Source organism: Clostridium sp. SM-530-WT-3G (assembly GCF_012843905.1).
GTDB lineage: Bacteria > Bacillota > Clostridia > Clostridiales > Clostridiaceae > Clostridium.
Map to the genome: position 1 here is coordinate 1 of NZ_JABAGC010000011.1, position 57,671 is coordinate 57,671.

Sequence of the window (57,671 nt, forward strand, 5' to 3'; positions counted from 1 at the left end):
CACATTCGTTCGCTGAGTAAGCGATTCACACCAAATCACAGATTTGGGTTCACTGCTTAGGAAACTCGACTCACATTCGTTCGCTGAGTAAGCGATTCACACCAAATCACAGATTTGGGTTCACTGCTTATAGTTTATTTATAAACCTCTTTTTATACTTCATTTGGGCAGCTTTACTTACATTACTTAAAACCATGTAATTGACAGCTCCACCTAAAGTTCCAACTAAAGGTATACCTTGAATGAACTTTGAAACAAGCAAAGTGTTAACAAGATTTTTTGAAGTTTCTTTTATCATATTATCAAGATTTAAATCTACATCACTTTCTTCATTATTATCAATTAATTTTGCTATTTTGTCGCATGCTTCAGAATACTTCTTTTTATTTTCTGGCTTGCTTATTCCAAAACATATTGTGTTTAATATAAATACTTTTTCTTTATCATTATCATAATCAAATCCATACTTAAGGGAAATTTCATAAATCATTCTAAGCATTACAGAAATAAATACAGGAATATCAGGCATTCCCACTCCAATAAACCCAAGTGCTGAACCTTCAACTGCTGTTATACCCTGGCTTATATTCTTTCCTTGATTTACTCCTTTATCTATTATCTTTAAATTCTTACTGCTCAACTCTTTTGATAGCCTATATTGATTTACATCTGCCTCAAGCTTTATTTCATTTACATTGTAACTTTTCTCAATTATAACTGTCCCCTTTTCAAATATATAATAAAATCCTTTTTCAAATGTTTTATTGATTGTTGCTGCAAGCTTGTCTGGGATTTTTTCTTCTACTTTGTTTTTTAGAGGATTAAGTTTTTTCTTTATGAATAAGATTTCTTTTTTTCTTATAAAATTATTTTCTTTCTTGGCTAGATTTTGTTTCTCTTTTAAGATTACTTTTTCTTCCTGCCTAGTCTTCTTCAAGATTTACCTCCTAATATATCGTACTCATATAAATATATTCTTTTTCATTATTAATAATTATATGATTGATATATTAATATAAAAACAAAGAGAAAAAGCACCCATCCGACCAAGAATAGTGCTTATCTCTTCAAATCTTTATTAAAAATTTTACTATCTTTTAAATGTTACTTCTTTTTCTTCATCCATATTTACATATGACTTACTTGGTGTAGTCTTAGCAATTATTCTTCCTTCTCTTATAGAATATAAAACCTCTGCTCTTCTTCTAACGGCATCATAACCACTTTCAGCATTTAATAAAATTAAATTACCTGGCTTACCTATTTCTATTCCATATTTGTCTTCTATATTTAAAGTTCTTGCACTATTTGTTGATATAAACTTTAATGATTCATTTATATCATCATAACCCATCATTTGGCATACATGTAATCCAAAATGAACTACTTCCAACATATTTCCAGTTCCCATTGGGTACCATGGATCAAATATATCATCATGTCCAAAGCTCACATTAATACCAGCTTCATTAAGTTCTTTAACTCTTGTAATCCCTCTTCTTTTAGGATAAGTGTCAAATCTTCCTTGTAGATGAGTATTAACTAAAGGATTAGAAACAAAGTTTATTCCTGACATTTTTAATAATCTAAATAGTTTATATGTATATGCATCATTATATGATCCCATTGCTGTTGTATGACTTGCTGTCACCTTATTTTTAAGACCTGTTTCTAAGGCTCTTGTAGCAACTACTTCTAAGAATCTTGATTGCTCATCATCTATTTCATCACAATGAACATCTACTAATACATTATATTTTTTCGCTAATTCAAATATTTTGTTAATTGATTCTACTCCATATTCTCTAGTGAATTCAAAGTGAGGTATAGCACCTATTACATCAGCTCCTAATTTTATAGCTTCTTCTATTAACTCTAATCCATTTGGATAAGAAAGAATTCCTTCTTGTGGGAATGCTACTATTTGTAATGTAACGTAATCCTTAACCTCTTCTCTTACTTCAACCATTGCTTTTAATGCAATTAAACTAGCATCAGTAACATCTACATGTGTTCTTATAAATTGAATACCATTAGCTACTTGCCATTCTATAGCCTTTTTAGCTCTAGTCTTAACATCTTCCTTAGTTAAAAACTCTTTTCTTTGAGACCATCTTTCAATTCCTTCAAAAAGAGTTCCACTTTTATTCCATTCTGGTTCTCCTGCTGTTAAAGTAGTATCTAAATGAATATGTGGTTCTATAAATGGAGCAGAAGCTAACGCTCCATTTCCTTCTATAATCTCTTCATTATTTTCTGCCTCTAAATTTTCTCCTATCTCTGAAAACTTCCCATCTACTATTTTTATACAAAATAATCCTTCTTTATCTAAAAATCTTACATTTTTAATTAACATACTGCATCTCCTTATCTTTTAATTATTTTTGTTCCTATTAAATAAACTAGCATTGTTGTTAATATTGCATTTAAAGCTATAACTCCAACTGATACAACATTTGCTACAATAAATCCTGCTAAGAAAGCTACAATTGCTATCCAGTTTACTTTTTCAAATTTTGTATTTTCAATATTATCATATTTTCTTTTCTTTACGAATAAATAATCGGCTATTATAATTCCACCTACAGGAGGTAACATTGAATTTAAGAAAGTTAAGAATGTTACAAAATTATTGTTTAACCATATTGCTCCTACTGTTCCTATAAGTCCTCCTATGATTACCATTTGCTTCTTAGGTAATTTTGTTATGTTTGAAAGTCCAAGCCCTGCTGTATATATTGCATTATCATTAGTTGTCCAAATATTTAATCCTAAAACTAAAATTGCTGGTATTACTAAACCTTGTGAAAACATTACGTCTGCTATATCGGAATTTCCTGTAACCATTGCTCCAACTGCTCCAAATAAGAACATTAAAGTGTTTCCTATAAAGAAAGCAATTACTGTTGAAGATACTGCTATTTTTTTATTCTTAGAAAACCTAGCAAAATCTGGTGTTGCTGTTCCTCCACTTATAAATGATCCTACACATAATGTTACTGCTGTTACCATTGCCATCTTACTTGTTGGATCTATATTCATTAATGCTTGAACTCCCCCTATAGAGTTAGTTGCCATCATTGCTGATGTACTACCAAGTACTGCTATTGCTGGTACTGCTATTGCACTTAAAATCGTTAAAGACTTCATTCCAAAATAAGCTGTCACTGTCATTAATATTCCTGTTATTGCTACTAATAAGTATAAGTTTATATTAAATCTATTTGCTATTGGTATTGCAAACATTGCTATTCCAACACCAAACCATCCTATTTGTGTAATACTAATTATAAATGATGCAAGATATGAACCTTTTTCCCCAAATGAATATCTTGCAAGTAAGTGCATTGAAAGTCCAGTATCTGCACCTATATATGCTAATGCTCCTGTATAACAAGCTAAAATCAAGTTACCTATTGCTACAGCTATAAAAAACTCTTTTAAAGATAAGCCTGTCCCTAAATTTCCTCCAGTCAACATGCTTGCTGAGAAAAATGTAAATCCAAGCATAACTACAAACATTGAAAGGAATCCTTTCTTATCCTTTTTATGTACATGTCCTAATGCATAATCATGATCTTGATTATCTACATTAACTTCATTTACTACTCCAACTATCATTTCTTCCATTGTTATTATCCTCCTAAATTTTTATTTAGGAAAACTAGTACTTATACTTCTTATAAAAAAAACGACCATTCTTTTTAAGAAGGTCGTTAAACTCTATAATTAGATATAAAAATTAAAGGTTCTAAATATAATTATTATATTTAAATTTAAAACTCTATCTAATTTATCTTATGTGCCACTTATCTCCGACCTTGTTAGTCTCTCTGGACTAAATTTAAAGGACTAGTTTTCTTTAATGTATTATAATATGCTCTCCCCAATTATGTCAATGTTTCCTATTAAATATTTTATTATGAGTTATTACTTACCTGTTCATATTATCTAGACTAATAGTTTTTACTAATACAAATATATAATTAATTTTTATACAAAAAATACGGAGTTATAATTAAAATCCTTAAATTAATAACTCCGTTGTTATAAATAAAAATTTATTTTTAAATCTTTCGCAACATGTTGCGAAAATAATTTATATAATATTTCTATATTTACATTATTAAAATATAATTCCTACATAAATTACACTATGTCATTCATCCATTGGAATAATTCATCTAAATCATAGTCTCCACTATGACCTTGATTCCATGAAACAGCAAAGTCAACATCTGCTCCAGCACCTTGTAGTTCATTTGTTAATATTACTGGCGTAGATATTGCTACATCATTATCTTTTAATCCCTGTCTTATACGCCAATAATTAGCCATATCTGATCCATCAACTCCAATATAGTTCATTGGATTCATCATCTTAATTACTTGAGAATCTGCTATAGTTCCAGTTCCTGATGTATCATTTGTCATACTGAATTCTGTAAAATGTTGATTGTCAGTATTTTCTGATCCAAACAAGCTGTTTTCAGCAGTTGCATTTCCATTTGATAAATCTACTTTATCAAATGCTGGTGCTGCCTTTGCTCTTGAAATGTAATTAATATATCCATTAAAATCAATATCAGTTACAGCTCCATCTTGTATTGTTGCCCATGTTATATCCGATACATCTTTTCCTGAGTCTATTGCAGACTGTACTGATTTAATAATATAAGATTTAACATAATCCTTAAATGGACCATTTCCACTATCATCAAGAGTTAATGGATTTCCCTCTTGATCTAATAAATTCAAACCATTAATATATGCAGGGAATGCAGCCTTTAATTCGTCTGAATACTTCATCTGATCTGCTGTTTGAGTTAATGATGTATTATTTGTTGTATAATTATTTATTCCATTAAATAACCATTCATATCCCATATCTGCATTATCAAGATTTGTTGTTGGTCCGTAACATGAAGCTGCATAAACAGCATCTGAAGCGCTTGCTGCTCCAAGTTGTTGTAAGTATGGTTTATAATCTTCATTATTTCCTGTAGCTCCAAGTAAAGAAGACATTGCCCCGCCTGCACCTGTTCCATTTGAAATTATTTTATCTGCTGTTCCTGGCATAGCATCATCATTATAATGAAGATAGCTTACTGCTGCCTTTAAATCTACAATTGCAGCTGGAGCTTTACCATAATAAGTTCCATCTGAATTTTCATTAGTACGACCTCTTGCACCTGGTGATGCTACAACATATCCTTGTTGTATAGCCATAAGAAGTGAATTAGGTGTTCCTTCACTTTGTGAGTTAGAAGATAGAGTTTCTGGTTCTGCTGGCATATATCCATCTACATTGTTAGGTAAAAATATAGGTGCTGTATCGGCTGTAAAATCGCCTATTGATTCTCCATTAAAATATGCTTCTGGAATATATATGTTCATGCACTGATACTTTGTATCTACTGGTTGTGCTACATATACAACATTTTCATAAGCACGAAAAGTCACATCTTGACCATTTACATTTATAGTTTCTGTTTTATAATTATCCTTATCAAAATTTAAAACTGGATCAGTAATATTTTCTGTTACTTCTATATCAACTGTACTACTATTTGATGTATTGGAACTATTAGAACATCCTGCAAGTGATGATACTACAAATGTAGCTGCAAGAAGTACTACTATCATTTTTGATTTCATTTATACTTCATCCTTTCGTTTCCCTATAAATACAATCTATTTAAAATAAAAATTCAACCTATATCCACTAAAAATTTTAACAAGAATATTTTAAAAAATTATGAAATAACTATGTCTTAAAAGTTAAAACATTAAATAACACTTAACAGGAGACAATATTTTTATATTTATACAAATTACACCTTTAATTTCTATGTAAAGTAAATTCAAATCTTGTAAATTCAGGCGTTACTTCATCAACATAAATATCCTCTCCAAGATTTCTAAGTATTTCTCTTGCAAGTGAAAGACCAAGCCCTGAACCTTTCTCATTACGCGATTTATCTCCTTTATAAAATCTATCAAATATAAATGCTACATCTTCATCCGCTATAGGTTTTCCATTATTTTCAACGCTAACCTTTATTATTTTATTATTCCAAGAGGCATCTATCTTTACATATCCATTTTTCTTTGTAAACTTAAATGCATTATCTATTAGTATAAATAGTATCTGCATAATTCGATCTTTGTTACTATAAAAATCAGGAATACTCAATGCTTTTTCTGTAATCATGAACTTTATATCAGTATCTTCTGAAAATACTTCAAAATATTCGTTTATTTCATTCATAATTTCTTTACCATTAACATATTCTTTTGCAATAGCCATTTCTCCAGACTGAAGTCTTGAAAGTTCAAGCATATCATTTATAAGTTTCTGCAATCTTTTTGTTTCTCTCAATATTATTAAATAATATCTTTTCTTTTTATCCTCTTCTAATTCAAATTCATCACATAATGTTTCTGAAATTGCTCTTATTGATGATATTGGTGCTCTTAATTCATGAGATACGTTTGCTATATAATCACGTCTTGTCTGTTCCAAACGTTTTATGCTCTTGTCATTTTCAAGGAGCTTTAAAGCAAGATTATTCATTGAATTTGAAAGAACTCTTATTTCTCCAAATCCCTCTTCCTTTGTTCTTGCATGAAAATTTCCTTCAGCCATAGAATCAGATACTTCAGCTATTTCTAAAAGAGTTTTTATATACTTTCTTGAAAAGAAATAAATAAGTCCAACTATTATAGAAGCAGACACAAAACTCACAAAAAATAATATCATATAAAACCCTTTAATTATAATATCAAAATTACTGGCAGACTTTAATGCAAAAATAGCTCCAACAATTTTTCCATTATCTTTTATTGGCATTCCAATTATTATTAATTCTTCCGGAATATTCTTAAGGCTTTTGATTTTTTGAACTGTCCTCCCCTTCAAAATACAGCTAATATATGGATTTAAATCCTTTTTAATTTCTTTATCTAAATCTGAAAAAAGTTCATATTCTTTTATATTGTTTATGATTATTTCATTTTCTTGTAAATCATATGCTTTTAATATAACATCATGATTATTATTAATATCAATTTTATTTTCATTTATTTCATCTACTATGTTTTCCATTATTAGTGTGAATTCCTTAACTGTTCCCATCAAAAACCACTTCTTTATTATAAAGAAACCTAAAACCTGTCCTACGGAAAAACCAATAAATAATACCAAGCTTATTATTAAAAGAAATCTCTTTAATAAACTCTGCTTCACTTTGTCACCTCAAATTTATACCCTATTCCATATACAGTCCTTATTGCCCACTTTTCATTATGCTCAGGTAATTTTTTTCTAATACGCTTTATTTGAGTATCTACTACTCTAGTATCTCCCAAATAATCATATCCCCATATTTTATCTAAAATTTCCTCTCTACTTAATACACGTCCTTCATTTTTAACAAGAAGATATAATATCTCGCATTCTTTTGGTGTCATTTCGACATTAATGTCATTTATAGTAACTTCATACTTATCAAGGTCAACTTTAAAATCTTTAGAAATCACTAACTTCCTGCTACTCTTGCTAGGGTACTCTCCTTTATTACCGACTCTTCTAAAGATAGCTCTTACTCTAGCTACAACTTCTCTAGGTGAAAAAGGCTTTACAATATAGTCATCAGCACCGATTTCAAGTCCAATAATACGATCAATTTCCTCACCTTTTGCAGTAAGCATTATTATTGGAACATCACTGGTTTTACGTATTTCCCTGCACACCTCTGTTCCAAACATTTTTGGCATCATTAAATCAAGAATAATAAGATCAGGATTTTCACTATAGAATTTTTCTAATGTTTCTAATCCATCATATGCAGAAATATATTTCATTCCATCATTCTCTAAATATGTACCTATTGTTTCATGTATTGCTTCATTATCATCACAAATTAATATCTTTTGTATTGTATCCATAGCTCCTCCAATAATTTTTGCCGATACTATTATAATATTATCACCTTATTTATTATCTCAAAAAGCTGCAGAAAGTATTTCTGCAGCTTCATAAAAATTAAATATAAAATTATACTTACTAACCAACATAATCTATCAGTTCTGTTTATAAAAGTAAACTTATATATTAAAAAATCACTTTATTACTCAACTATATTATATTCCAAAAATGTGGCATAAATATGTCTTTTTTATATTTTTTAATTGTATTATTGTTTTAATTTATAAATTCATTCATTATTTCTACATGTGTTTCCATGATTTCCTTATTTCTTTTAAAGCTTTCTTTGAGCCTCTTTCAATATCTCTTTCAAGTTTTCTTTCCTTAAAACTTATAAATATCTGATTTAAGTCATATCCTTCTGGATAAAGCTCACAAGCTTTAAGTTGAAGCTTTACTCTTCTATAATTAACCTCTATAAACTCTTTATTATAAAAAATTATTATATTATTATACATCCTTTTTTATATAAATCTTCAAGTGCTGCAATTGCTAGTGCTGCTCCTTCATTAGGTTCTGTTCCACTTCCTATTTCATCAAAAAGAAGCAATGTTGATTTATTACTTTCCTTTATAATATGAGCAAGATTTTTTACATGCGATGAAAATGTACTTAATGCATTTTCTATACTTTGATTGTCTCCTATATCTACAAAAATTTTATTAAATATAGATACTTCAGTATCTCTTTTTGCTTTTATATGAAAACCAAGCATTGTTTGTAGTGTAAGCATCCCAACAGTCTTTAAGACAACTGTCTTCCCTCCTGCATTTGGACCTGTAATTATTAATGACCTATAATTACTTCCTATTTCAAAATCTAATGGCACTGGATTTTTAATAAGAGGATTACATCCTTTCACTATTTTTATATATCCATAATCATTAATTTTAGGCTGAATACCTTGTATATCATTACTATACTTAGCCTTTGCCCATATCATATCAAGTTCAGATATAACATCTATATTCATTTTAAGATCTTTAATTCGTTCATAAATCATTTCTAAGAACTTCTCTAGCTTTTCTTTTATTTTTCCTTCACACATATCAATACGCTTTCTTATTTTCTTAAGCTCTTTTGATGCATTTGAATCTACCCTGTTTCCTGTAATAGAAATGTTAATTTCCTCTTCTATATACTCAAGCTCAGTAATATTATCACTATACAAGCTTAAAGTTGGTGCATATCCTTCTTTATCTTTCATAAAGTTTTTAACTTTTCTGCATCCTCTCAAAAAATCTGATATCATTATAAGATTTTCTGGTTCTAATGATGCTCCCTTTTCCATTTTTTCTATAAGAGAAAGTATATTAAATACTCCATCTAAAGGTATATGATATGATGCATCTAAAAGAGCTCTTCCTTCTGATGTCTCATCAAGCCTTCTTTTCACGACTTTTATATTTGTACTTGGTTCAAGCTTATCTATTAATGCTTTTCCTAGGCCACTTATACAATATCCTTTTACAATTTCTTTTATATCATAATAATTTAATTTTTCTAATGTTGTATTATCCATTTTATACTCTCCTTGGCTTTATTCAAGTCAACGAAACATTAAGACAGACTTCATTTTCAGTTATCAGTTAACAAGTAACAGTTAACAGTTTAAGCTATTATTTATTTCTAAAATAAAAAGCCATGGATACTCCACAGCTTAATTACAATTTATCTATGTTAGCTAAAAATAATATAATTCCAAAAGCATATAAATCGCTTATACTTTATTAATTCAAAAATCATATTTCAATTATTTTAGCTTCCTGTTTAAGGTAATTTGTGTTTCGTGGACTCGTATCATAATATCAATAATTAATTCCATCAAAATAAAAGCTATTAAGCCCTATTTTTTTAGGAATTATATAATTTTCTTATTGTGATACTAGACACTCACAAACTTCCCTCACTTTCATTTTGAAATCTATCTTCATTTCCATTATATGTTTGTAGTTTTAATTAGTCAACAATAAATTATTCTTTTATTTCACAAAGTAAAATCTTCTACAATATCTTTTATAGCAGGGCTATCTATCAATTTTCCCATATAGTCAAATCTTGAACTATGGCAAGGACAATCCCAGGTTAATTCATCATCATTCCAATGAAGCTCACATCCTAAGTGAGAGCATTTTGTTGAAACAAAACACGCATTTCCTTGCTTATCTTTATATACTCCTATTTTTTCTCCTTCATATTCAATAATTCCAGCATGACCTTTCTTAATATGCTCAAGGTTACTACTTGGTATATGTATCTTCTGTGCAATAAAATTTACAGTTGTTTCAGTCATATCCTTTGCAATATTTTTTACTGATGAAGATAAGTCAAATCTTTCTGGTGAAAATATATCAGCATAGTTGCATTCTATTCCAAGAATCATATCACAAATTATTGTTGCTGATACCATGGAACTTGTCATTCCCCACTTATTAAAGCCTGTAGCCACATAAATATTTGGCGTTTTTTCTGAATATCGTCCTATGTAAGGTATTCCATCTATGGGCATACAATCCTAAGCTGACCAGTAATATCTTTCTTCTGATTGTGGATATATTATTTTTGCAGCTTTTCTTAATTTTTCATACCCTACACCCTTTTCATTTTCACCAGTTCTTTGGCTTATGCCACCAAACAAAACAAAATTCTTATAAGCTCTAATATAATATGGTGCTGTGATGTTATCTTTGCTGTAGTATTTTTTGTATTTCCACATAGCATTTTATATTTATCAATGATAACTGGATTTCTCCCACTCTTCTTTAACAAATATCCTGTAAGAATACCTGCTATTCCTGCACCTATTATTAAAACATAAGCTTTTAGATCTCCATTTAAAGTTTCTCTCTTTTTTATCTTACAAGTATTACTCCATACAGATTCCATAAAATCACCTCAAAATTTAGTATTCCACTAAATTACCTAACTATTCTTAAAAAACCATTTTGCAGTACTAAATAAACTTATTCTATAAAAAAACATTAAAAATTTTAGAATAAATACTAATTATTGTAAATGTTTAACATGGTATATTGATACTATACAACCCTTTTTATATAATTGAAATATAATCCATTTTAAGAGGTGTTGATTTATGAATTTACGGAAAAAATTTTTTTCTTTTAACTCTTTCTAATATGTTAATTACATGTACATGCTCTACACCATTCTCAGTATTTGCAAGCACAAACACATCCGAAATTAATTTAAAAGATGCAGGGCAAAACCACAATTTAATGGAAGTGAGGCTGAATCCATGATTGACTACGAAGTACCTTATGGATTTGATACTTATAAACTTGGAGTAAATTATGGAGATTTAAAAGAGGTATCTTACTACTCAAATACTACGCAAAATAAGAAAGAGAGGAATTAATATGGAAAACTACTCAGTCCCTAGTAGATTTGATCTTAACAAACAAAATGTAAAATATGGATATATAGAAGAAGTATCATACTACTCAAAGACTACTGGTAACACTAGAAAATGTAATATTTTATTGCCAGCAAACTATTCAACAGATAAAAAATATCCTGTATTATATCTCCTACATGGTATAGGGGGAACTCATAATGAATGGCTTGGAGGAAATCCAAAAGAAATTATAGGTAATCTTGAAGCTGAAGGAAACTGCCCAGAAATGATTGTTGTTATGCCTAATGTGCGAGCTTCATATGATGATTCTTTACCAGAAGAAATCTTAAGTGTTGAAAACATAAATGCCTTTGATAATTTCATAAATGATTTAAACAATGACTTAATACCATTTATAAATTCTACTTATTCAACAAAGCAAGACAGAGAAAATACTGCTATAGCCGGACTTTCAATGGGTGGACGTGAATCTCTTTACATAGGATTTAAGGAACCTGATAAATTTGCATACATTGGCGCATTTTCTCCTGCTCCAGGATTACTTCCTGAAAAAACATTAAATTATTCTGGTCAATATACTGCAGAGCAATTTACAATTCCTAAGAATTCAAAAGTTACTCCAAAGCTTATAATGATATGTACAGGAAATAACGATACTGTTGTATATGACAATCCAAAATTATATCATGATACGTTAATAAACAATGATGTTGATCATCTTTGGTACACAATAGATGGAAATCACGACTTTACAGTATGGAAACATGGTCTATATAATTTTATAAAAAGAATATTTAAATAAGTAATACAAAATATTTCTCAACCAACTAAGCCTACTTATCAATATATATTCAAAATAATAAATTACAATTAAGATAACTTACAGCCCATAACAATATTTTAATATTATAAAATCCCCTGGAACTAAATCAATAAAAGACTTTTCCAAGGGATTTTACTATAAATCAATATTTATATTCTATAAGATATTCTGACTTATATCATTTTCTATTTTAATATCTTGTTTATCTTTCTATTCTGTTCTTCATCTATCAATCCTTTTCAGGACTTTCAATAGATGGTCAATGATATATTTTGTAATTAAATATTTTTATCAAACTTGTTTTGATAAAACCTCATTTTATTTGTTCACAATATTAATTCTTTACTTCCAAGTATCCTTTAATGCCCAAGCGCTAAATGTATCAACTTTTACTTTTCCATCTTGTGAAAATAGTTCAATATTACTTATTTCTTCTTTAGGATAAATACGACTTGTCATTGTAGCTTCTCCGTTATTTATGAATACTTCAATCGAAGATCTGTCTAAAAATATACGTAGTGAAAGCTTTGAATTTTCTTTTAAAGTCACTTTTCTTGAAGGATCTTTTTTATCCTTTCCAAAATCACCACATTCAAGAACAAGTTTTGATAATTCTCTATTATATGTTAACACTAACTTTTCTTCTCTGCTTCCATTAATTCTTACTCCAACTGATTCTGCACAAGAATCCGATAAATCAAATACAGATTCTATTTCCATCATTCTTTCTGTAGTATCTAGTTTAAAACTATTATCCTTTGATATTATTATCTCACTTGCTTCACCTTGTTTTGAATTTCTAAGTAATTCAACTTCTTCTACTGGATTCATTAGCACCTTATTATCCTTGCTCAATGTTAATTCACGTGGAAGTGTAAGTGCACCACACCAGCCATCATTTTTAGTCGGCATATCTGATTCCCACATATCCATCCAGCCTATTGCAATTCTACGTCCCTTATCATCGTCAAATGACTGAACTGCATAAAAATCATGACCTTTATCTAATTCAGTAAATGAACCATGTTTAAATTCATTTTTATCATAATCATAATCACCAACTATATAACCTGTCTGGAATAAATTCTGATAATCATCTCCACTTTTATCCATACCTTGTGGTGAGAATGTTAATACGTATTTATCACCTAACTTAAAGAAATCTGGACATTCCCACATATAACCTAGTTCACCACTACTTGTTGCAAGTGTACCAACATAATCCCATTTACGTAAATCTAATGATGTATATAATATAACTCTTCCTATGTTTTCTTTTGTAGAGTTACCTACAACCATATACCACTTACCTTTATATCTCCACACTTTTGGATCTCTAAAATGATGAATACTATCAGCTGGTGGTTCTGCTATAACTGGGTTATTGCCATACTTTTTAAATGTTATTCCATCACTGCTTACTGCAATATTCTGAGTTTCATAAAATGTATCTTTTTCCTTGTCTATATAGTTATGACCTGTATAAATTAGTGTTAATTCACCATCATTATCTACAGCACTTCCTGAAAAACATCCGCCTTTATCAAATTCATCTCCTGGAGCTAATGCAATTGGGCAGTATTCCCAATGCATAAGATCTTTACTTTTAACATGCCCCCAATGCATAGGTCCCCAGTTTTCATCATATGGATGATGCTGATAAAATACATGATACTCTCCTCTATACTGAATTAATCCATTAGGGTCATTGATCCAGTTAGCTGGAGCCATTATATGATATCCTAATCTATATCTTTCATTTAATTTTCCCTTTGCTTCTTTTAAACATTCTTCTGCTTTTACAATTCTACTATCTAACATTAATTTCCCTCCGCATATAATTTATTTTCTTCTTTTTTATTATCTAAAACTTCATTTTGTGAATTACCCAAAGTAAATATTGAGATAAATACAAAAACAAATACTATTGTACCCATTGCAATATAAGTATGGCTGAAGCCAATATTATCATAAAACTTACCTGCTATTGGCGATAATATGCTTGTCCCAACTTGAGATGCAAATTGATATCCTACTAAGTATAGTATTGATGATAAACGTGTATCAAAATTAGCTGCAAGGTATTTAAATACCGAAATAAGCATAATTGGTAATTCAAATGAATGAATAAGCTTCATAAATGATATTAATATAGGGCCACCTGCAAGACCAGATCCTATAATTCTAAATGCCATCAAAAATCCTGCAAAAATAAGACCTTTTTTAGAACCTATCTTGTTTACTATATAAGGAGCTGCAAACATCATTCCTGCTTCTAAAAATACCTGAAAAGAATTAAGATATCCAAATATCTGATTTCCTTGAGTTTTTGTTGCAAACATAGAAGAATAATATAATGGGAACTGCTGATCATATACGCCATAGAAACATGTCACTCCGATGACATATAGCATAAAAAACCAGAAAGATTTTAATCTAAATAACTCAAATACATCTTTTACTTTTAAAGATTCTGCTTTTTCCTTTTCTTCTTCTGTCATATCTATTGATACAGATTGAATTATGAAGAATAATATTATAGCAGAAACTGATGCTATCCAGAAATTAATATTAGGATTTATATTAAATAACTGTCCTGCAAAAAATGTAGCTGCTGCCCATCCTAGTGAGCCCCACATTCTAGACTTTCCATACTCAAAGTTATATTTACGTCCAATTTTCTCAATATATGATTCAATAGCACCTACACCAGCTGCAAAAGCTGCTCCTATATAAAGTCCTCCTACTACTGCCCCTATCAATACATTATATCTTAATAAAGGTCCATATACATATATAAAAAATGGTCCAACAAAAATTAGCAATATACTAATAAAACTCAATATGCTTTTCTTTAACCCTATCTTATCAGAAAAATAACCATATAAAGGCTGCATACATAAAGCAAAAATAGCATTAACTGAGAAAATAATTCCTGAATCAGCTCCACTTAATTTAAGTTCCTGCCCAAGCCATATAGAAAATAGATATGTACTTGCTGACCAAGTTACAAAGAAAAAGAAGAAATACGCACTTAACTTAATATACAATGATTTTGATTTTGACATATTTAAATCCCCCCTTAATAAAATTTATTTGCAAACATTTCCAAGTTATGAATAAATTATATGTCAATCGGTTTCATATGTCAACCGATTCCAGTAAACTTTTTCAAAAACAAAATAGATAAAACATACTTTATAATTATCCTAAAAGTATGCCTTATCTATCTTCAGTTTAAAATATGTATGTTCTTATGGATTCATTAAGTAGTTTTACCTTCTAACAACAATACTGGAAGTGCTATTTTAGCTTTTTTATTTGTATAATCTTCCTCTATTTCCTCTATCAAAACCTCAATAGACTTTCTTGCAATAAGTTCAATAGGCTGTTTTATGGTAGTTAGATTCGGCAATAGACTTCTGCTTGTCTCTGTTCCATCATACCCTACTACCTTTATATCTTCTGGTATCCTTTTTCCACGTTTTCTAGCTTCGTTAATAAATGATGCAGCAAACAAATCATTAGTTGCAAATACTCCATCTACATCTGGATGCTCATCCAAAATTTTATTTGCAATCTCAATCTGATTTCCTCCATCAAATGCACTCTTAATTTCATAAGTTATTGGAGTCATCTTATTAGCCTTCATTATATCTTCATAGGCCGTCTTTCTTAACCTTGCCATAGTCCTTAAGCAGAACTCACCATCAATATTAATTATTTTAGTACATCCCTTAGATATTAATAATTCCGTTGCAATCTTACCACCATTATAATTGTCTGATCCTATTATAGGAATATTCTCAGATAAATCTGTATCTATTGATACGACTGCTAGATTATCATTTTTATAATCTAATATTCCTTGATTATGTGTTCCTACTATAATGCCATCCACCTGATTTCTCATAAGCATTTCCAAATAGTTTTTTTCCTTATCAATATTGTTCAGACTATTACAAAGCAATACTTTGTATCCTAAAGAATTGCATATTGTTTCTATGTAAAAAGTAAGTTCTCCAAAAAATGGATTACTTGTTGTTGGCAGTATTATTCCGATTAGATTCGTTCTTTTATTATATAATGAACGTGCAACATCATTAGGATAATAATTTAGTTCCTTCATTGCCTTATTAACTTTTTCCTTTGTCTCAGCACTTATGTATCCTCTATCATTAAGTACTCTAGATACCGTAGTTGGTGATACCCCTGCCAGTTTTGCTACATCTTGAATCTTAGGCTTCATATTATTTTCCCCTTTTTATTATTTACGTTCTCATAAATTATGTATCTTAAATTTATAGTTATTCTTATAATAGTTCCAAAAGAATATTTCTATATAAATTATATCATACATGTTAATTTTTTCTATAGATATATACCTATATTAAGCTTAATCTCTAGTATCATAAAAAATAACAAGGTAGACTTCATTCAAAATAATGAATTCTACCTTGCAAATCCAATTAAGTTTTTAACTATTCTTCAAAAATAATTTTGCTGTTTTATAATTAATAAAACATAACTATCTAAGTCCATTTATATTTATAACTACATATTCACTCTTACATCCAGTTCGGAATCCAAATCCCCATTCTGATATCCCAGAGCTTACTATAAACGAAGTATTTTTTCTTTGTTCAAATCCATATACCCTGTCATTTCTGCTAACCAATTTATTTATGTATGCAAGTGGGTAAAGCTGCCCCCCATGAGTATGCCCTGATAAAAGCATATCGATTCCATTTTCTTCTGCTTCCTTATACTCTATTGGCTGATGGTCCAAAAGTAACATAAACTTTGTTTTATCTACTTCTCTTATAAGTTCATCAGTACTCATTCTGTCATGTACTGTAGCATCCTGTCTTCCACATATATAAAACTTATTATCAACCAATACACTTTCATCTTGAAGGACATTTATATTATTTTCTTTAAGTGCATTAATTAATTGTTCATCAGTATAGTATCTATTTCCACCAAAAAAATCTAAGTCATGATTTCCAAATACGAAATAAACTCCATATTTTGATTTTGCCTTACCTAGTGATTTACAGCCATCGACCATATCTTCATATGTAGTGCTTCCATCTACAAAATCTCCTGTAAATACTATAACATCAGGATTTAAATCTGAAATTTCATCAATGTATTTTTCAAACTCTTTTCCATTGAATGTTGTTCCTATATGTGAATCTGTAATCTGTACAACCTTAAAACTATCTCCATCAGCCAATTTGTCACTTGTTACAGTATACTCTGTACTAACTACATCATGAGCCACATTCCATCCATAAACAAAATAGCCTGTAGTCAAAACTATAGCTAAAACACCTGCAATATAACCTTCTTTATTAATTTTTAATACTTTCCTAACAATCTTGCAAATCACTTGACATATAAAGAACAGAAATGCTAGATGAATTAATATTACTACAGGATACATCAAATACCACAGTCCAATTATTATTGAAACTATAATTGGAACGCTAGCTGCAATCCATGATAATGCTTTATTTTTCTTCTCTAATTTTTTTATAAACGAAAACTTATGAAAACAAAAAGTAACATACACACATAATAATATTAAGATTATTAATGGTATAATTAAAAACTTTAACATACTCCACCTCCATCCTTAGAAACAATAATCAACTTTACAAGTAATAATATACCATAATTTGCAATATTTTTGATTAAAATAACATAAATATATTATAGACAAACTATTAAATATATAATCATAAAATAAAAGCAGGTTTAAAGTATATAAAAATACTCTAAACCTGCTTTCTATGCTGATTTACAAATTAGTTAACTAAGAATTAATAACATCCTCTTTCCAGTCTATATTCTCATCAACAATAACCATTTCATATCTTTTTCTTACAACTTTTTTAGCTATGAATCCACTTGAAAATACTAAGAATGTTACAGCCCATCCTGCAACAACATTGGCCCAAAGAGGATATCCTGAATCTGCTCCATATACTCCTCCGCCTGCAAATAAACTATATAAATTCCATATACAGAATAATATAAGTGCTATTGGAGCGATAAATTTAATTGAACCAATAAACCACCATGAAGGAATTTTATAGGATACAGTATTTCTATTTATTTCACTTAAAACCTTACCTGGCTTAAATACCCATCCTACAACAATACATTCTAAAGCACCGATTATAATCATATTATATTGATTTGTCCAGTTGTCTAATATATCAAGCCATGCTAATCCTGAATTAGTTATAAATATTATTGAAAATAGTGCTGAAATTATACATATTCTCTTTGTAGTCTTTCTCCTATTAATCTTAAATCTATCTGCTACAGCTGTTGAAACACCTTCTACTATAGAAAATGCTGAGTCAACTGCAAGGGATGCAAGACATAAATAGAATATCATTCCAAATAAAGCATTTACCCATCCAGTACTTGTTAAATTAGCTATTGCCTGTGGAAATATTATAAATGCTGTAGCTATTCCAGATGCAGACATATCATTTATAGTCATACCAACACCATACATAGTAGTAAACATAACAATTCCTGATAAAACACTTACTCCAAAATCCGCCAATGCTATTATTGTTGCATCTTTCGCCACATTAGCTTCTTCTTTAAGATAAGAACCATATGCAAACATTATTGCCATCATTATAGAAAGACTGTAAAACACCTGTCCAATTGCATCAATAATTAAATTTGACCACAAACCATTATCACTTATCACTGAAAAATCTGGAATAAATAATTTAAGTAATCCATTAGTTCCTCCAGGCATTGATATACCTTTTACAGCCATAATAATTAAAAAAATAAGTGGAAGTGTAAGTCCTGTATATTTAACTACTTTTCCAACACTTACAGTCCCTCTTCTTATACATGCATAAATAAGAATCCATGCAACTGCAAGGCATATAGCCATAACTAAAGGAATTCCTGCTCCTTGAATAGTCCATGAAGTCTTAGTAATTTCTCCAAATAAGGAACTTGCCGCTTTTGGATTTCCAACCATTCCTGCAAATTTAAAACTAAATACAGCCATTGCTATTACCCATGCAAATACAACCGCATAATATATCTGTATAGCAAATGCATTAGTAGTAGCTGCCCACCCAACAAATTCTGCTTTTTTATTTATACTTCTAAATGCACCTGGTGCTCCTTGACGTGTTTTTCTTCCTATTGCAATTTCCATTGATAGCATTGGAATTCCTAAAATAAACATAGCAATTCCATAAGTCAATAAAAATGCTCCTCCTCCATATTTAGCTGCAAGACCTGGAAAACGCCATGCATTACCAAGACCAACTGCTGAACCTATTGCTGCTAGAATAAATGTAATTCTTGAAGACCATACTTCTCTTTTTTCCATACAATCACCCTATTTCTTATAAATTTTCACCTTATAAGTTCTACCATATAAAAATTGATTAACATTAATAATGTATACAATCTTTATTTATTAATTATACCTATTTTCCAATTTTTTGTAAAGATTTTATAACATATTACAAATGTTTTTATTGTTTTTTTATTAATTTAATATAAATAAATAGATTTTATTGCTTTTTTATTATTTAACGATTTGTTTATTTTTAATATATTACTGATTAGTATGATTTCTCTTAAATCATATTATAACTACGACAAAAGACAGAGTAATAATGTTTAATACTCTGCCCTTAAATTACTTCTATTAAATTTCACTTTTAGCTTTTTATAGTTTACTTAAATACTTTTTTAACTAAATTTAATTGTTTTTCTGTATATTCTGGATACATCATTGAACCACCAAAACCTAAGCTTGAAGGCTTCTTTAATACAGATCTTCTATGTGAAAAAGTCGTAAATGTATCTTTTCCATGATAACTTCCCATTCCAGAATTTCCAACGCCTCCAAATGGTATATTACTATTTGCAAGGTGTGTAATAGTATCATTTATGCAGACACCACCTGAACTAATTTCACTCAATACTTTTTGCTCCACATCCTTTTTTGTTGTAAATAAATACAATGCTAAAGGCTTTGATAATTTCTTTATTATTTTTATTGCATCATCTAAATTTTCATAGCACAAAACCGGAAGAACTGGCCCGAATATTTCTTCACTCATAGTTGCTGCATCTAAAGATGAAACTTCAATTATAGTAGGTTCTATATACCTCTTTTCCTCATTAAAGCTTCCCCCAAACACAATTCCTTCTTTGTCTTTTTCAATAAGTCCTTTTATTCTATTAAAATGCCTATCATTTATTATTCTTCCAAAGGAATTACTTTCTTCTATATTTTTTCCAAAGAATTCATGAATTGCATTTTTCATTTCATTAATAAGCTGGTCTTTTACATTTTTCTTTACCATTAAATAATCTGGTGCAACACATGTTTGACCTGCATTTAATGTCTTACCCCATATTATCCTTTTGGCTGCTTCCTTTATATTTGCACTATCATCTACTATAACTGGACTCTTTCCTCCAAGTTCAAGAGTAACTGGTGTAAGGTTTTTAGCAGCCGCCTCCATTACTATTCTCCCAACAGCTGGACTTCCAGTGAAAAAAATATAATCAAATTTATTATTTAATAGAGCTGTATTTGTTTCAATTCCACCTTCAACACATGCTACATACTCCTCTTCAAAAATCTCATCAATCATTTCTTTCATCACTTTTGAAACATTAGGTGCTATTTCAGATGGTTTAAGAACAACAGTATTTCCAGCTGCTATTGCACCTACAAGTGGCTCAAGTAAAAGTTCAACTGGATAATTATATGGTGATATTACTAAAACTGCACCATATGGCTCATTTATTATAAAGCTTCTAGACGGCATTAAGTAAAATGGTGTCTTTCTTCTCTCTGGTTTTGCCCATTTTTTTAAGTTTTTAATCATATGAGTTATAGTATTATATACAAGCCCTACTTCTGTCATATATGCTTCATTTTTATTCTTACCTAAATCTGAGTAAAGGGCTTGATTTATCTTATCTTCGTATTTCTTAACACCTTCTTTTAATTTCTTAAGCTGTTTTATTCTAAAATCTATATTTTTAGTAACTTGACTATCAAAATACTTATTTTGCTTATCTAAAATAGTTTTTATATCTTCTACAGTTAATTCTTCATTTTCCATAATAATTCTCCTTAGAATATAATTATTCTTTTAAAAAGAATACCACTCTATAAAAGTATAAACAACTAAATTATTTAATAAACATTTTTAATTTGCTGTTGAAACTATTGCTTTTGTTTTCCATACTCCACTTGCATAACGTAAAATACATACGATTGCTGTAACTGTCCATGTAGCTCCTGATGTAATCCATATTCCCCATAAGCCAATAAATGCAATCTTAGTAAAGATATTAGAAAATATTATTCTGCATAACACTTCAGTTATTCCATTTATCATAGAGAATTTTGCATCACCAGCTCCATTTAATAATGCTCTTGGTATGAATATCATTCCTAATGGAAAATAGCATATACTTGTAATTCTTAATGCTTTAGCCCCCATTTCAATAACATTAGCTTCATTTACAAATATTCTTATTATTGATTCTCCAAATATATATGCAATTGGAAGCATTAATAAACTAAATGATAAAATCATAATTGTAGAACTGTATAAACCTTTTTTCACCCGTTCAATCTTACCTGCTCCCATGTTCTGACCTGTAAAAGTAGTTACTGCCATAGACAACGAGCCATATGGCTGCATTACTATCTGCTCAATTCTAGATGTTACAGTAAATGCTGCTACTACTGTTGCCCCAAAACTATTTACTACACTTTGAAGAACTAAACACGAAATAGCAATAAGTGAGCTTTGAAACGCTATAGGAGTTCCTATCTTTAATGAATTCATTATAATCTCTCTGTCAGGCTTCATCTCTTCTCTAGAAATCTTAAAATATGATATATTTCGTACTGCATAAATAGTGCTTGTTACTGCTGAAATTGTCTGTGCAATAATTGTAGCAAATGCTACCCCCAATACACCTGCATCAAGATAAATTACAAAAATAAGATCTAATACTATGTTTAATATACATGAAATGATTAGAAATATAAGTGGAGTCTTTGAATCTCCAAGTGATCTTAAAATCGAAGATACCCCATTATAAGCTGCTATTACTATCATTCCAGCACAGGTTGTCCTAAGATACAGTGTAGAATCATATATTATTTCTTCTGGTGTAGATAATAATTCTAAAATTTCAGGTGCAAAAATTATGCCTATTACACTAACTACTATACATACAGCACCTAGTACATAAATTGAATTTACAATTGTATCTTTTACTTTACTACTATTTCCTGATCCAAAATACTGAGCTACTATTATACCGATACCGCCTGAAATACCTCCACTTAATGAAAAAAATAAGAAGTTTAAAGAACCACATGCTCCAACTGCTGCAAGCGCATTAGCACCAACATAATTTCCAACTACTATTGAATCCACAAGGTTATAAAATTGTTGAAACAGATTTCCAAACAGTAAAGGAAGTGCAAATTTTATAATATGTTTAGTACTACTTCCTACTGTCATATCAGTAATTCTACTTTCTCCCATAAAACCACCTCCGTCAGCTATATGTACTTAATTCCATTAATAAGTTATATTAAAAGAATGCTTTTTCATACATTAACTTCTTCTCAATTTTTCTTCCATTACATTATATAAATGTAAAAATAAAAAAACTAACCACTATTTGTCAAATACTTCTCATTTCTTGCTATTTGACACTTATACCCTTTTTTTTTAATATTAGAGTATAAGATTATATTTAATGAAACTGATAAGAAAGGATAATTGTCTATTTGACTCAAGGTATACTTTATGAAAGATGCATCTAATTTTGAAAACCTACTTTTTCACGGTAATATAAATGTTATAGAAAAGTTCGCTACTACTTTTCATATGCATTGGCATAATTATATTGAAATTATATGTCTTCCATTTGAATCTAATAAAGCACTAGAAAATCAAATAGAATCTAACAAAAAAAATTCTTCTTATTTATGTGTAACAATAAATAATACAACTTATCATTTAAAAAGTGGAGATATACTTATAGTATGGCCTGGGGAACTTCATGAAATTGTTAAGGGAAATGGAAATGATATTCTTGGCATTCAGTTTAGCCCATCTGTACTAAATGAACGTCCTGAATTTTCTTCACACTACAACAACTTTAGAAAACACCATCACATTGGTGTTAGTTCATTTAAAAATATCACTGAAGAAATGTACTCATACCTTTATGAAATAACAAAATATAATAAATTAGATGATTATTATAAAGGTATAAATATAATAATATCTCTTTATCAATGTTTTTTAGCTTTTGCTAGATATATTCATATTATAGATTCAAAAGATTCTAAAAATACTCCTCCTATAAACACTGAAACAATAAACAAAATTAATTCTACATGTAACTATATAAATAATAACTGTAGCAAAAATCTTACTCTAAATCACGTTGCTTCTTTTGCTGGATTCAGTCCATATTATTTTTCCAGAACATTCAAACAAGTAACTTCATGCTCTTTTGTTGAATATGTAACTAATCAGCGAATAAGACTAGCTCAGCAATTATTATCTGATTCATCTCATACAATAACTGAAATTGCATACTTAGTTGGTTTTAAAAGCATAGCTACATTTAACAGAGTATTTAAAAATCACAAGGGATATTCACCTAGAGAATTCAGAACATTCTACTTACAAGAATAGAAATAAACCATACAGAACCTTTAATTATTCTGCATGGCTTATGAAGGCATACTATTTATCTACTCATTAACTATTACTTGATTTTACACATGTCTCAACAAATTTATTAAATAACTTCATTTGGTCTTCAAATGCTTCAGGGTGCCATTGAATTCCTATCATATAAAAATCACCTTGATATTCGATAGCTTCAGGTATGCCATCTTCACAACATCTAGCTGTTATTTTGAGATTTTCACCAAGATGCTTTATGCACTGTTCATGAAAAGAATTTACCAGAATCTTATCTGAATTATAAATCTTCTTCAAATCGGAATCCTTGTCAAAACATACTTCATGCTCCATATCATATATTTTCTGCCCTTTTCCCTTATGACATACATTTGTATTGATTTCATTATCTATCTTCTGAATAAGGCTTCCATTCTGCATGACATTTATAAGCTGGCATCCTCTGCATATTCCAAGCATTGGCTTTTTATTTCTTTTGGCAGTTATAAATAAATCTTTTTCAAATTTATCACGAATATTATCCTCTTCATTCTGCTCTTCTACTGAATCTTCACCATACCATGATGAATTTATATTGCTCCCTCCGGTGAATACAATTCCATCTACATGGTACACAATCTTATCTAGTTCTTCTAAACCATATTTCTGAAGTACAGGCAAAATTAAAGGAATACCACCTGCTTTTTCAATCTTATCAATATACTCATATCCTACTTGTGAAAAACTTCTAAATACATCTTTTTTAATATATGACGTAATTCCTATAACAGGTTTCATAGAAGTTCACTTTCCTTTCTTTTTTAGCATTTGTATTATTTAAATAAACATCTAAATCTCTTTAGGCTACTATTAAAGACTTAATTTACTATTTGAAGTATATATTTTTTATTATTCTATATTCGTGTTTTATAATATGTTCTTATATCTTAAATATTTACCATATTATTATATATAAAGTAAATTTCCGTTAAATCTTATGTAAAAAAATTAAAAGGTTTTCACTTTTTTAAAATTATAGTATGACAAGTAGCCAATAATAGTTTATACTATAAATGTAAACATTTTTATAACAAAAGAAAGAGGCGATTATATGAACGATTATTCTTCAGACTTACTAAAATCTTACAAAGAGGCAGAAAAAAGAGTGCAAATTTATGATGAAGTAATAAAAGACCATAAAGCATTATTAAAGAAATATGATAAAAATTCAAAAGAATATAAAGAAATCAAAGAAATGATCGACTTTGTTAAAGGTTTAGATGATTATAAAAAAGTTAATAAAAACGCATTATATTGCTTAATTGGTATGGTTAATTTTAGTCGTTAATATTAATTATATAAAAGTAATTATTTTCACTAATAAAAATAGTAGTATTCACTATTAGTTGAATACTACTATTTTTAATTACTGTCAATAAATATTATATTTCTAATTACTTTATTAAATAATATAAACTTATTACATTTCAGTTTTAATAATTACACTAATCCTTTTATTTTTTTAACTTTATTAACATTTATTAATATTTGCATATAATCAATAATTGCAATCTTACTACTTAATGAATAATTAGATTTAGGATTGTTGATAAATTCTCCAATCTTATCATATTCTATATTATTTTTATCATGAACTAATCTATCTATCTTAGCTTTTTCATGATCATCAAGTTTTATATTTATATTATCTTCTTTTATTAAATTATATAAATCAGATATATCATTTGAGATTACACGTTGTTCATTAAGATACTTATTAAGTTTTTTATCTTCAATACTTTGGTTAGATAACAATCTCTCTTCAATCATATTAGCTCTAAGTACTTCATTTCTCATGGCCTCATCAGCAATTTTATTTTTATCTATTAAATTTTTAATAATGTTAATCTGGCTAACGATTGTATCATTGTATAACTTAATAAGGTATTTCTTTGCATTTTCAGCTCTATATGGAAATACAAATCTAGTAATTAAAAGAGCAATTATAGTACCTAATACTACAAATGTAATTCTATCAGTAGTAATAACAACAGCCCCTCCATTTAATGCTGCACCACCGACAGCTGATATTGTAGTGTTAATTGTTCTATACTTGTATTCTGGGAAGAAACTAAAAATATAACCCATTCCTAACATGAATAAAGTTCTATCTGTAGAATTTTTTATAAAGTAGAATCCAATAGATACTATTATAACACCTACAAGAGTTGCCATTAATCTATCTCTAGTTTTTGATTGAGACTTTTCATAGAAAGGTTGAATTAATGAATTTACTGTATATACAATCCATCTTCCTTGTTCAAGATTAAAATAAGTAGCTATAAAACCACTAATAGTAATTCCAAGTGCTAACTTAATAGCATATGAAAATTTTAAAGAATTAGAATTAAAATTTTCCTTATATATGGTCTTTAATTTAAAATTAGAAGGAATTTCTTCTAATTTACTTATTAAATTATACTTCTTCTTATCTAGATTCTTTAATTCATCTAGTGATTTCTTTATAGTTAATAATGAATTTAAAATCCTTAATTTGAATACGTCAATTTTTTTATTTTCATTATATTTATGGAAAATCCCATTAAACAATTCATCAATCTTAGTTAGATTTTCATCTTTATCAAGACACATTTTAATTGTATTTATTGCTGATTCAAAATCTTTTTTAAAATCATCATCTTGTAATATAAGTAATGAATCTTTTTCCTTAACTAATTCATTTATTACATTATTTATTTTTTCTAACTCAAATGATATATTAAGCTTAATTCTACTTTCATCTGTAAGATAAAATCCTTGTTCACGTCTATTATATACCATCCTTCTGAAATTTTGCATTCCCGCTTTAATCTGCTTTTCCAATTCTTCTATAGATTGATTTTTTTCAATAGCGTCTAACTTCTTAATTATATCTAAACAAATATTTGATAATACCGAATTTCCTTGTTTATATATCTTATTTTTATTAAATAATACTTGACTTAGCACAATCATAATTGCACCTACAGTTAACGCTAATAATCTCATTGGCAATTTATCTATAGTCACAGGGGCACCTAGCATAAATACATACTGAAGATTAAATGGTACAAAACTTGGTGTGCTTAAATTATAAGATAGTGTATATCCCATAAAAAATACAAATATAAAATTAAGTGGCACTCCAATTATTGCATTTTGGCCAGCTACAAATGTAACAAGTCCCATTGCTATGTTAAAACAAATCAACTTTATTGCTGTTTTAAATGGATTTAGGGAAAAATCCTTTTGTAAAAACATTAACACTGCTGTTATTGTTGATACTCCAACCAATAAATTATCAGAGCCAAATATAGCACTAAAGCCTACTATAAAACATAGCATAAATATAAATATTAGTGCATTCCCTATTATTTTTTGTTTCATTTAGTCACATCCTTAAAAGTCATAAATAATACTATTTACTCATTAATTTTAAAGATAAATATATTATATATTTATCTTTGTTCAAAAAAGAGTCCGAATACATTCTGTTCTAAATTATCCCCTTTGTCAATTTCATAAAAATTGTTAAAATTTTATATTTTAAATTAATAATTCTTTTTTTTTTCATTTAAATTTAATTCAATATCTTATGTTAATAAAGTCTAAATTATTAGGTAAAAAATTTATTATTAACAATATAAACATAAAACCACGGAAAATTCTTAATACGAACTTTATTACCAAATATATTTACAAATCCATTACCATTTTTACCTTTAAAACCAAAAATAACCTCATACTTTATTTAAGGTATAAGGTTATTTTTCACTAACTAACTCAAGTCAATTCACAATATATTTTTAATTTGTTCTTATATATCTAAATCATATTATAATTAATACTTTTATTTTCTCCTGTTTCCATATTTTTAACAGAAATTATATTATTCTTTACTTCATCCTCACCAATTATAATTACGTTTTGCACTCCTATTTTATTTGCATAATTCATTTTTTTCTTTAATTTATTAATACTCTTCATTACTACAAAAAGCTAAACTTTTATATTCAATTTAGTTTTTTAACTCCTCTAATCTCTTTTATATTATAAAGACAGCAGCTTCAAGCATAGTTTGCTCAAAACTGCTGTCTTTTAATTATTTACTCTTAATTCCTTTAATATTCCATCTAACAAACATTACAAGAATCAAATTAATTAATGCAATCACACCTAATAATATTCCAACAGGAATTCCAAATTCTATTAATCCACCAAAAAGAATTTGTCCTGGTGCAACACTTATAGTAGCTACTGCTGTTGAAAATGCTGATACACTTCCAAGCATGTTTTCAGGAATCTGTTTTTGAATAAATGTTAAAGTAAGTACATTGGATAATGATAAGGAAAGCATAATAAGCATTCCACAAAACGCAAAAATTCCTGCTGAAGTATAATTCCCTATTTTAACAAATCCAAGTACGGACATAAATATAACTCCAAATATCATTGGAATGTATGTATAATGTACTTTTCTTATAGAGAACATCTTTGGCTTTACGCTTATCCAGAAACCTCCAAGTATCATACCAAGAACAGATATACCTTCTACTAATCCATAAACATGAGATGGCAATCCAAGGAATATATTAATGAAATATGGAGCAATTATTGATAGTATTGGTACTAAAAATATATTGCATAATGCATATGAAATTATTATTCCTAAAATTACTCTATTCTCTTTCTTTAAATACACTAGTGTATTCTTCATATCTTTAAATGAATTTTTAATAAAACTTACAAGCTCTAGCTTACTCTTAGTTTCATATTCTTTATCATTACATACTATATCTGGTATATCTAAGAACATTTCCATTATTGCTGCAACAAAGAAACTTACTGCATTTATTATTACAATAATCTTTATTCCTAATAATCCATATAGTATTCCTGCAATTATTGGTCCTGCAAAATTTACTATAGAACCTACCTGATTAATTATTCCATTAGCTGATGTAAGATTCTCTTCATCAACTATCTGCGGGATTGATGCAGTTACTGCTGGTCCGTACAAAGTATAGCATATTGATAATATAAACATGACTGCTCCTACTATTAATTCACTATCACATCCATTTACCAAAATTAATGCATATGCTCCAATAAGTATAGAACAAAATAAATCAAGATAAACCATTATCTTTTTTCTATTTATTCTATCAGAAAGACGACCCGCTATTGGTGCAAATATTACATATGGAATTGTTGATATTGCAAGAATATTAGCAAAAGCTGATGTGCTTCCTGTAAAGGCAAGAACATACAAAGACATACTAAATCTCTGAATAGCATTTCCAAAAAGAGAAATAATCTGCCCTAGAGCAATTATTATAAAATTCTTATTCCTCATATAGCCTCCTTAATTGACAGTTTATAAAGGAAACTCGACTCACATTCGTTTGCTGAGTAAGTGACTCACACCAAATGTAAAATTTGGGTTCCCTACTTAAAACTCGACTCACATTCGTTCGCTGAGTACTCACAGAGTAAGTTCTACTACCCCAAAGCAAGTTTCTCAATGAGAAAGTTCTACTATCCAAATATAAAATTTGGAGTATCACTTTGGAACTTTACTTAACAAGGTCATATTCCATACATATTGGATAAGTTCCATCTTCGCTAGTTACAAGCTTAGCGTCTATTCCATATATCTCTTTTAAGTTTTCCTTATTTATAACATCTACAGGTCTTCCTTGACATATAAGCTTTCCTTTTTTAAGTCCTACTATATTATCTGCAAATCTGCATGCATTATTAAGTTCGTGTAGAACTATAACTACTGTTATATTCTTTTCTCTATTTAGTTTTTGAAGAATTTCAAGTACTTCAAGCTGATATGACATATCCAAGTATGTAGTAGGTTCATCAAGCATAATTATTTCAGTTTCCTGTGCAAGAGTCATTGCAATCCATGCTCTTTGTCTTTGACCTCCAGACAAATTTTCTATCTGTCTGTCGCTAAATTCACTAAGACCTGTTTCTTTTATTGCCCATTCAATAACTTCTTTATCGTGACTTGTAAGACCTCCTATCATCTTCTGATGTGGAAATCTTCCATAAGCTACAAGCTGTCTTACTGTAAGACCTGCTGGTGCTACTGGCCCTTGTGGAAGAAAGGCAGCCTCTTTAGCTATATCCTTTTCTTTCACACTCTTAATATTCTTATTATTTATAAAAATATCACCTGCTGAAGGTTTATTTATTCTTGAAATTGTCTTTAGGAGTGTTGACTTTCCGCATCCATTTGCTCCTATTATTATAGTTATCTTTCCCTTTGGAATATGTAAATTCATATTTTCAATTATTATATTATCTTCATATGCTACTTTTAAGTTTTTTACACTTATAGCTTCCATAGTTATTTCTCCTTCATCATTAAATAAATAAAATATGGTACTCCAAATATTGATACTGTTATTCCCACTGGAATTTCGATTGGAGAAAATAAATTTCTTGAAACTGCATCTGCAATTAAAATTATTATGACACTTATCATAGCAGATATAGTTATAAATTTCTTATGATAAGGGCCTACCATCCTTCTAGCAATATGAGGAGATATAAGTCCTAAAAATCCTATATTTCCTGCAAATGCTGTTGCAGTTCCTGCTAAAATAACTGCAAAACTTAATAACTTCTTTCTTTCTTTTTCTATATTTAAACCTAATGATATTGCGAGTTCATCCGAAAGATTTAACACATCAAGTTTTTTATGATTAATAAGTACTAGTATAAAAAATAATAATACTATTGGGATTATAACTTTAGCATAACTCATTCCTGCTCCCCAAAGGCTTCCTGATGTCCATACAAGTACTCTATTATAATCTCCTACTCCACCTCTAAAAGTAAAGAATGTAATGAAAGCATTAAGTCCTGCATTAAGCCCAATTCCTATAAGAAGCAGTCTATTAGGTCTTATTTGTCCTCTGCTTGACATCATATATATTATAAATGATGTTATACCTGCTCCCACTATTGCCATAAACGGCAACACAAATATAGATAACTGTCCTAATTGACTATAATATGCTCCTGTAGAATACGTTATAAATAATACAGCTGCAACTGCTGCCCCTGCATTAATACCTATTATTCCTGTATCTGCAAGATCATTTTTAGTTATTGTCTGCAATATTGCTCCTGCTGTAGATAAGGCAATTCCTACAAATGCTCCTACTAATAATCTTGGTAATCTTATAGTAAAGATTGCAGTATTTTGAAGTCTTGTTCCATTACCCAAAAGTGTTTTTACTACATCTAATGGTGAAATTTCATAGGTTCCCCAGCAAAGTGTAACTCCAAAGGAGATAATAAGTAAAATTGATAAAATTATAAGTGTTATACCAAATCTATCTTTCTTCATTATCCTCTCTCCTTTCTAGCTGCTGCAATGAAGAATGGTATACCTATAAGCACTGTGAATACTCCTATTGGAGTTTCATATGGATCAAAAATCATTCTTGCTGCAATATCTGCATAAGTTAGCAGAACTGCTCCAAGTAGAAATGAACAAGGTATATTTCTTCTGTAATCTTCACCTAAAATTTTTCTAACAACCTGTGGTACTATAAGTCCTACAAATGCTATATTTTTACCAACAGCTACTGCTGCTGCACACATTGGTATAATAGCTATAAGAGTAATAAATCTTATTTTTTGTGGATTTTGTCCAAGTCCTATAGCCACATCATCTCCAAGATTTAATATATTTATCTTTGGTGATAATAATATCCCTACAACAAGTCCTATTATTCCTACAAATAATACAAGATAAACATCTGACCATCCTGCATTTCTAAATCCTCCAGATACCCAGAATCCTATCATCTGAGATTGGTTTGATAATAATCCAATTATTGTTGTAATTGAGATAAAAAATGTACTCATAGCTGTACCACCTAAGAGTATCTTTGTAATAGAATTATTATTTGCTTTGTTAGAAATAAACATTAATACTATAATTCCAGTTGCAAGTGCTCCTATAAAAGAAGCTATCATTACATTTCGTGTTGTTACTGCAATTCCTGCAGCATAAAATATTGCTATGACTAAGGTAGCTCCCTGGCTCACTCCAAGTATTGAAGGTTCAGCTATTGGATTTCTTGTTACCCCTTGAATCATTGCACCTGTTAATCCAAGTAATCCTCCTGTAAATAATACAGCAATAACTCTTGGTATACGTACATCTCTTACAAGCATATTTTCTAAACTGCCGTCAAAATTAAAAATACTGTTTAAAATATCAGAAAAGCTAATAGGAACGGATCCTAAGCGTATAGCTAGAACCATTCCTATTACTAAAAGCAATAAACTGCAGATTACAAATATGCCTACATGTTTCTTACTTTGCTCCATTTAACATATCACCTATCTCATTTACTAATAATTGTCTTCCAATTGGGCTATATCCTTGGTTAAAGTATGGTGATGCTGGTAAAGTAACCACATGACCTGCTTGAACTGCTGGAAGGCTATTCCATATACTATTTGATTGTAATTGTGCTAAATCTTCATCTGTTGTAATTGCAAATATGTAGTTACTCTTTATTGCCGCAAGACCTTCATAAGTTACTACTGGAAGACTTATATCAGATTGCTCTGGCATTCCTTCTGGTTTTGCAAGTTTCATATCTTCATACAATATACTTCCAAATCCTGCATTATCAAATACAAAGAACTGTCCACCACTTGCTAAGAATGAAAGATATGTTGTATCATTACCATATTCTGATTTTATTTTATCGCCAGCAGCCTTAGCACTTTCTTCATAATTCTTAATCCATTCATTAGCTACATCTTCTTTATGAAATACTTTTGCAAATTCTTTAATATCTTCCTTCCAATTTAAAGCATTTAACTTAATCATAACTGTTGGAGCAATTTGGCTTAATGAATCATACATCTTTTCTTGAACTGTTGAAATAATAATAAGATCTGGATGTAAGTTCATAATCTTTTCAACATCCATTGTATCCTGCATGCTGTATCCTAATATTTCTGCACCACTAAGTGTATCTTCTAAATATGAAGGGAATTTAGTGTAGTCATAAGCATCACTATTTGCTGTTCCTACAACCTTATATCCAAGTATTGATAAAATATCACTATTACCACTTAAGTCTACTATTCTTTGAGGATTAGCTGGTATTTCAACATCCCCTCTTACATCTTTAACAGTAACTGTTTCAGTTGATGAATTAGCGCTGTCTGCATTCTTTTGTGTTCCACATCCAGCAAATATCAATACTGCCATACAAGAAACTGCTATTATTCTTAAAAATTTCTTCTTCATTTGCTTACCTCCGTAAATTTTAATATATATTTTATTTTTCTCCACTAAACTAAAAAATATTATAAGAACTTATATATTACATTGTTTATAATTTTAATCTGATTTAGTATCCACTTAAAATTGTAAATGATACTGATTATCATTTCAATATCAACATCTAATTTAATAATTTTATCATCTAATACAATAATTTTTGATATAATATATTCACTTATATTTTTACCTAAGATAATAAAAAATTCTTATAATTTACGTACGGAGGACAAATATGATTTCAAAATCACCAGAAGATTTACAAAAAAAAAATATTAGATAAATTAACCTTTTTGCCCCATAGCAATGAAAACAATATTATATATAAAAATATTGAAAAGCCAGAGCTCGGATACCTTATCAAGTATTCAAGACCTAGATATTATGATTTTATAATTGGCAACTATACTATACCATCTAACTTTTCTTTTTCTTTTCATCATTCACAAGAAATTATTAGGTTTGGTACAATGTATGTAGGTAATACATCCTTTGAAATTGAAAATAACCCTACTTTCTCGTCTACTCCTTCTTCTTTTTTCGTGATTGAAAAAGATATTAAGGGAAAACAGTATTGGAAAAAGGGACAAAATTATCAAGGTGCTGAAATTATCATCAGTAAATGTTATTTTGACGAAGTTATAAAACCATCATTTCAAAATATATTAGATTTTGATAGTTTTATAGAAAACTATACTTATCACTATCTTCCTATTGAAATAATTGCAATTATTCAAAAACTAAAAAATATGGCAGAAACACATACTCTTACTCCTATTTATTTAGAAAGTAAAATTCTAGAATCCATAGCATTACTATATAATGAGATATCTTCATCAAAGCAGAATGCTTTTACTACTCAAATAAACTATGGTCAAATAAAAATAGGAAAAGACAGACAAATCACTTTATCATTTTCAGATGCTCAGGCTCTTCAAAAAGCTAATGATATATTGACAGAAAATATATTAAATCCTCCCACTATAAAAAGCTTAAGTAAAATGGTTTTTTTAAATGAGCAAAAGCTAAAGGCTGGATTTAAAAAAAGATATAATATGACTATAAATGAATATACTACATATCTTAGAATGGCTATGGCTGAAAATCTTTTATCAACAACTGAATATAGCATTGATGAAATTGCAAAAATGGTTGGATATAATCATAGTTCAAACTTTGTAAAAATGTTTAAAAAAGCACACGGTAAAACTCCTCTTGCTTTTAGAAAGTCTAAAACATAAATATATAAGAATTTAATTTATAATATATTTAAAAAGCTATCCATTTTGTAAGTTATGAAACATATCCTATTTAAGTATAGTCAATGTATAATACATAATAATATATTCTAAGTGGTATATAGTTTTATCATTGAAACTGTATACCATACTTGGAATTTATTATTCTTACAAAATAAACAGCTTATTATTTTTATAAAAAATCTTATCTTACAATATCTTAATTAAATCTTCTTTATTAATTCTGTAGTTTCACGAATTGACTTTGTAATATCATTTAGTGTTTCATTGATACCTTCTACAGATTCAGAACTCATTTGAGAAAGTTTTCCCATTTCATGAGCAACTATAGTAAATCCTCTTCCATATTCACCAGCTCTTGCTGCTTCAATAGAAGCATTTAATGCAAGCATTTTTATACTTGATGTGTTTTTCTTAATAGATTCAACAACTCCATAAACTCCACTTACACTATCTTCTAGTTTATTTATAGATTGATGTATTTCTTCTATAACTTTATTCTTCTTTTTAAATTCAGCCTCTTCTGATTTAGCTACTGCACTTGCTATACAACCTACAATTTTTCCTTCATCATATACAGGAACTACATTCCCCTCCATAGCAATTCCAAATAATTCTTTTGGTATTTCGCTATACATAGGTTTACCAGTAGCCATAACTTTAAAAATAGCATTATTTTTATCTTCATGTTTATACCCAACTTTAATATCACCAGGTACAGAACTTGGCTGACTTACATATATAACTGTTCCGTCTAAGTCAAATACAGACATTCCCATTTCTTTAGTCACTAGGCCATTTGTAATTTTGATACTTTCAATTATTTGTTCTAATTTTTCTTGTCTCATACTATCTCCACCTTATATATTAAAATTAATCCATATAATTAAAATATCGTCCTTTATCAAACAAACTTAATAATTTAAATCTTAATATTTAAACCTTTTAATGTTTTATTTGTTATTTTTTACTATTGCAAAATATATGCTCATCTCTAAATTTATCCATAATATACTGAGAATTATTTTATATAATCTTTATAAATCATGAAAAATATAATTACTATATTTAGACGTATTCTGAATCTGTATGATAATAAATAAAAATACGTTAATCATTTAGTTGAATACTAAATTCTAACGTATTTTCATATACTTTATGAATTAACCCAAAAATTCTCAATCTGCTCAACTAACTGTTCTCTTGTAATTTCATTATTTAAGTACTTTTTAAGAGCATTTCCTAAAATATCTGAATTATTTGGAGGCAGATAACTATTCATAAGTTCTATTGTATTTCCACTATCTCTATATTTTATTATTTCTTTAACTAATGGGTCCTTTTCTGGCACTTGAATATTGTTAAATTCCGGAATTATACCACAATCCTCTGTAATGAATTTATTTCCATGTTCATCATAAACAAGATAATTTAAAAATCTCTTTGCTGCCTCTATCTGCTTATCTGATGAATTTTTATTAACTATAAAATACTTTGTTATACCAACTGCAATTCCATTATCCGAAGAATTATTACTAATTGGAACTGGTATAAATCCAAAATCAGTATTTCCCTCTCCTGCCGTAATTATATTGGGTGATGCCCAATTCCCCATGTACCAAAATCCAACTTCACCACTGCCTAACATTTCTGCACATTTATCATATGAAGGTGCAAGTGGATTATCTGAATAAATATTATATTTTTTCATAATATCGAAAGTATCTAAAAGTCCATTTAATATTTCATTATCTTTAATACTTTCTGTATTTCTTCTTAAATTTTCAAAATAAGATTTATTATCAGTTCCTTTCTTCTTCACATCAGCTCCATAACTTATTGCAAGAAAATGATCTCCAAGTGACCATTCTTCATTAGTTATTATAAGCGGACCTTTTCCTATTGCATTAATTTTCTTAAATGCTTCTTCTAAATCAGAAATAGTTCTTATTTTATCAGGATTAATTCCTGCTTCATCTATTATCTTTTTATTATAAATGAAACCAGCACCTTCTGTTGAAAAAGGGAATGCTATGACTTCCCCTTTATCATTTTTAGCAATATCAGATATTTGACCTGATATATCATTTATCCATTTTTCAGAAGATAAATCCAGAGGTATTTCACCAAACAATTCTATATCTGCTGCATCTACAAGTGTTAAAGTAGGTGCATTATCAGCTGAAGCCATTGAACTTAATTTATCTCTATAAGAATTAGCCTGATTATATTAATAGTCTTTATTCTAATATCTTCATTTTTATCTTCAAATTCTTTTATAAAACTTTCAATAGTTAATGATATTTCTGGTTTAGAATTTAAAATTGATATATTAACAACATTCCCATCTTCTGAACTTTTGCATCCCATAATAGAGAATGACGTTAACGTCGCCATAATAACTAGACTAAATATTTTCTTCATTGATTTTCTCCTCTTCTGTCTTAAACTTATCTATATTTTCTTTAAGTTCATTAACTATCTGCAAGATATTATTACCTGACATTTTTACTTTTCCAACAACATTAAATTGATCCTCTGAGGACGCTGTTACTTCTTCTGCTACAACTGCAAATCCCTTTCCACTTTCACCAGCTCTAGCAGCTTCTATAGAGGCATTTAAGGCTAGTAAACTTGTTTGTTCTGTAATATCTTGTATTGTTTCTATAATATTATCTATATTTCCTATGAAATCTCCTAATTTATTAACTTCTTCAACTGCTTGTTCAACAAGCCTGAACTGCTCTTCTGTGGATTTTTTTAGTTCCATAGTGCCATTATTTCCTTTTGCTAAAGCAATATCTGATAATTTTATTACATCATTAGTTTCCTCAACTTTTTGTGTTAACTGATTCATCCTTCCATCTAATTCTCTTACATAATTTAATACATCATCTGTTTTTTCTGCTTGAGAAACTGAACCTTCTGCTATTTCTTCCATTGCTTTAGATATATCTCTACTGTTATCTTCTGCACTAATTGACAACCCATTAAGCTTTTCTGATGCATCTTTTAAGAAATTACTTTTATCATTAATACTTATAACAAGATTTTTTAAACTTTTTGCCATACCATTCAAATTATCTCCTATATTAATTAATTCCTTAGCTCCACTCAACTGACAATTAACAGTAAGATTTCCTGATGCAACTTCTTGGGTAAATAAATCAATATCAGAAATTATTTTTCCAAAAACTTTTGAAATATATAAAACAAAAACTATAATGATTGCAACAATAATTATTACAACTGGTATAAATGTAACAAAGATACTTTTGACTCCCTTATATAAATCTGAATTAGTAATAGTTGTCATCATTCCCCATTTAAGTGAAGGAATAAAGTTATATACTGCTACTCCCTTTTCACCATTATAAGAATAATTTATACTATTAAAGTTACCCTCAAGAGCTTTTTTTACACCACTACTAAGATTACCTTTACTATCAAGTATATTTTCATTCATTATTTTATCTGGATCATTATGATAAGTAATATATCCATCACTATTGAATGTGTATACTTGTCCTTCTTTTGAGTATGTAATCTTCCCTATGCATTCGCTAATACTATTAATTTTCACTTTATTTATAATGTACCCTGTTATAGAATCAGCTAATACATTTCCTAAAAGGTCAACATAATGTTTAATATTCTTATATCTTGTGCCTGCTTATTTCTAAGCTCCCTTTGTATTCCTTCAACATCATTACTTAATACTATTTGAGAAGAAGCTATATCCTCTGCTAAAATAATATTATCATCACCCCATTTATCTATATTTTCAGTTACCATACTTGATATCTGCTTTAGTGAGGCTACTTCTCTTTTGTACACTGAAGATTTTATTATAACACCCGATATAATAGCAAAAATTAATATAGGAACTATACCTATACTTAAAAACACTATCAACAACTTTGTTTTAATACTCATCTTCTCATTAATTTTCTCTTTCTTATCCCCCATATTTTCCCTACCTATCTTATAAAATTATACTAATATGATATTTTAAATATAATTAACCATATTTTATCGTACATCCATTTATCAACTTAAGTTTTTTAATAGTTTTTATTTAATAAAACTTCCCTCTATAAACACCTTAGTATTTTATCGAATTATAAGACTTTTATTTGAATCGCAAAAAATAGCCCGAAATATATCGAAACATATTTCAAGCCACTTTTTCACTTTATAAAAATAATATTCTATTATTTTTCCATTTATTATATTTACTTCACATCCAAAGAAATCTTTTGGATTTTTTTAAATTGTTTATTTTTTTAATATATTTTTAAGTTCATCAAATACATCATTAATTATTACTTTCTTTTGTTTATGTCTCGATTCTATTGGAACATATAATTTTTTTACCACTTTAAATCTTCCATTAAAATCTATACAATAATAAACTTCCCCTTGTACACTGTCGCTGTTATTAGGGTCAATATTACTCAAAGTTCCAGTTATACCTATTCCAATTTGTGCTTTCATTATATTCCTACATACTTCAGCCATGTTTATTGCTGTTTCCTTTGAATACACTCCATAAGTATCTATAATTTCTTTTGAAACACCAACTTTTATTTTCTGCTCATTGGAATATGTAACAAATCCTCCTTCGGTTATTTGTGAAGCTCCCTCCACATCAGTTATTGCACTTATAAGTGCTCCTCCTGTACAGCTTTCCATAGTTGTTATAGTTATTTTTCTTTCTATAAGTTTTTTTACTGTTTCTGTTTTAATTATTGTAGATTTATAATTTTCATTTTTCATGATTCATGCCCTTCTTACTAATTATATTTTTACCAATATTAATCTAATACAAGTAAAATAATTTGCTTATAATACCTATATAATCAATTCTACTAGTTTTATTTAAAAAAACATTATAATAATGAAAAATTTTTTGTCTTTTATATTTACAATTTTTTCACATAATAAAAACCATCTAGTAACAGTTTCATATACTAAATGGTTCCTCACATTATTTATCAAGATTTATATGATTCATAACATACTATTTCATCAATACATTTACGGTTATTTAGATGATTATGGGCTGCTTCAGTATTTTTACTGGCATATCCAATAGCAAGAATATTAATAGGTTCAATATTAGATGGAAGATTAAATTCTCTTTTTATTATATCTGGATCAAAATAACCTATCCAAACACTACCAAGTCCCTGGTCAACTGATTCAAGCATCATATGGTCAGTAATTATGCTTGCATCTATATCATTATACTGTTTATTATCAAAAAAACGTGTCCATGATTTTGTAATATCACTACATATTATCATTGCCAAAGGTGCACCATAAATATTAGCTGCAAGTCCTATTTTTCTAAGACCCTCATCTCCTTGAACTACAATAATCTTTTGTGGCTGCATATTACATGCAGTAGGTGCTATTCTCCCTGCCTCAAGAATTTTATCCAACTTTTCCTTTTCAACTTTCTTATCTAGATAATCTCTTACAGAATATCTACTCTGAGCAAGTTCAAGAAAACCAATGTACTTATTATCCATATTTGTCATACCCTTATATAATTGCTTATATTAAAATATATGATGCATATGTTTTTATATTATAACCTTAATAAAAAATCACTAATGAATTATATTTGCATATAAATTTACATGCCTATATCCAGAATATTTTCTATATTTATTCTAAACTTCTTCTTTTACATATGCTTAAATCTACTAATTAAAATTTTAAATTTTAATATAAATAACATCACAACCTTATATACATTATTAAAAATCACTAATATATTTACAATTGGAATAAAACATAATATGTACAACACTAATATATTCTTAACTTGATTTTCTTCTGCCCATTTGTAATATACACCTATGATATTATTATATCCTGGTATTCTTTTACTCATTTCTTCCGATTCTTCTTTAAGCTCTTTTTCAATTACAGCCTTTTGTATTTTTATAAGAGCCTCTTCTTCAGGTGTTATAAAAAATGCCTCATTTGTAGATATTAAAAGTCCCGCAATTGTTTCTGAAACAGCACTTATCAACACACTATAAAGAAAAAATTTACTTAAATAATTTAAAATTAAACTCATCTTATTTTGTTCCTCTCCCTTTTCATATTATTGTAAAAAGTATGTAACTATAAATTTATCCTATTATTTATCCCCTAAAAAATATTATAACATATATACAAAACAAAACTTTGTAGTCTTTGAACTTTGAAATTTTTAAAAATCTGATTAAGCTTTTCTATATTACTTATTATATGAATTTTTCCCCTAAAATTTTACAAACAAATAGTGCACTTAAATTTAACAATATACTTATGATATCTCACGAAAATCATCTCTAATTTTTACAAGTATATTACATAATTAAAGTGCACTATTTTTATAATTTAAAGTTAATGTAATAAAAATTGATATTTTTTAGTCTTTCTTGTAAGTCTTTTTGCTATGCTTATTACTGCAGTTATTTGCCTTCTTTTCTTTTTCCTGCTGTGAGCTGCATGAGCAGTCATGTTTTTCACTCATAAACATTTCCTCCTGGACACACAAAATTTATTAAAAATATCACATAAATATTTTCTGCATGTTAGAATTTTTTATTCATTAATACAATGAACATATAAACATCTATGATTTATATCTTTTTAAATAATATTTTCTATATTTGTTCTTTTTGAAGAGCTTGGTATATCTGATCTAAGTCATATCTCATAGCTTCTATATAATCTCTGTCATCTTCCTTAGATTCTAATGTATATATTGGAACAACTTCTGCCCCTACTTCGTTTGCTAATGTTTCTGAAACCTTTGGACTTGCCAATGCTTCTGAGAATATTGTTTTTATATTATTTTCTTTACAGAAGTCCACAAGTTCTTTTAATTGTCCCGGTGTTGGCTCTCCTTCACCAAATAAATTTTCAACGCTTCTCTGTGTAAGATCAAAGTCTCTGCATAGATATCCAAAAGCTGCATGACCAGTTATAAAGTTCTTTTGTTGAAGAGCATCAAATTTAGGTTTATATTCATTATATAGATCTTCTAACTTATTTTTGAATTTTTCATAATTCTCTTCATAATAATCCTTGTTTTCGCTATCTGCTTCAACAAGTGCATTTTTTATATTTTCTGACTGTATTTCTGCATTTTTCAGACTTAACCATATATGTGGATCTACAATATTATCTTGTTTTCTAACTTCTACACCGTTACTTGAATCCACCTTTATCATTTTACTATCTTTTGTTATTTCGTTTACTTTATCAAGCCATGTTTCCATTCCTAATCCGTTATATACGAATATATCACTCTTTGTAAGATCTACAAGATCTTTTGATTTTGGATCATAATCATGTGGCTCAACATTCTCAGGAACCATACATGTAACTTCTACTTTATCTTTTGCTATTGCTTCTGTATACTCCTTTAATGGATACATGGAAACTGTTACTTTTAATTTACCCTCTTCAGTTTTCCCAGCAGACGGGCTATCACTATTAGAATTTCCAATGCCACATCCAGTAAACATTATTCCTACCATTAATGCTGTAATTCCAGCTATAATTTTCTTTTTCATCTTCTTCCTCCACATGCAAATCATTTGCATTTATAATTTCTTTTTTAATCTTAACTAAATATTCCACTTTTGTCAATAGCATATTTTTGATTCATATATAAATTAGTATTCTCCAAAGTATTAATTAAAATGTATTTAAATTCTATACACAAATAATATTTTATTAAAAATATTCATATTATTAATAAAAAAACAAATTAAGCTTATCTATGTACAATACATAAACTTAAGTAGGGAGTGAGTATATATGGATATTTGTAAATACAGAAAGCTTTATACAAATGAAATAATGTCAATACTAAATGCAAAAAAAATATGCAATCTAGGCAGTATAAATTCTGGCGTAACAGATATTACACCAATGTGGTATATATTTGAATCTGACGACCATAATAATCTATCATTTTATTTTATAAATATGAATGACGAAGCAAATTTAAAGAATTTAAAAGAAACAGACAAGGTATGTATTTCCTTTGAAAACTATATTCTTGATTTTTATATGGGAGCATACCAATCTGTAACAGCTCATGGAACTGTACACCTAGTAACTGACTTTAGTGAAAAAGAGAATATATTAAGCAAATTCAGAAAGAAATATTCCATTGAAGAATGCCAGAAAAAAACCTCTGGATTCACATATATCAAAGTTTTTATTGATGATATAAGTGGAAGGCAATATTAATAAATATCTATAATACAGGATATCATGCATTATAAACAAAAAATAATTATTGGCTTATACTCTTTTATATTCCAATAAAAATGTCAGTTATAAAACATATCTATAATATATTTTACAACTGACATAAAAATTAATTATATAGTCCTAATGATATTTTATCCTGTTATTATATTTTTAATTTTATTATTTTAGGCAATCCATTTTCCACTATGATTAAGAACATATCCATCAACCACAGTATTAAATGCCATAGCCCCATTACTGTATAAATAGTACCATGTGCCTCTATCATTAAGCCAGCCTGTTTTCATTGCCCCATTTCCATTTAAATAATACCATGTCCCTCTATCATTTAACCAACCTGTTCTCATAGTTCCATTTCCGTTTAAATAGAACCAACTGCCATAACTATAATCATAAAGCCATCCGATCCTCATAGATCCATCTGGATTTAGATAAAACCATGAATTATAATTTTCATCAAATTTCCAACCTGTACATTTATGGCCATCCTTCTCATCATAGTAATACCATTTTCCATCATTTCCTTTACTCCATCCAACTGTAAAACCTGATTAAATTACTTTATCAGACTCTTCTACTTAATCTGATCCCTCTGTATTGGTTGCTCCATCTTGTGATTCCGTAGATGTACTTTCATTTACATTACCTCTAGAAACTATAACACCATCAAATTTTGTTCCTAAGAAAGCACTATCTGCCACCACTATATTTTCACCATAGTTAAATATTTCAAGACTTTTACATCCCCTAAATGCTCCACTCTCAATTTTTGTTACACTTGATGGAAGATCAATTTCTTTTATCTTGCCACATTGAGAAAATGCTGTACTTTTAATTGTCTGTACACCCTCATCTATTTGTACATCTTCAAGGTTTATATAGTGTTCAAATGCATTCTCTGCTATATTTTTTATGCTTCCTGGAATCCTAATACTCTTTATTGATGATCCTGCAAATGCAATCCATCCCATTTCTGTAACTGTTTTAGGAATCTTAATACTTGTTATATTCTGATTATTAAAAAATGCTCTTTCAGCAATCTTTGTAACTCCATCAGGTATAACTACATCTCCCTTTGCATCCTTACCACTTAATAATACTCCATCTGAAATTACCAGTCCTTCAGATGTACCTGAATTTGTATCTTGTGTAGCCGATGATGGTTCAAACGCTTGTATTCCCAGTTCATCTACAGTACTTGGAATCTTTGCATTCTTTAACTCATAACATCCTGCAAAAGCTTGTTCTCCTATTACTTCTATTCCTTCTTCCATTGATACCTTTTTTAAATTTTGACATCTAAAAAACGAAGATTTTCCTATTCTCCTAACCTTTGAATGAATAGCCACACTTGTTATATTATCATTACAGAAAAATGCATTATCCCCTATACAATTTATATTCTCAGGAATTATAATGTCACCTTGTGCATTATCAGCACTTAATAATATTCCATTATACACTACATATCCATTTGAATTCTTATGTTGATCATCCCATGCTTTATTAAATGCATGAGCACCTATGGATTTTATCGTTGATGGAAGTTTTATATTATTAAGATTCTTATAATTTAATGAATAGGCTGCTATTTCAGTAACACCTTCAGGTATTTCAATACTCTTAGGAGTATCTGACCTAACTCCATAATCTGGCTCACTACGGCTTGTTTCTTTAACTAGATTTGCTATTTTAGTTACTTTATGTCCATTTATCTCAGATGGTATAATCATATTTTCTTTTGGATAAAATGTTCCCCAAATAGATACAGTACCATCTGCACCTAAGTAATAATCCCACTCTATCCCATTGGAATCTATTCCTTTTTTAAGGGTTCTTTCACCCTGTACTTGTATATCACCGTAATCAGCAAAACAGCTATATTCTCCAGCTATTACCCCTGTTGGTAATACTGTAAATAAACTTGTAGTTACTGCTGCACATGCAATAAGTCTTATGAATTTGTTTCTTTTAAGCATTATATTCTCTCCTTAGTCTAAATTATAATCTAACTACACCATTTAATTTATATAAAGTTATAGAAAGACTTTTATTCTTTAATATACCTTTACTGTATATATCTATATAAGAATGAAAATATCGGTACTCTATTAAAAATAAAATACACAAAAAATCTATTTAGGCATTTTAATTTTCCCAAATAGATTTTCTAAAATTCTTTCTTTAACTTAATTTATCATTCTCTGATAATTCTTCATTTGCTTCACTTTCTATATCATTACTAAATGTAACTTCATCTATAAATTCGTCTTCTCCTTCTTGTCTTGTATCATCAGCCACTATGTTTTCTTCTAATTCATCATTATTGCGATCATCTATCTGAATATCGGCTTCAACTGTTTTTACTGATGGATTAGAATTTATACTAATTTCACTATCATCAAGTACAAGTTTTCCTACTTTTTCAATTTCAACTTCTATTGCTTTTCTTAAATTTCCTCTAGCTGCATCTAATTTTATAGAATCAATTTTGTCAATTTCAATATTGTTATCATCTGATACATCATCAAATATAAGAATTCCATTTCTATTTTCTGTTATCTTTTCATTTTCATCTAAAACAGCAGTTATAACATTGTTATTATGTTCTTTGTTATATTTCTCATCTTCTCTATTAAAAAGTCTATCACGAATAACTTCATCTTCTATATCTGTTTCAATTTTTTGACTTTCAGCAAAAATATCATTACTATTATCATTAACAAAATCAATTATTTTTTCTGCTGTTTCATACCTTAAATTATTAGTACTCCCATCATATAATTTTTCATTGCTCATATATTCAACAGGTATTACAAATCCCTTTTGGGGTTTTAATATATACATATGTTCTTTTCATCTCCATAAAAGTTATCACTATATTATATTATTTATTTTCTTTAAATCTGTGAAAAACTTCATATAAAAATAAAAAATTCATTTAGAAATAATATATTCTTATAATTATAAGTACTATCTCCCTAAAACAATATTTATTTAAAACAGAAATCACTGCTTTTTATGCTATTATAACAAAAAGAGGTTGCACACAGTACAAACCTCTTTTTATTCTATAAATCAAGTTATTATATAACTTAAAATTATTATAAAGAACACATAATATATTACTTATTGCTTGTTAACTGAATTAACAATTCTCCTGTCTTAACCTGTTGACCTTCTTTAGCAAATATCTTTTCAACAACTCCATCCGTCGATGCTACAACATTTGTTTCCATCTTCATCGCTTCTACAACAACAAGACTTTCACCTTCTTTTACTTGCTGACCTTCTGTAACTAAAACTTTGATTACATTTCCAGGTATACTAGCTCCAATCTGCATCTTATCATCTGGATCAGCCATTATTGTAGAATCCTCACTTAAGTTAGCTTCAGCTCTTTCAGTTCTATCTTTAATCTTAATCGATCTTCTATTTCCGTTTATTTCAAAATCTAAAGTTCTAAATCCCTGCTTATCAAGTTTTCCAATTTCAATTAATTGAACAATCAGGATTTTACCTTCTTTAACTTCAATTTCGCTTGTTTCACCTTCTGAAAGCCCATGGAAAAATACATCACTTGCCATAAGTCTTACTTGACCATATTCCATAACATGCTTAATAAAATCTTCGAATACTTCTGGATATAGAGCATAACTTAATATGTCTTGATTTGATGGTTTAAATTTATATTTATCTTCTAAATATTTAGCAATTTTGTCAAAATCTTCTGGAGGTAATAATTCACCTGGCCTTACTGTTATAGGTTCTTCACCCTTTAATACTAGTTTTTGAAGTTCTTTAGGGAATCCACCTTCTGGTTGACCCATCATTCCCTTAAAATATGAAACCACAGAATCTGGGAATGCCATATTCTTTCCTTTTTCAAATATATTTTCTGGAGTCAGGTCATTTTGAACCATAAATATAGCCATATCTCCAACCATTTTAGATGATGGAGTAACTTTGATTATATCTCCTAACATTTCATTTACAGTTTTATACATCTTCTTAATATCATCAAATCTATGACCTAGCCCAAAGCTTTCAGCCTGTGGTTTTAAGTTTGAATATTGTCCACCAGGAATTTCGTATTTATAGATTTCTGTACTTCCTGATTTTAAATCTGATTCATATTCACTGTATACAGGTCTTACTGTTTCCCAGTATTCAGAAAGTTTTTGTATTCCACCTAAATCAATTCCTGTATCTCTATCTGTATTTTTAAGAGCTGCCACAACTGAGTTTAATGCTGGCTGACTTGTAAGTCCTGACATACTGTTATAAGCAGTATCAACTATATCTACTCCTGCATCTGCTGCCATAAGTATAGTAGCTACCCCATTACCTGTTGTGTCATGAGTATGAAGATGTATTGGCATAGAAACTTCATTCTTAAGTGCAGTAATAAGCTTCTTAGCCGCATAAGGTTTAAGTAAAGCAGACATATCTTTTATTGCTAAAATATGAGCTCCCATCTTTTCAATTTCCTTAGCCTTCTTAACATAATAATCAAGAGAATATTTATCTCTACTTTCATCTAAAATATCTCCAGTATAACAAAGTGCAACTTCAGCGACTTTTCCAGCCTTAAGAACTTCATCAAGAGACACTTCAATTCCCTTTAACCAGTTAAGCGAATCAAATATTCTAAATATATCTATTCCACTCTTTGCACTTTCTTTTATAAACTCTCTAATAACATTATCAGGATAATTCTTATACCCAACTGCATTTGCTCCTCTTAAAAGCATTTGGAACATTACATTTGGAATTCTCTTTCTAAGAGACTCAAGCCTCTGCCATGGTGATTCTTTAAGGAATCTGTATGCAGTATCAAATGTTGCTCCTCCCCACATTTCTAAAGAGAATAAATCTTGGCCATAATATGCTGTAGATTTGGCAATCTTACTCATATCAACGCTTCTAACTCTTGTAGCTAAAAGTGACTGCTGAGCATCTCTCATAGTTGTATCTGTAAGAAGTAATTTTTTCTGACTCTTAATGTAATCTACTACACCTTGAGGTCCTTGTTCATCTAAAATCTGCTTTGTACCTCTTAAATCTTTTACAACATCTCCACTTATATGAGGAATTACTGGTACATCAAATTCCTTCTTATTTCCCTTAGTCACATTAACTATTGTATTTCCTACAAATTTGAGAACTCTGTGTTCTTCATCAGTTCTTGGATTTATATCAAATAATTGTGGATTATCTGCAATAAAGTTTGTATCACAAGTTCCCTTTCTAAATTGTTCATTATTTAATACATTAATAAGGAAATCTACATTTGTTTTAACTCCTGAAATAGTGAGTTCCTTAATTGAACGTATAGATTTTCTTATAGCATCTTCAAATGTCCTTGAATATGCAGTAGTCTTTACAAGAAGACTATCATAATAAGGACTTATTATAGCTCCAGCAAATCCGTTACCACCATCATGTCTTATACCAAAACCAGCTCCACTTCTATATACATCAATTCTTCCTGTGTCTGGAGCAAAATTATTAGCAGGATCTTCTGTAGTTATTCTACATTGAATTGCATATCCTCTAGGTTTAATTGCATCTTGAGATGGAATCCCAATTTCTTTTGAATCTAATGTATATCCTTCTGCAACTAATATTTGACTTTGAACAAGATCAATTCCAGTTATCATTTCAGTTACAGTATGTTCAACTTGAATTCTTGGGTTCATTTCTATAAAATAATGATTTCCACTTGCATCAAGTAAAAACTCTAATGTACCTGCACTTCTATAATTAACTGATTTAGCAATCTTAAGAGCATCATTACATATGTTTTCTCTCTGCTCATCTGTAAGTACAAGAGATGGAGTAAATTCTACAACTTTCTGATGTCTTCTTTGAATAGAACAATCTCTTTCATATAGATGTACAATATTTCCATACTTATCTCCAAGTATTTGTACTTCTATATGCTTTGGTCTTTCTATGTATTTTTCAATATAAATATCATCTATACCAAAAGCTTTTTTAGCTTCATTTTTAGCATTTCTATAGTTTTCAAGAAGCTCTTCTTCTTTTCTAACTATTCTCATACCTCTACCACCACCACCAGCAGCAGCTTTAACCATTACTGGATATCCACAGTACCTAGCAGCTTCTAAAGCTTCTTCTTCAGTTTCAACTGGCTTTTCTAAACCTGGAATTACGGGTACTCCTACACTTTCAGCAACAAGTTTAGATTGAATTTTATCTCCCAGCTTTTCCATCATTTCTGGCTTTGGTCCTATGAATTCTATTCCTGCTTCTTCGCATCTTCTTGCGAATTCAGGATTTTCAGATAAAAATCCATAGCCTGGATGAATAGCATCAACGTGCTTCTTTACTGCAAGGTTAATAATTTCATCAATATTTAAATAGGCTTCAACTGGTCCTTTATTTCTTCCTATTAAATAAGATTCGTGAGCTTTAGTTCTGAAAAGAGAATATTTATCCTCTTCTGTATATATAGCTACTGTTCGTATGCCAAGTTCATGACATGCCCTAAAAATTCTTATTGCAATTTCACCTCTGTTTGCAACTAAAACTCTTTTAAACTTTCTCCCCAATTTAAAACAACTCCTTTGTTATTTTTCAAATATGAAGCTTTTTATTTAAAAAATTTCATATTTACTCCTTTATAAATATTTTTAATAATATTATTTAAATTATAGCACATTTTTACTATTTTATATATATTTTATACTTGTTTAAGTTAAATATTTTCCTATCATATAGATTTTAATTATTTTTTCATTTATTATTCACCTTTTTCTATATTCAATAAAAAAATAATAGATTGATTTTATAATCTATTTAAAATCAATCTATTACAAAGCCTTATATTAATATAAATTTTAATTCTATGTTTGCAATTTTCTCATTTAAAAACTTGCATTAATTTTATACATAAAGTATTAAATTATAATACTATTATTACTTATTAACTAATTAAATAATATTTAACTCCTATTCAGCATTTACGCTAAAAAACAATGCTTGTCCTAATGGTGTGCTTTTAATATGAGATTTTATAAGCTTCGCAGCCTTACTATCATCATCATAAGTAGAATCAAAATGTAATTTAAGCCCTTGCTTATTTTTAAATTTAAAATGTTTTTGTCCGTCTATTTCCATATCTTCTACCATTTTAATAACTTCATCTTGCCTTAATGCACAGTTAATTAATATCATTTATATACCCCATTTCTATTTTTATTTTAATATAAGGTTACTTCTTAGATAGTCTTATATCCAGGAAAAGTATAACATATTTTATATTATTTTCAATCAATCTTCTACACCAACACTACAATTCAACTATCAAAAACAAAGTTTATATATAGTTCCATGTGGAAATGTCAAAGTAAATGTATTATATACATCATTTTCTTAAGAATATATCATCTTACAAAAAAAATCCCCTTAGTAAAAGAAAATTTTCTTCACCTACTAGAGGACTAAAAATATATATTAATTTTTATACAAATAAAAAATAACCCTACAAAGATAATTACTTATTAAGTTAAATTCCTTCAAATATTATCAATCCTTCATCCTGAGATATTATTCCCATTTCCTCAAGCTTATCTAATTCCCTATTAAAATCAAAACTATTTATCTCCTTAGCATTTGGGTATATTTTATTTTTTTCAAAGTGCCTCTTTAATTCAAAATAGCTTATTTCCCTTACATCCATAAGCATTTTTATTATTGCTGATGAATATGTTGAAATATTATCCATAATGCTACCTCCAAACTTTACAAATATATAATAATATTTATGACGAAGATATAAATATTAGAACATTCCTATATAGTATGAAATTTATTAAGTTATATTATCTATATTTCTAAAGCGCATGTTATTCTTTAGCTCTATTGGTTTAAAATAATCAATTATAGTCAAAACTATACAATATCGTAACACTTTATATATAATTACTTGTCAAATTTTGATTAATATTGTATATATTAATTGTTCTGATATAATAAATCTGATATAATAATACGATGTTTATAAATTAATTTAAACATGCTATTTTGAAAGAGGTGTTCATTATTAATACTAATAAAAAAGCAAAAGACAATAAATATACTACAAAAGATGTTCTTACTGAAATTACTGTTTACAAAAAAGATGGAACAGAATTTATTTGCAAGATAGATACTTTTGATGCAGAAAGAGTTAAAAATGCTGGTCCTTGGTTTGCAGAATGGCACAAGGATTTTAATAATTACTTAGTCCAAAGACTTATAACTACAACTGTCAATGGAAAAACTAAGCGTACTAAACAAACTATACAAAGTTTTATCTTAGATGTTGATCCAAGAACTCCAATAAAACACTTAAATGGAAATACTTTAGACAACAGAAAAAATAATCTTGAAATATATAACAGATACTCAAAAAATGACTGCGAAAAAATAGATCATGAAACTATGGGTATAATTCTAAGAGATAAATTCGGTAATCCAAAAGATACTGCATTAATTGATATGGATGATGTAAATGATGTTGTTAAAGATGGTTACAATTGGGTTACATATAGAAAAGGTAATGAACTTATGGTAGTTGCCAACACAAAAAATGGCAGAATTCGTTTAGATGAGTTCATAATGGAACCTGAAGAAGGTACAAAAATCCATCATATAAATTTAAATCCTCTAGATAATAGAAGAAAAAACTTAGAAATTAAAGAACTTTAATTATAATAATACCTTGAAATCTCTAAATATAGAGTATTTCAAGGCATTATTTTTTTCATATACTATTTAGTATAAAATAATTCCCCAGCAAAAAATAAACAAACATTATAGTCCATAAGATTTATTTTCTTTTACATATTTTGTATATTTTTCTATTTTTATTTTAATGATTTAGGTGTAAACTATTAATATGAGAATTATATGACAAATATGAGGTGATTTATTTGACTATTTTTAAAATACTACTAGGTGATATAACAAAACTTAAATTTGATGCTATTGTAAATGCAGCAAATACCTCTCTTCTTGGGGGAGGAGGGGTCGATGGTTCTATCCACAAAGCATGTGGAAATAGACTTTTAGACGAGTGCAGAGAACTTAAGGGCTGTATGACAGGTAATTCAAAAATAACTCAATCATATGACCTTACAGACAAAGGTGTATACTGGGTAATTCATACTGTTGGTCCAATTTATAGAAATAACGGAACAGAAGAAAAATATTTAAGAAGTGCATACAGAACTGCATTGAATTTAGCAGCTGACTATTCATCAGTTTATACAAAACAATACAATAATATACTCGAGAATTATATTTGTAGTTTCAAAAATAATGAACTTTTTGGTGAAAAGAAAAAAGAAATATTAATCAATGAATGTAATGATTATATAAAAAATCACCCTATAAAAACTCTTGCATTTCCTTCAATAAGCACTGGAGCATATGGGTATCCATTAGAAAAAGCATGCACAATTGCCTTGGATGAAATAACTACATTTATAAATAATAATCCGGAGATTTTTGATGAAATTGCTATGGTATGCTATGATCAAAAAACATATGATGCTTTTACACATGCCTACAATGAGCAATTTAATTAAGAAGTTTATTTTTTAATATTAACCATCAAAAAAGGACTTGCTTAGAAATAGAGGTAAAAATTCTAAGTAGTCCTTTTAAAATACTATATATGGGGCTTCTTTGGGGATTTTTTAATTTTATAAAATAAATATAAATTTAAAAAAAGATTTTTTTATTTCTGCCCATAAAGCTTTTGCGAACCATTTATGGGCAGATTAAATATACATATTATAGTTATTATCCAAAATATCTATTTAATAATCCTTCAAAAGCTTTTCCATGTCTAGCTTCATCCTTAGCCATTTCATGAACTGTATCATGGATAGCATCTAAGTTAGCTTTTTTAGCTCTTAAAGCCAAATCAAATTTTCCTTCTGTAGCACCATTTTCAGCAGCTACTCTTAATTCTAAGTTCTTCTTAGTTGAGTTTGTAACAACTTCTCCTAATAATTCAGCAAACTTAGCAGCATGTTCAGCTTCTTCGTAAGCAGCTTTTTCATAATACATTCCTACTTCAGGATATCCTTCTCTATGAGCAACTCTAGCCATTGCTAAATACATACCAACTTCAGTACATTCTCCTTCAAAGTTAGCTCTTAAATCAGCTAGTATATCGTCTGAAACACCTTCTGCGATTCCTACTACATGTTCACAAGCCCAAGTTCTTTTACCTGTTTCTTCTATGAACTTATCAGCTGGTGCTCCACATATTGGACATTTTTCTGGAGCTGCTTCTCCTTCATAAACATAACCACATACTGTACAAACAAATTTTTTCATAATTTCATCCTCCTAATTTCTAAGTAATTTATTATTTTTAAGTAATTTATTATTTTTTAGTAATTATTTAATAGTTTTATTTCCTTCACTGTGATTATTATATAATAATTATTATCCATTGTAAATATATAAAATAAATTTTTTATACTTTTTAGATTTTATTCCAGTAAATTTAAATTTTTTTATTAATATCTTGCTATCCTTTATCTTCTTAATAATTCTTGTCTTAGTTTTATAAAAAATTCACATACACTTTATAAATATATGTCTTCAAAAAGTTAATATTATCTAAAATTTTTATTAAGATATATGTAGAACTGTATTAAATAGTTTATAATTGATTATATATACACAAATACTAAATTTAATAAGGAGTGTTTTTATTGTTTGGATACATTACTCCACTTAAGGCAGAATTAAAAGTTAAAGATTTTGAAAGATTTAAGTGCTATTATTGTGGACTCTGTTGTCAGATAAAACAACAATTTGGGAATATTCCAAGAATGTCATTAAATTATGATATGACTTTCCTTGCCCTACTCATTGACGGAATTAGTCCTGAAGAAATTAAAACAGATTCTCACATATGCATTCTTCATCCAACTGAAAAGAAAACTATAATTATTGATAATAAACCATTAGCTTATGCAGCTGCTATAAATCTTGCATTGTTTTATTACAAACTTATAGATGATGTTAACGATGATAAAAATTTAAAAAGTAGAATATCTGCAATGGTTTTATCTCCATATAGAAAAAAATTTTCAAATGCAATACTTAAAACAGATGAAAGAATAAAAGAATGTATCATGAAATTAAATAATCTTGAAACAACAAAGAATTTTACTTCAATAGATGAAATATGCCATCCATTCAGTGATCTTGTAGGTATTGTACTCCGAGATTATCCTTTTGAACTTTCACAAGATTGTAAAGAACTGAGATATACACTTTATACTTTAGGTTATTCTATAGGAAAATGGATTTATTTAATTGATGCTATTGATGATTTAGAAGAAGATATGAAAGCAAAAAAATTCAATCCTATAAATTTTCTATATAATAAGGGAGATTTAGAGTATAATAAGTTTATTGAATTAATCAAACCTAAAATTGAATTTACCATATTAAATTGTGGATATACATGCATGGAAAATTTAATGAAATTAGACTTAAAACGTAATAAAGATATCTTATATAATATAATCGAATTAGGATTAATGGATAAATATATAAGAGTAACAAATAATAATAATTCTAAAGACACTAAAAAATAAAAAGGAGAGATTTATAAATGAATCCATATGAAGTACTAGGTGTCAAACCTGGAGCAAGCCAAGATGAAATAAAAAGCGCTTATAGAAAACTTATTAAAAAATATCATCCTGATCAATATGGTGATAATCCCCTTAAGGATTTAGCTCAGGAAAAAATGATTGAAATAAATGAAGCATATGATGCTTTAACTAAGAATGGTGGAAATAGTTATAACTCATCCAGCAGTTATTCTTCAAATACTTCTTCACAAAGCTATGGAAATACATATAGTTCTAATAACTCATATACTAATACTTCTGCTGATTTTATGCAGATAAGACAGATGATAAATTCAAGAAACTTTTCTGGTGCTGAAAGCAGATTAAATTCAATAACCAATAGAAATGCAGAATGGCACTTCTTATATGGTGCAGTAATGTTAAACAAAGGTTGGTATGATTCTGCTCTTGAGCATATGACTACAGCTGTAAATATGGATCCTAACAATTTCGAATACAGACAAGGATTAAATTCTTTAAGACAAAGAGGAACAAGCTACGCTAATCCATATTACAGAAAAACAAACAATAATACTGACGCATGTGATTGCTGTATAAATCTTTGGTGTTTAGATTCACTATGCGAATGTGCTGGTGGTGACCTCATATCATGCTGCTAATTCCTTATAGGATTTCTCTTCATACTTAATATAAATTGAAATCTCTTTACGAGGTTTCAATTTATTTAAACAACAAAATATAAAATAAACTTCATCTTTTGAATTTTATTTAAAAAGGAGGATTATAAAATTCCATGAAAGCAAAAAAAATTGCTGAAAGCGGAATACTAATAGCTCTTACTATTATTGTACTCTATGCTGCTTCTATTCTTCCAGTCAGCAAACTTACCGTACTTACTATTGCATCATGCTTTATTCCAATAGCAATAATGCAAACTTCATTAAAAAATACAATAGTTATTTATGTTGCTTCAAGCCTGCTAAGTTTATTTCTTATACCAATAAATATAGCATTATCTTATATTTTATTTTTCGGTATCTATGGAATAATCAAATATTACATTGAAAAATCAAAAAATCTAATTATAGAAATAATATTAAAACTTATAATCTTTAATATACTTTGCAGCATAATATATTTTACTGTAAAAAATATATTTATACTGCCATCAACACTTCCAGTGTGGATTATTGTTATTGGAGCTCAAGCCATATTTTTAGTTTATGATTATGCATTAAGCCTTATTATAAATTATTTTTATGATAGATTTCACAAATATATTTAAACTTAAACATAATAATATTCTATCAATTTAAAAAAGTGGCCGTATTTAAAAATAGTTAGATACGACCATTTTTTATGTTTATTTCATAAAAATATTTTCTTGCTCTAACCTTTTTATCAAGTACGATATCATTTTAAATCTTATATTATTTTTATTCTCCTATAAATATTTAATTAAATACTATAATGACATATATCTTACAATAAGTTCATTTAAAAATTTCACAGTCTTTATAGGAGCCTTTCCAACAGATGTCTCTCCTGCTAAAAGAAATCCTGTTACCCCTTCTTTTATTAAATTATATATACTTTCCACTTCACATAATGAAGGCACTTTTCCTAACTTCATGCTGTTAAGTAAATGGGTTGCAACAATTAGATCCTTATTAGTAAACTTAGTCACTGCTTGTATGATTTTCTCTTGGTAAATTGGAGTATCTTCAATTGATGTTTCAGGTATAAGGTCTCCCCTTCCAATTACTATTCCATCTACGCAGCTAAGTATTCTTTCTAGATTTTTTACTCCTTTTAGAGTCTCAATTTTTGCCCATACTTTAGGTACATTATCACCATTTTTATTTTCATCAAGGAACTTCTTTAATTCTTCTACATCCTCTTTATCTTCAACGAAAGACTGACATATTATATCGACTTTATTTTTTATCCCCCATTGTATTGCTCTTTTATCATTAACATTAAGGGATAAAAAGCTCCTATCAAGTTCCTTTATATTACATCCTTTTCCCTTTCTAATTATCCCCCCTTTTACTGCTTTTGTTTTTATAAGATTTTCATTATTATTTTCAATAATCTTAAATCTCATTGTATTGTCTTTAATAGAAATCTCCTTATAAACATTCTCTTCAAGCATTTTATGTTTTATATTCAAAGGAATTACCTTGACTTTATTTTTAGGTAGATTTTTTATTTCCTTTGTGTATTTATCTTCACCACAGAAATAAACATCCTCATCATTATAAATTTTATATATATACTCAAATTTATCAGAAACACGTACTTTCCTTCCAGAAAGATCTACTAATACATTTAAAGAGTCATCTATAGTTCTTGCCATATTTAAAAATTCAATAAATTCTGCTTCACTACCATGTGCAAAATTAAACCTGACGGTATTAACACCATTATCAATTATACCTTTAAATGAATTTCTATCTTTAACAGACGGACCAACAGTGCCTATTATATACATAGTATCCTCCAAATTATCGTTACTTTTATTAATATTAAAATAAAAAGCTAATTATACTATCTTTTCAATTTGTTAATTCAAATGACCTGTTCTAAAAACTTATATCTTGCATAAATTATTACTATAAAAGCTCAAGGGAGGTTTCATTTTGAAAAAGCTATTATCTGTAATTATTTTATTTATTATAACTTTACCTTTGTTTTCATGTGACGTACAAAATGCAAAATATATTAATTTCACCTCAAAACCTAGTAATCATTATTATACAGATAAGCTAAGAAATAAAATCTTAAATAACAATCCTTATGAATTATATGTTTTTGATACAAATTTATATAAAGAAATTCCTGTGGAAAAAAGCGAGAATGTTATAATAGAAAATTTTTTAAATTCTCTTACTGAAGCTGATTATATTAATGAACCAATCAAGGATAAAGAACCATATAGAATAAAAATTGTGTTCAAAGATGAAAAATATCTTATGAGGGTTTACAATGAATCTCTTATATCTATATCTCCATGGGATGGAACATACAAAGAAGACACAGTTTCAATGAATAATGTCCCTTTGCGATATAATCTTATTGATTTTTGTAACCATATTGAAAACAAGCCTTTAGAAAATAAATTAAATGAGCCCCTTATATAATAAATTTAATATATATTTTATGATAAGCTCTT

General features: G+C 28.4%; 49 protein-coding genes and 2 pseudogenes. 11 read left to right on the forward strand and 40 right to left on the reverse strand.

The window, feature by feature from the left end:
- Positions 1-127 precede the first annotated feature (127 nt).
- From HF850_RS06100 to HF850_RS06135, 8 genes and pseudogenes are all read right to left on the reverse strand, one after another.
- A complete protein-coding gene (locus tag HF850_RS06100; protein WP_206151606.1) occupies positions 128-937 on the reverse strand; it encodes an EcsC family protein in 810 nt (269 codons plus the stop codon).
- Between the two features lie 153 nt (positions 938-1,090).
- Complete coding sequence (gene codA, locus HF850_RS06105; RefSeq protein WP_169104583.1) at positions 1,091-2,356, reverse strand: cytosine deaminase; 1,266 nt, start codon at positions 2,354-2,356, stop codon at positions 1,091-1,093.
- Positions 2,357-2,367: 11 nt separating this feature from the next.
- Positions 2,368-3,630: a cytosine permease gene (gene codB, locus HF850_RS06110; protein ID WP_169104584.1), complete on the reverse strand. Its 1,263-nt coding sequence runs from the start codon at positions 3,628-3,630 to the stop codon at positions 2,368-2,370.
- A gap of 519 nt (positions 3,631-4,149) precedes the next feature.
- A complete protein-coding gene (locus HF850_RS06115) occupies positions 4,150-5,658 on the reverse strand; it encodes a subtype B tannase (protein WP_169104585.1) in 1,509 nt (502 codons plus the stop codon).
- 184 nt (positions 5,659-5,842) lie between these two features.
- Positions 5,843-7,249, reverse strand: coding sequence for a HAMP domain-containing sensor histidine kinase (locus HF850_RS06120; protein ID WP_169104586.1), 1,407 nt, complete (start codon positions 7,247-7,249; stop codon positions 5,843-5,845).
- The gene (locus HF850_RS06125; RefSeq protein ID WP_169104587.1) at positions 7,246-7,950 is read right to left on the reverse strand and encodes a response regulator transcription factor; all 705 of its coding nucleotides are present in this window, start codon (positions 7,948-7,950) and stop codon (positions 7,246-7,248) included. Before HF850_RS06125 ends, HF850_RS06120 begins: the two co-directional genes overlap by 4 nt.
- 282 nt (positions 7,951-8,232) lie before the next feature.
- A pseudogene (locus HF850_RS06130) lies at positions 8,233-9,512 on the reverse strand (hypothetical protein).
- A 465-nt stretch (positions 9,513-9,977) separates the two neighbouring features.
- A pseudogene (locus HF850_RS06135) lies at positions 9,978-10,876 on the reverse strand (FAD-dependent oxidoreductase).
- Between the two features lie 491 nt (positions 10,877-11,367).
- Between HF850_RS06135 and HF850_RS06140 the strand changes: the two are divergent.
- Complete coding sequence (locus HF850_RS06140; protein WP_169104588.1) at positions 11,368-12,168, forward strand: alpha/beta hydrolase-fold protein; 801 nt, start codon at positions 11,368-11,370, stop codon at positions 12,166-12,168.
- A gap of 363 nt (positions 12,169-12,531) precedes the next feature.
- Here the strand turns inward: HF850_RS06140 and HF850_RS06145 are convergent, their stop codons facing one another.
- The 7 genes from HF850_RS06145 to HF850_RS06175 form a co-directional block, all read right to left on the reverse strand.
- Positions 12,532-14,010, reverse strand: a complete 1,479-nt coding sequence (locus tag HF850_RS06145) for a glycoside hydrolase family 32 protein (RefSeq protein WP_169104589.1) — start codon at positions 14,008-14,010, stop codon at positions 12,532-12,534.
- On the reverse strand, positions 14,010-15,257 hold the full coding sequence (locus HF850_RS06150; RefSeq protein ID WP_169104590.1) for an MFS transporter: 1,248 nt from the start codon (positions 15,255-15,257) through the stop codon (positions 14,010-14,012). The genes HF850_RS06145 and HF850_RS06150 overlap by 1 nt, the downstream gene beginning before the upstream one ends.
- Positions 15,258-15,454: 197 nt before the next feature.
- On the reverse strand, positions 15,455-16,438 hold the full coding sequence (locus tag HF850_RS06155; protein WP_169104591.1) for a LacI family DNA-binding transcriptional regulator: 984 nt from the start codon (positions 16,436-16,438) through the stop codon (positions 15,455-15,457).
- 279 nt (positions 16,439-16,717) lie between these two features.
- On the reverse strand, positions 16,718-17,815 hold the full coding sequence (locus HF850_RS06160) for a metallophosphoesterase (protein WP_169104592.1): 1,098 nt from the start codon (positions 17,813-17,815) through the stop codon (positions 16,718-16,720).
- A gap of 195 nt (positions 17,816-18,010) precedes the next feature.
- Positions 18,011-19,573, reverse strand: coding sequence for a sodium-dependent transporter (locus tag HF850_RS06165; RefSeq protein ID WP_169104593.1), 1,563 nt, complete (start codon positions 19,571-19,573; stop codon positions 18,011-18,013).
- Positions 19,574-19,925: 352 nt separating this feature from the next.
- Entirely contained in the window at positions 19,926-21,332 is a 1,407-nt protein-coding gene (locus HF850_RS06170; RefSeq protein ID WP_169104594.1) for an aldehyde dehydrogenase, read from the reverse strand.
- 87 nt (positions 21,333-21,419) lie between these two features.
- Positions 21,420-22,778, reverse strand: coding sequence for an MATE family efflux transporter (locus tag HF850_RS06175; protein WP_169104595.1), 1,359 nt, complete (start codon positions 22,776-22,778; stop codon positions 21,420-21,422).
- Positions 22,779-23,045: 267 nt separating this feature from the next.
- Between HF850_RS06175 and HF850_RS06180 the strand changes: the two genes are divergently transcribed.
- Positions 23,046-23,945 carry an AraC family transcriptional regulator gene (locus HF850_RS06180; RefSeq protein ID WP_169104596.1) on the forward strand — a complete coding sequence of 300 codons (900 nt, stop codon included), beginning with the start codon at positions 23,046-23,048 and terminating at the stop codon, positions 23,943-23,945.
- Between the two features lie 66 nt (positions 23,946-24,011).
- Here the strand turns inward: HF850_RS06180 and HF850_RS06185 are convergent, their stop codons facing one another.
- Entirely contained in the window at positions 24,012-24,734 is a 723-nt protein-coding gene (locus HF850_RS06185; protein ID WP_169104597.1) for a gamma-glutamyl-gamma-aminobutyrate hydrolase family protein, read from the reverse strand.
- 313 nt (positions 24,735-25,047) lie between these two features.
- On the opposite strand from HF850_RS06185, the gene HF850_RS06190 reads away from it, so the two are divergent.
- Entirely contained in the window at positions 25,048-25,284 is a 237-nt protein-coding gene (locus HF850_RS06190; protein ID WP_169104598.1) for a hypothetical protein, read from the forward strand.
- Between the two features lie 152 nt (positions 25,285-25,436).
- Here HF850_RS06190 and HF850_RS06195 read toward each other — a convergent pair whose 3' ends face one another.
- The 7 genes from HF850_RS06195 to HF850_RS06225 form a co-directional block, all read right to left on the reverse strand.
- Positions 25,437-27,362 (reverse strand): FUSC family protein, encoded by a 1,926-nt coding sequence (locus HF850_RS06195; protein WP_169104599.1) that lies wholly within the window; start codon positions 27,360-27,362, stop codon positions 25,437-25,439.
- 438 nt (positions 27,363-27,800) lie between these two features.
- On the reverse strand, positions 27,801-27,962 hold the full coding sequence (locus HF850_RS06200) for a His/Gly/Thr/Pro-type tRNA ligase C-terminal domain-containing protein (protein ID WP_169104600.1): 162 nt from the start codon (positions 27,960-27,962) through the stop codon (positions 27,801-27,803).
- A 115-nt stretch (positions 27,963-28,077) separates the two neighbouring features.
- Positions 28,078-29,331 (reverse strand): MFS transporter, encoded by a 1,254-nt coding sequence (locus tag HF850_RS06205; protein WP_169104601.1) that lies wholly within the window; start codon positions 29,329-29,331, stop codon positions 28,078-28,080.
- A 220-nt stretch (positions 29,332-29,551) separates the two neighbouring features.
- The gene (locus HF850_RS06210; protein WP_169104602.1) at positions 29,552-30,337 is read right to left on the reverse strand and encodes an ABC transporter ATP-binding protein; all 786 of its coding nucleotides are present in this window, start codon (positions 30,335-30,337) and stop codon (positions 29,552-29,554) included.
- Positions 30,338-30,339: 2 nt separating this feature from the next.
- On the reverse strand, positions 30,340-31,347 hold the full coding sequence (locus tag HF850_RS06215) for an iron ABC transporter permease (protein ID WP_169104603.1): 1,008 nt from the start codon (positions 31,345-31,347) through the stop codon (positions 30,340-30,342).
- On the reverse strand, positions 31,347-32,339 hold the full coding sequence (locus HF850_RS06220; protein ID WP_169104604.1) for an iron ABC transporter permease: 993 nt from the start codon (positions 32,337-32,339) through the stop codon (positions 31,347-31,349). The genes HF850_RS06215 and HF850_RS06220 overlap by 1 nt, the downstream gene beginning before the upstream one ends.
- The gene (locus HF850_RS06225; protein WP_169104605.1) at positions 32,326-33,276 is read right to left on the reverse strand and encodes an ABC transporter substrate-binding protein; all 951 of its coding nucleotides are present in this window, start codon (positions 33,274-33,276) and stop codon (positions 32,326-32,328) included. Before HF850_RS06225 ends, HF850_RS06220 begins: the two co-directional genes overlap by 14 nt.
- Before the next feature lie 326 nt (positions 33,277-33,602).
- On the opposite strand from HF850_RS06225, the gene HF850_RS06230 reads away from it, so the two are divergent.
- A complete protein-coding gene (locus HF850_RS06230; RefSeq protein ID WP_206151607.1) occupies positions 33,603-34,550 on the forward strand; it encodes an AraC family transcriptional regulator in 948 nt (315 codons plus the stop codon).
- A 221-nt stretch (positions 34,551-34,771) separates the two neighbouring features.
- Here HF850_RS06230 and HF850_RS16025 read toward each other — a convergent pair whose 3' ends face one another.
- From HF850_RS16025 to HF850_RS06265, 9 genes are all read right to left on the reverse strand, one after another.
- Entirely contained in the window at positions 34,772-35,416 is a 645-nt protein-coding gene (locus HF850_RS16025) for a methyl-accepting chemotaxis protein (protein WP_169104606.1), read from the reverse strand.
- Positions 35,417-35,724: 308 nt separating this feature from the next.
- Positions 35,725-36,759 carry an ABC transporter substrate-binding protein gene (locus HF850_RS06240; RefSeq protein ID WP_243159418.1) on the reverse strand — a complete coding sequence of 345 codons (1,035 nt, stop codon included), beginning with the start codon at positions 36,757-36,759 and terminating at the stop codon, positions 35,725-35,727.
- Positions 36,760-36,764: 5 nt separating this feature from the next.
- Positions 36,765-36,992: a hypothetical protein gene (locus HF850_RS15705; RefSeq protein WP_243159419.1), complete on the reverse strand. Its 228-nt coding sequence runs from the start codon at positions 36,990-36,992 to the stop codon at positions 36,765-36,767.
- Entirely contained in the window at positions 36,976-38,151 is a 1,176-nt protein-coding gene (locus HF850_RS16125; protein WP_347564413.1) for a methyl-accepting chemotaxis protein, read from the reverse strand. The genes HF850_RS15705 and HF850_RS16125 overlap by 17 nt, the downstream gene beginning before the upstream one ends.
- A gap of 44 nt (positions 38,152-38,195) precedes the next feature.
- Positions 38,196-38,537, reverse strand: coding sequence for a hypothetical protein (locus HF850_RS15715; RefSeq protein WP_243159420.1), 342 nt, complete (start codon positions 38,535-38,537; stop codon positions 38,196-38,198).
- 309 nt (positions 38,538-38,846) lie between these two features.
- Positions 38,847-39,347 carry a CinA family protein gene (locus tag HF850_RS06250; RefSeq protein WP_206151608.1) on the reverse strand — a complete coding sequence of 167 codons (501 nt, stop codon included), beginning with the start codon at positions 39,345-39,347 and terminating at the stop codon, positions 38,847-38,849.
- Between the two features lie 218 nt (positions 39,348-39,565).
- Positions 39,566-40,090, reverse strand: coding sequence for a nitroreductase family protein (locus HF850_RS06255; protein WP_169104648.1), 525 nt, complete (start codon positions 40,088-40,090; stop codon positions 39,566-39,568).
- 173 nt (positions 40,091-40,263) lie between these two features.
- Entirely contained in the window at positions 40,264-40,662 is a 399-nt protein-coding gene (locus HF850_RS06260) for a hypothetical protein (RefSeq protein ID WP_169104607.1), read from the reverse strand.
- 574 nt (positions 40,663-41,236) lie between these two features.
- Positions 41,237-42,151: a zinc ABC transporter substrate-binding protein gene (locus HF850_RS06265; protein WP_169104608.1), complete on the reverse strand. Its 915-nt coding sequence runs from the start codon at positions 42,149-42,151 to the stop codon at positions 41,237-41,239.
- A gap of 247 nt (positions 42,152-42,398) precedes the next feature.
- Between HF850_RS06265 and HF850_RS06270 the strand changes: the two genes are divergently transcribed.
- The gene (locus HF850_RS06270) at positions 42,399-42,836 is read left to right on the forward strand and encodes a pyridoxamine 5'-phosphate oxidase family protein (protein WP_169104609.1); all 438 of its coding nucleotides are present in this window, start codon (positions 42,399-42,401) and stop codon (positions 42,834-42,836) included.
- 188 nt (positions 42,837-43,024) lie between these two features.
- Here the strand turns inward: HF850_RS06270 and HF850_RS06275 are convergent, their stop codons facing one another.
- The 6 genes from HF850_RS06275 to HF850_RS06300 form a co-directional block, all read right to left on the reverse strand.
- The gene (locus HF850_RS06275; RefSeq protein WP_243159421.1) at positions 43,025-43,273 is read right to left on the reverse strand and encodes a hypothetical protein; all 249 of its coding nucleotides are present in this window, start codon (positions 43,271-43,273) and stop codon (positions 43,025-43,027) included.
- A gap of 165 nt (positions 43,274-43,438) precedes the next feature.
- Positions 43,439-44,839 carry a leucine-rich repeat domain-containing protein gene (locus HF850_RS06280; RefSeq protein WP_169104610.1) on the reverse strand — a complete coding sequence of 467 codons (1,401 nt, stop codon included), beginning with the start codon at positions 44,837-44,839 and terminating at the stop codon, positions 43,439-43,441.
- A 205-nt stretch (positions 44,840-45,044) separates the two neighbouring features.
- Entirely contained in the window at positions 45,045-45,707 is a 663-nt protein-coding gene (locus tag HF850_RS06285) for a hypothetical protein (RefSeq protein ID WP_169104611.1), read from the reverse strand.
- A 278-nt stretch (positions 45,708-45,985) separates the two neighbouring features.
- Complete coding sequence (locus HF850_RS06290) at positions 45,986-49,438, reverse strand: pyruvate carboxylase (protein ID WP_169104612.1); 3,453 nt, start codon at positions 49,436-49,438, stop codon at positions 45,986-45,988.
- Between the two features lie 400 nt (positions 49,439-49,838).
- Positions 49,839-50,063 carry a hypothetical protein gene (locus tag HF850_RS06295; RefSeq protein ID WP_169104613.1) on the reverse strand — a complete coding sequence of 75 codons (225 nt, stop codon included), beginning with the start codon at positions 50,061-50,063 and terminating at the stop codon, positions 49,839-49,841.
- Between the two features lie 331 nt (positions 50,064-50,394).
- Positions 50,395-50,613, reverse strand: coding sequence for a DEAD/DEAH box helicase (locus HF850_RS06300; protein ID WP_169104614.1), 219 nt, complete (start codon positions 50,611-50,613; stop codon positions 50,395-50,397).
- Positions 50,614-50,921: 308 nt separating this feature from the next.
- On the opposite strand from HF850_RS06300, the gene HF850_RS06305 reads away from it, so the two are divergent.
- Together HF850_RS06305 and HF850_RS06310 are read left to right on the forward strand one after the other, a co-directional pair.
- Positions 50,922-51,578 (forward strand): hypothetical protein, encoded by a 657-nt coding sequence (locus HF850_RS06305; RefSeq protein WP_169104615.1) that lies wholly within the window; start codon positions 50,922-50,924, stop codon positions 51,576-51,578.
- A gap of 224 nt (positions 51,579-51,802) precedes the next feature.
- Positions 51,803-52,459, forward strand: a complete 657-nt coding sequence (locus tag HF850_RS06310; RefSeq protein WP_169104616.1) for a macro domain-containing protein — start codon at positions 51,803-51,805, stop codon at positions 52,457-52,459.
- Positions 52,460-52,676: 217 nt separating this feature from the next.
- On the opposite strand, the gene HF850_RS06315 is transcribed toward HF850_RS06310, so the two are convergent.
- Positions 52,677-53,219: an NADH peroxidase gene (locus HF850_RS06315; RefSeq protein WP_169104617.1), complete on the reverse strand. Its 543-nt coding sequence runs from the start codon at positions 53,217-53,219 to the stop codon at positions 52,677-52,679.
- Positions 53,220-53,602: 383 nt separating this feature from the next.
- Between HF850_RS06315 and HF850_RS06320 the strand changes: the two genes are divergently transcribed.
- The 3 genes from HF850_RS06320 to HF850_RS06330 all read left to right on the forward strand — a co-directional run bounded on the left by HF850_RS06320 (position 53,603) and on the right by HF850_RS06330 (position 55,781).
- Positions 53,603-54,496 carry a DUF5685 family protein gene (locus HF850_RS06320; protein WP_169104618.1) on the forward strand — a complete coding sequence of 298 codons (894 nt, stop codon included), beginning with the start codon at positions 53,603-53,605 and terminating at the stop codon, positions 54,494-54,496.
- A 17-nt stretch (positions 54,497-54,513) separates the two neighbouring features.
- Positions 54,514-55,155 (forward strand): J domain-containing protein, encoded by a 642-nt coding sequence (locus HF850_RS06325; RefSeq protein WP_169104619.1) that lies wholly within the window; start codon positions 54,514-54,516, stop codon positions 55,153-55,155.
- A gap of 134 nt (positions 55,156-55,289) precedes the next feature.
- Positions 55,290-55,781, forward strand: coding sequence for a hypothetical protein (locus tag HF850_RS06330; protein WP_169104620.1), 492 nt, complete (start codon positions 55,290-55,292; stop codon positions 55,779-55,781).
- 180 nt (positions 55,782-55,961) lie between these two features.
- On the opposite strand, the gene HF850_RS06335 is transcribed toward HF850_RS06330, so the two are convergent.
- Positions 55,962-56,990 (reverse strand): pyruvate kinase, encoded by a 1,029-nt coding sequence (locus HF850_RS06335; protein WP_169104621.1) that lies wholly within the window; start codon positions 56,988-56,990, stop codon positions 55,962-55,964.
- A 148-nt stretch (positions 56,991-57,138) separates the two neighbouring features.
- On the opposite strand from HF850_RS06335, the gene HF850_RS06340 reads away from it, so the two are divergent.
- Positions 57,139-57,639: a DUF4883 family protein gene (locus HF850_RS06340; RefSeq protein ID WP_169104622.1), complete on the forward strand. Its 501-nt coding sequence runs from the start codon at positions 57,139-57,141 to the stop codon at positions 57,637-57,639.
- Positions 57,640-57,671: the final 32 nt, after the last annotated feature.

What these genes read in the sequence shown, in the direction of transcription:
- codA (WP_169104583.1), bottom strand. Translation starts at nt 2,356, where the DNA reads ATGTTAATTAAAAATGTAAGATTTTTAGATAAAGAAGGATTATTTTGT.
- codB (WP_169104584.1), bottom strand. Translation starts at nt 3,630, where the DNA reads ATGGAAGAAATGATAGTTGGAGTAGTAAATGAAGTTAATGTAGATAAT.
- HF850_RS06115 (WP_169104585.1), bottom strand. Translation starts at nt 5,658, where the DNA reads ATGAAATCAAAAATGATAGTAGTACTTCTTGCAGCTACATTTGTAGTA.
- HF850_RS06125 (WP_169104587.1), bottom strand. Translation starts at nt 7,950, where the DNA reads ATGGATACAATACAAAAGATATTAATTTGTGATGATAATGAAGCAATA.
- HF850_RS06140 (WP_169104588.1), top strand. Translation starts at nt 11,368, where the DNA reads ATGGAAAACTACTCAGTCCCTAGTAGATTTGATCTTAACAAACAAAAT.
- HF850_RS06145 (WP_169104589.1), bottom strand. Translation starts at nt 14,010, where the DNA reads ATGTTAGATAGTAGAATTGTAAAAGCAGAAGAATGTTTAAAAGAAGCA.
- HF850_RS06150 (WP_169104590.1), bottom strand. Translation starts at nt 15,257, where the DNA reads ATGTCAAAATCAAAATCATTGTATATTAAGTTAAGTGCGTATTTCTTC.
- HF850_RS06155 (WP_169104591.1), bottom strand. Translation starts at nt 16,438, where the DNA reads ATGAAGCCTAAGATTCAAGATGTAGCAAAACTGGCAGGGGTATCACCA.
- HF850_RS06160 (WP_169104592.1), bottom strand. Translation starts at nt 17,815, where the DNA reads ATGTTAAAGTTTTTAATTATACCATTAATAATCTTAATATTATTATGT.
- HF850_RS06165 (WP_169104593.1), bottom strand. Translation starts at nt 19,573, where the DNA reads ATGGAAAAAAGAGAAGTATGGTCTTCAAGAATTACATTTATTCTAGCA.
- HF850_RS06170 (WP_169104594.1), bottom strand. Translation starts at nt 21,332, where the DNA reads ATGGAAAATGAAGAATTAACTGTAGAAGATATAAAAACTATTTTAGAT.
- HF850_RS06175 (WP_169104595.1), bottom strand. Translation starts at nt 22,778, where the DNA reads ATGGGAGAAAGTAGAATTACTGATATGACAGTAGGAAGTAGTACTAAA.
- HF850_RS06180 (WP_169104596.1), top strand. Translation starts at nt 23,046, where the DNA reads ATGAAAGATGCATCTAATTTTGAAAACCTACTTTTTCACGGTAATATA.
- HF850_RS06185 (WP_169104597.1), bottom strand. Translation starts at nt 24,734, where the DNA reads ATGAAACCTGTTATAGGAATTACGTCATATATTAAAAAAGATGTATTT.
- HF850_RS06190 (WP_169104598.1), top strand. Translation starts at nt 25,048, where the DNA reads ATGAACGATTATTCTTCAGACTTACTAAAATCTTACAAAGAGGCAGAA.
- HF850_RS06195 (WP_169104599.1), bottom strand. Translation starts at nt 27,362, where the DNA reads ATGAAACAAAAAATAATAGGGAATGCACTAATATTTATATTTATGCTA.
- HF850_RS06200 (WP_169104600.1), bottom strand. Translation starts at nt 27,962, where the DNA reads ATGAAGAGTATTAATAAATTAAAGAAAAAAATGAATTATGCAAATAAA.
- HF850_RS06205 (WP_169104601.1), bottom strand. Translation starts at nt 29,331, where the DNA reads ATGAGGAATAAGAATTTTATAATAATTGCTCTAGGGCAGATTATTTCT.
- HF850_RS06210 (WP_169104602.1), bottom strand. Translation starts at nt 30,337, where the DNA reads ATGGAAGCTATAAGTGTAAAAAACTTAAAAGTAGCATATGAAGATAAT.
- HF850_RS06215 (WP_169104603.1), bottom strand. Translation starts at nt 31,347, where the DNA reads ATGAAGAAAGATAGATTTGGTATAACACTTATAATTTTATCAATTTTA.
- HF850_RS06220 (WP_169104604.1), bottom strand. Translation starts at nt 32,339, where the DNA reads ATGGAGCAAAGTAAGAAACATGTAGGCATATTTGTAATCTGCAGTTTA.
- HF850_RS06225 (WP_169104605.1), bottom strand. Translation starts at nt 33,276, where the DNA reads ATGAAGAAGAAATTTTTAAGAATAATAGCAGTTTCTTGTATGGCAGTA.
- HF850_RS16025 (WP_169104606.1), bottom strand. Translation starts at nt 35,416, where the DNA reads ATGAGACAAGAAAAATTAGAACAAATAATTGAAAGTATCAAAATTACA.
- HF850_RS06240 (WP_243159418.1), bottom strand. Translation starts at nt 36,759, where the DNA reads ATGGCTTCAGCTGATAATGCACCTACTTTAACACTTGTAGATGCAGCA.
- HF850_RS15705 (WP_243159419.1), bottom strand. Translation starts at nt 36,992, where the DNA reads ATGAAGAAAATATTTAGTCTAGTTATTATGGCGACGTTAACGTCATTC.
- HF850_RS15715 (WP_243159420.1), bottom strand. Translation starts at nt 38,537, where the DNA reads ATGGGGGATAAGAAAGAGAAAATTAATGAGAAGATGAGTATTAAAACA.
- HF850_RS06250 (WP_206151608.1), bottom strand. Translation starts at nt 39,347, where the DNA reads ATGAAAAATGAAAATTATAAATCTACAATAATTAAAACAGAAACAGTA.
- HF850_RS06260 (WP_169104607.1), bottom strand. Translation starts at nt 40,662, where the DNA reads ATGAGTTTAATTTTAAATTATTTAAGTAAATTTTTTCTTTATAGTGTG.
- HF850_RS06265 (WP_169104608.1), bottom strand. Translation starts at nt 42,151, where the DNA reads ATGAAAAAGAAAATTATAGCTGGAATTACAGCATTAATGGTAGGAATA.
- HF850_RS06270 (WP_169104609.1), top strand. Translation starts at nt 42,399, where the DNA reads ATGGATATTTGTAAATACAGAAAGCTTTATACAAATGAAATAATGTCA.
- HF850_RS06275 (WP_243159421.1), bottom strand. Translation starts at nt 43,273, where the DNA reads ATGAGGATCGGATGGCTTTATGATTATAGTTATGGCAGTTGGTTCTAT.
- HF850_RS06280 (WP_169104610.1), bottom strand. Translation starts at nt 44,839, where the DNA reads ATGCTTAAAAGAAACAAATTCATAAGACTTATTGCATGTGCAGCAGTA.
- HF850_RS06285 (WP_169104611.1), bottom strand. Translation starts at nt 45,707, where the DNA reads ATGTATATATTAAAACCCCAAAAGGGATTTGTAATACCTGTTGAATAT.
- HF850_RS06295 (WP_169104613.1), bottom strand. Translation starts at nt 50,063, where the DNA reads ATGATATTAATTAACTGTGCATTAAGGCAAGATGAAGTTATTAAAATG.
- HF850_RS06300 (WP_169104614.1), bottom strand. Translation starts at nt 50,613, where the DNA reads ATGGATAATATTTCAACATATTCATCAGCAATAATAAAAATGCTTATG.
- HF850_RS06315 (WP_169104617.1), bottom strand. Translation starts at nt 53,219, where the DNA reads ATGAAAAAATTTGTTTGTACAGTATGTGGTTATGTTTATGAAGGAGAA.
- HF850_RS06325 (WP_169104619.1), top strand. Translation starts at nt 54,514, where the DNA reads ATGAATCCATATGAAGTACTAGGTGTCAAACCTGGAGCAAGCCAAGAT.
- HF850_RS06330 (WP_169104620.1), top strand. Translation starts at nt 55,290, where the DNA reads ATGAAAGCAAAAAAAATTGCTGAAAGCGGAATACTAATAGCTCTTACT.
- HF850_RS06335 (WP_169104621.1), bottom strand. Translation starts at nt 56,990, where the DNA reads ATGTATATAATAGGCACTGTTGGTCCGTCTGTTAAAGATAGAAATTCA.